This is a genomic window from Streptomyces sp. NPDC020807, from assembly GCF_040641575.1.
Taxonomy (GTDB): Bacteria; Actinomycetota; Actinomycetes; order Streptomycetales; family Streptomycetaceae; genus Streptomyces.
This window is the reverse complement of the sequence record NZ_JBFADU010000035.1, coordinates 1-57,671: the sequence shown is the minus strand read 5'-3', so window position 1 is coordinate 57,671 and position 57,671 is coordinate 1. Positions and strand designations below refer to the sequence as shown.

General features: G+C 73.3%; 36 protein-coding genes, 5 tRNA genes and 1 riboswitch. Of the genes, 20 read left to right on the top strand and 21 right to left on the bottom strand.

Translation table 11 applies throughout. From position 1 onward, the window contains the following. Positions 1 to 75 precede the first annotated feature (75 nt). Complete coding sequence (locus AB0G79_RS31245) at positions 76 to 1,440, bottom strand: NAD(P)/FAD-dependent oxidoreductase (protein ID WP_360812439.1); 1,365 nt, start codon at positions 1,438 to 1,440, stop codon at positions 76 to 78. A gap of 353 nt (positions 1,441 to 1,793) precedes the next feature. Here AB0G79_RS31245 and AB0G79_RS31240 point away from each other — a divergent pair, with 353 nt between their 5' ends. Both AB0G79_RS31240 and AB0G79_RS31235 read left to right on the top strand, forming a co-directional pair. Continuing rightward, the gene (locus AB0G79_RS31240) at positions 1,794 to 2,642 is read left to right on the top strand and encodes a helix-turn-helix domain-containing protein (protein WP_360812437.1); all 849 of its coding nucleotides are present in this window, start codon (positions 1,794 to 1,796) and stop codon (positions 2,640 to 2,642) included. Positions 2,643 to 2,863: 221 nt separating this feature from the next. Continuing rightward, entirely contained in the window at positions 2,864 to 4,864 is a 2,001-nt protein-coding gene (locus AB0G79_RS31235; protein ID WP_360812435.1) for a sigma-70 family RNA polymerase sigma factor, read from the top strand. On the opposite strand, the gene AB0G79_RS31230 is transcribed toward AB0G79_RS31235, so the two are convergent. Beyond that, a complete protein-coding gene (locus tag AB0G79_RS31230) occupies positions 4,851 to 8,162 on the bottom strand; it encodes a BTAD domain-containing putative transcriptional regulator (protein WP_360812433.1) in 3,312 nt (1,103 codons plus the stop codon). The genes AB0G79_RS31235 and AB0G79_RS31230 overlap by 14 nt on opposite strands. Positions 8,163 to 8,515: 353 nt before the next feature. Continuing rightward, positions 8,516 to 10,684, bottom strand: a complete 2,169-nt coding sequence (locus AB0G79_RS31225) for an asparagine synthase-related protein (RefSeq protein WP_360812455.1) — start codon at positions 10,682 to 10,684, stop codon at positions 8,516 to 8,518. Between the two features lie 585 nt (positions 10,685 to 11,269). Between AB0G79_RS31225 and AB0G79_RS31220 the strand changes: the two genes are divergently transcribed. From AB0G79_RS31220 to AB0G79_RS31205, 4 genes are all read left to right on the top strand, one after another. Next, positions 11,270 to 12,754, top strand: coding sequence for an MFS transporter (locus AB0G79_RS31220; RefSeq protein ID WP_360812431.1), 1,485 nt, complete (start codon positions 11,270 to 11,272; stop codon positions 12,752 to 12,754). Positions 12,755 to 12,830: 76 nt separating this feature from the next. Further along, entirely contained in the window at positions 12,831 to 14,030 is a 1,200-nt protein-coding gene (gene lhgO / locus AB0G79_RS31215) for an L-2-hydroxyglutarate oxidase (RefSeq protein WP_360812429.1), read from the top strand. Between the two features lie 103 nt (positions 14,031 to 14,133). After that, positions 14,134 to 14,862, top strand: coding sequence for a tRNA (guanosine(46)-N7)-methyltransferase TrmB (gene trmB / locus AB0G79_RS31210; protein ID WP_360812453.1), 729 nt, complete (start codon positions 14,134 to 14,136; stop codon positions 14,860 to 14,862). 347 nt (positions 14,863 to 15,209) lie between these two features. Further along, complete coding sequence (locus tag AB0G79_RS31205; RefSeq protein ID WP_360812451.1) at positions 15,210 to 16,523, top strand: PrsW family intramembrane metalloprotease; 1,314 nt, start codon at positions 15,210 to 15,212, stop codon at positions 16,521 to 16,523. Positions 16,524 to 16,536: 13 nt separating this feature from the next. On the opposite strand, the gene AB0G79_RS31200 is transcribed toward AB0G79_RS31205, so the two are convergent. The 6 genes from AB0G79_RS31200 to AB0G79_RS31175 all read right to left on the bottom strand — a co-directional run bounded on the left by AB0G79_RS31200 (position 16,537) and on the right by AB0G79_RS31175 (position 22,408). Beyond that, positions 16,537 to 17,481: an aldo/keto reductase gene (locus AB0G79_RS31200; RefSeq protein WP_360812427.1), complete on the bottom strand. Its 945-nt coding sequence runs from the start codon at positions 17,479 to 17,481 to the stop codon at positions 16,537 to 16,539. A 103-nt stretch (positions 17,482 to 17,584) separates the two neighbouring features. Continuing rightward, on the bottom strand, positions 17,585 to 18,823 hold the full coding sequence (locus AB0G79_RS31195) for a M23 family metallopeptidase (protein ID WP_360812425.1): 1,239 nt from the start codon (positions 18,821 to 18,823) through the stop codon (positions 17,585 to 17,587). An 11-nt stretch (positions 18,824 to 18,834) separates the two neighbouring features. Beyond that, a riboswitch (cyclic di-AMP (ydaO/yuaA leader) is annotated at positions 18,835 to 18,999 on the bottom strand. Positions 19,000 to 19,239: 240 nt separating this feature from the next. Beyond that, positions 19,240 to 20,490 carry a PP2C family protein-serine/threonine phosphatase gene (locus AB0G79_RS31190; protein WP_360812449.1) on the bottom strand — a complete coding sequence of 417 codons (1,251 nt, stop codon included), beginning with the start codon at positions 20,488 to 20,490 and terminating at the stop codon, positions 19,240 to 19,242. A gap of 380 nt (positions 20,491 to 20,870) precedes the next feature. Next, positions 20,871 to 21,611: a MerR family transcriptional regulator gene (locus AB0G79_RS31185; RefSeq protein ID WP_360812423.1), complete on the bottom strand. Its 741-nt coding sequence runs from the start codon at positions 21,609 to 21,611 to the stop codon at positions 20,871 to 20,873. Between the two features lie 143 nt (positions 21,612 to 21,754). Continuing rightward, positions 21,755 to 21,828 (bottom strand) — tRNA-Met (locus AB0G79_RS31180). An 85-nt stretch (positions 21,829 to 21,913) separates the two neighbouring features. Continuing rightward, positions 21,914 to 22,408 carry a rhodanese-like domain-containing protein gene (locus AB0G79_RS31175; RefSeq protein WP_360812421.1) on the bottom strand — a complete coding sequence of 165 codons (495 nt, stop codon included), beginning with the start codon at positions 22,406 to 22,408 and terminating at the stop codon, positions 21,914 to 21,916. Positions 22,409 to 22,605: 197 nt separating this feature from the next. Between AB0G79_RS31175 and AB0G79_RS31170 the strand changes: the two genes are divergently transcribed. Then, positions 22,606 to 23,514: a sigma-70 family RNA polymerase sigma factor gene (locus AB0G79_RS31170; RefSeq protein ID WP_360812419.1), complete on the top strand. Its 909-nt coding sequence runs from the start codon at positions 22,606 to 22,608 to the stop codon at positions 23,512 to 23,514. Between the two features lie 175 nt (positions 23,515 to 23,689). Beyond that, positions 23,690 to 24,988, top strand: a complete 1,299-nt coding sequence (locus AB0G79_RS31165; protein WP_360812417.1) for a DUF1254 domain-containing protein — start codon at positions 23,690 to 23,692, stop codon at positions 24,986 to 24,988. A 90-nt stretch (positions 24,989 to 25,078) separates the two neighbouring features. Here AB0G79_RS31165 and AB0G79_RS31160 read toward each other — a convergent pair whose 3' ends face one another. The 3 genes from AB0G79_RS31160 to AB0G79_RS31150 all read right to left on the bottom strand — a co-directional run bounded on the left by AB0G79_RS31160 (position 25,079) and on the right by AB0G79_RS31150 (position 30,114). Further along, positions 25,079 to 25,678 carry a phosphatase PAP2 family protein gene (locus AB0G79_RS31160; protein WP_360812415.1) on the bottom strand — a complete coding sequence of 200 codons (600 nt, stop codon included), beginning with the start codon at positions 25,676 to 25,678 and terminating at the stop codon, positions 25,079 to 25,081. 34 nt (positions 25,679 to 25,712) lie between these two features. After that, on the bottom strand, positions 25,713 to 27,047 hold the full coding sequence (locus tag AB0G79_RS31155) for a diacylglycerol kinase family protein (RefSeq protein WP_360812447.1): 1,335 nt from the start codon (positions 27,045 to 27,047) through the stop codon (positions 25,713 to 25,715). Positions 27,048 to 27,177: 130 nt separating this feature from the next. Beyond that, complete coding sequence (locus AB0G79_RS31150; RefSeq protein ID WP_360812413.1) at positions 27,178 to 30,114, bottom strand: LuxR C-terminal-related transcriptional regulator; 2,937 nt, start codon at positions 30,112 to 30,114, stop codon at positions 27,178 to 27,180. 167 nt (positions 30,115 to 30,281) lie between these two features. On the opposite strand from AB0G79_RS31150, the gene AB0G79_RS31145 reads away from it, so the two are divergent. From AB0G79_RS31145 to AB0G79_RS31115, 7 genes are all read left to right on the top strand, one after another. Further along, positions 30,282 to 30,641 (top strand): VOC family protein, encoded by a 360-nt coding sequence (locus AB0G79_RS31145; protein ID WP_360812411.1) that lies wholly within the window; start codon positions 30,282 to 30,284, stop codon positions 30,639 to 30,641. Between the two features lie 15 nt (positions 30,642 to 30,656). Then, on the top strand, positions 30,657 to 31,109 hold the full coding sequence (locus AB0G79_RS31140) for a pyridoxamine 5'-phosphate oxidase family protein (RefSeq protein ID WP_360812409.1): 453 nt from the start codon (positions 30,657 to 30,659) through the stop codon (positions 31,107 to 31,109). Between the two features lie 199 nt (positions 31,110 to 31,308). Continuing rightward, on the top strand, positions 31,309 to 31,722 hold the full coding sequence (locus AB0G79_RS31135) for a hypothetical protein (RefSeq protein ID WP_360812407.1): 414 nt from the start codon (positions 31,309 to 31,311) through the stop codon (positions 31,720 to 31,722). A gap of 226 nt (positions 31,723 to 31,948) precedes the next feature. After that, a complete protein-coding gene (locus tag AB0G79_RS31130) occupies positions 31,949 to 32,437 on the top strand; it encodes a hypothetical protein (RefSeq protein ID WP_360812405.1) in 489 nt (162 codons plus the stop codon). A 10-nt stretch (positions 32,438 to 32,447) separates the two neighbouring features. Further along, a complete protein-coding gene (locus AB0G79_RS31125) occupies positions 32,448 to 33,245 on the top strand; it encodes an ATP-binding cassette domain-containing protein (RefSeq protein ID WP_360812403.1) in 798 nt (265 codons plus the stop codon). A 5-nt stretch (positions 33,246 to 33,250) separates the two neighbouring features. Next, positions 33,251 to 34,540 carry a hypothetical protein gene (locus AB0G79_RS31120; protein ID WP_360812401.1) on the top strand — a complete coding sequence of 430 codons (1,290 nt, stop codon included), beginning with the start codon at positions 33,251 to 33,253 and terminating at the stop codon, positions 34,538 to 34,540. Continuing rightward, complete coding sequence (locus AB0G79_RS31115; RefSeq protein WP_360812399.1) at positions 34,537 to 35,148, top strand: hypothetical protein; 612 nt, start codon at positions 34,537 to 34,539, stop codon at positions 35,146 to 35,148. Before AB0G79_RS31120 ends, AB0G79_RS31115 begins: the two co-directional genes overlap by 4 nt. A 196-nt stretch (positions 35,149 to 35,344) precedes the next feature. On the opposite strand, the gene AB0G79_RS31110 is transcribed toward AB0G79_RS31115, so the two are convergent. The 5 genes from AB0G79_RS31110 to AB0G79_RS31090 form a co-directional block, all read right to left on the bottom strand. Further along, a tRNA-Lys gene (locus AB0G79_RS31110) sits at positions 35,345 to 35,417 on the bottom strand. A 126-nt stretch (positions 35,418 to 35,543) separates the two neighbouring features. Next, positions 35,544 to 38,699, bottom strand: a complete 3,156-nt coding sequence (locus tag AB0G79_RS31105; protein ID WP_360812397.1) for an FG-GAP-like repeat-containing protein — start codon at positions 38,697 to 38,699, stop codon at positions 35,544 to 35,546. A gap of 201 nt (positions 38,700 to 38,900) precedes the next feature. Beyond that, positions 38,901 to 41,216 (bottom strand): DEAD/DEAH box helicase, encoded by a 2,316-nt coding sequence (locus tag AB0G79_RS31100; RefSeq protein ID WP_360812395.1) that lies wholly within the window; start codon positions 41,214 to 41,216, stop codon positions 38,901 to 38,903. 198 nt (positions 41,217 to 41,414) lie between these two features. Next, positions 41,415 to 42,086 (bottom strand): hypothetical protein, encoded by a 672-nt coding sequence (locus AB0G79_RS31095; RefSeq protein WP_360812393.1) that lies wholly within the window; start codon positions 42,084 to 42,086, stop codon positions 41,415 to 41,417. A 218-nt stretch (positions 42,087 to 42,304) separates the two neighbouring features. Continuing rightward, positions 42,305 to 42,655, bottom strand: coding sequence for a metallopeptidase family protein (locus tag AB0G79_RS31090; protein WP_360812391.1), 351 nt, complete (start codon positions 42,653 to 42,655; stop codon positions 42,305 to 42,307). Between the two features lie 127 nt (positions 42,656 to 42,782). Between AB0G79_RS31090 and AB0G79_RS31085 the strand changes: the two genes are divergently transcribed. The 3 genes from AB0G79_RS31085 to AB0G79_RS31075 all read left to right on the top strand — a co-directional run bounded on the left by AB0G79_RS31085 (position 42,783) and on the right by AB0G79_RS31075 (position 43,095). Further along, a tRNA-Glu gene (locus AB0G79_RS31085) sits at positions 42,783 to 42,855 on the top strand. 39 nt (positions 42,856 to 42,894) lie between these two features. After that, a tRNA-Asp gene (locus AB0G79_RS31080) sits at positions 42,895 to 42,968 on the top strand. A 53-nt stretch (positions 42,969 to 43,021) separates the two neighbouring features. Next, a tRNA-Phe gene (locus AB0G79_RS31075) sits at positions 43,022 to 43,095 on the top strand. A 136-nt stretch (positions 43,096 to 43,231) separates the two neighbouring features. Here AB0G79_RS31075 and AB0G79_RS31070 read toward each other — a convergent pair. The 4 genes from AB0G79_RS31070 to AB0G79_RS31055 are packed head-to-tail and all read right to left on the bottom strand — an operon-like array spanning position 43,232 to position 46,691. Further along, positions 43,232 to 44,356, bottom strand: coding sequence for an acyl-CoA dehydrogenase family protein (locus AB0G79_RS31070; protein ID WP_360812389.1), 1,125 nt, complete (start codon positions 44,354 to 44,356; stop codon positions 43,232 to 43,234). Continuing rightward, complete coding sequence (locus AB0G79_RS31065) at positions 44,341 to 45,537, bottom strand: hypothetical protein (protein WP_360812388.1); 1,197 nt, start codon at positions 45,535 to 45,537, stop codon at positions 44,341 to 44,343. Before AB0G79_RS31065 ends, AB0G79_RS31070 begins: the two co-directional genes overlap by 16 nt. A gap of 26 nt (positions 45,538 to 45,563) precedes the next feature. Beyond that, on the bottom strand, positions 45,564 to 45,803 hold the full coding sequence (locus AB0G79_RS31060; RefSeq protein WP_360812386.1) for a hypothetical protein: 240 nt from the start codon (positions 45,801 to 45,803) through the stop codon (positions 45,564 to 45,566). Positions 45,804 to 45,821: 18 nt separating this feature from the next. Then, positions 45,822 to 46,691 (bottom strand): 3-hydroxyacyl-CoA dehydrogenase NAD-binding domain-containing protein, encoded by an 870-nt coding sequence (locus AB0G79_RS31055; RefSeq protein ID WP_360812384.1) that lies wholly within the window; start codon positions 46,689 to 46,691, stop codon positions 45,822 to 45,824. A 602-nt stretch (positions 46,692 to 47,293) separates the two neighbouring features. On the opposite strand from AB0G79_RS31055, the gene AB0G79_RS31050 reads away from it, so the two are divergent. Further along, positions 47,294 to 54,664: an amino acid adenylation domain-containing protein gene (locus AB0G79_RS31050; protein WP_360812382.1), complete on the top strand. Its 7,371-nt coding sequence runs from the start codon at positions 47,294 to 47,296 to the stop codon at positions 54,662 to 54,664. After that, positions 54,657 to 57,671, top strand: a 3,015-nt coding sequence (locus AB0G79_RS31045; protein ID WP_360812379.1) for a type I polyketide synthase, incomplete at its 3' end; no start/stop codon positions are given. The genes AB0G79_RS31050 and AB0G79_RS31045, both read left to right, overlap by 8 nt.

Below are 57,671 nucleotides of genomic sequence, written 5' to 3'. Positions count from 1 at the left end.
CGCTGTGCAGGTGTGAGCCCACCTATGGTCACACGTCCAGTGTGGACGAGTGCACTGACAGTGACGTCAGGGGTGTCAGGGGGAGGGCTTGTCGCCGTGATCCGGTGGCGGTGCGGCGGCTAGTTCGAATTCGGCGCGCGGGTGTTCGAGCGAGCCGAGGGAGACGATCTCCCGCTTGAACAGGCCCGAGAGGGTCCATTCGGCGAGGACGCGGGCCTTGCGGTTGAAGGTGGGCACCCGGCTGAGGTGGTAGGCGCGGTGCATGAACCAGGCCGGGTAGCCCTTGAGTTTCCGCCCGTAGACGTGCGCGACCCCCTTGTGGAGGCCGAGGGAGGCCACGGAACCGACGTACGCGTGCGCGTACTCCGTGAGCGGGCGGCCGGCGAGGGACGCGGCGACGTTCTCCGCGAGGACCTTGGACTGGCGGACGGCGTGCTGGGCGTTGGGCGCGCACTCCTTGCCGGGTTCCTTCGCGGTGACGTCGGGGACGGCCGCAGCGTCGCCGGCCGCCCAGGCGTGGTCCACGCCCTCCACGGCGAGGTGCGCGGTGCAGCGGAGCCGGCCGCGCTCGTTGCGGGGCAGGTCGGTGGCGGCGAGGACCGGCGCCGGCTTGACACCCGCGGTCCACACGACGGTGCGGGTGGGGAGGCGGGTGCCGTCGCTGAGGACGGCGACGCGGTCCTCGCAGGACTCGAGGCGGGTCTCCAGGCGGACGTCGATGTTGCGGCCGCGGAGCTCGCGGACGGCGTACCGGCCCATCTCCTCGCCGACCTCGGGGAGGATGCGGTCGGAGGCCTCGACGAGGACCCACTTCAGGTCCTCCGCCCTGACGTTGTGGTAGTACCGCGCCGTGTAGCGGGCCATGTCCTCCAGCTCGGCCAGGGCCTCCACGCCCGCGTACCCTCCGCCGACGAAGACGAAGGTGAGGGCGGCGGCGCGGACCGCGGGGTCGCGGGTGGAGGAGGCGATGTCCATCTGCTCGATGACGTGGTTGCGCAGGCCGATGGCCTCCTCGACGGTCTTGAAGCCGATGCCGTGGTCGGCGAGGCCGGGGACCGGGAGGGTGCGCGAGACCGAGCCGGGGGCGAGGACGAGCTCGGTGTAGGTCAGCTCGGTGTCGCCGGTGCCCTCCTCCTCGGTGGCGAGGGTGGAGAGGGTCGCGGTCCGCCTGGCGTGCTCGATCGAACGCACCTCGCCGATGACCACGCGGCAGCGGTCGAGGACCCGGCGGAGGGGCACGACGACATGGCGCGGGGAGATGGAGCCCGCGGCGGCCTCCGGCAGGAACGGCTGGTACGTCATGTACGGCTCGGGGGTGACCACCACGATCTCGACGGCGCCGGATCTGAGCTCCGTGCTGAGCCGCCGCTGGAGGCGCAGCGCGGTGTACATGCCGACGTAGCCACCGCCGACCACGAGAATGCGCGCAGGTTCGGTCACTGTCCCATGACGCAACGCCGTCGGGTGTTTGTCCACAGGCTCGGCAAATTGTGTGACCGGAGGGGTACGGAGGCGCGGGGTGGCGCGCGAGGGGCGTGCGAGGAGAAAGACGCAGGTCACGGCAGTCGTGATGGGTGGGCAACGGTGCCGTAATCGGGAGTGTTCCGGTCCTTGCTCCGATCGGGGGGCGGACCGTACGGAACTCCCCCTTCTGAATTGACCCGGACTCAACTATGTTCGTACCTCGTCGAGGTGTCGGATCGGGGTGCGTGGACCGCACCGCTCATCGGCCGGGAACCTCGTATCAGGGCGGGGAAGTCTCCGGGGGGAGACTCATGAGCGGGGGAACGCTTATGCAGATTCAGGATTCACGCTGGCAGCAGGCGGGCGTCGCGACGGCGACCGCCGACGACGGCCAGGGTGCGGGAGCCGCCGGCGGCGTCAGTGGCGTCGGCGGTGTCAGTGGTGTGAGCGGTACCGGAACGGTGTCCTCGTCGGTGGGCGGCAGATCCGCGCCGCTGCGGGTCGACGCCCAGCGCAACCTCGAGCACGTGCTGCGCGCCGCGCGCGAGGTCTTCGGCGAGCTCGGTTACGGGGCTCCCATGGAGGACGTGGCGCGCCGCGCCCGCGTCGGGGTCGGCACGGTCTACCGGCGCTTCCCCAGCAAGGACGTGCTGGTGCGGCGGATAGCCGAGGAGGAGACCTCCCGGCTGACCGAGCAGGCGCGGGCCGCGCTGGGCCAGGAGGAGGAGCCGTGGTCGGCGCTCTCCCGGTTCCTGCGGACCTCGGTGGCCTCCGGCGCGGGTCGGCTGCTCCCGCCGCAGGTGCTCCGGGTGGGCGTGGACGAGCCGGCCTCCGGTGACGTCGTCGACGGTGCGGCCGGTGTCGGGTTCCCCGGTGGCGAGGACGCCGCGCGCGTCCCGTACCAGCGGGTCGTCGGCGAGTCCGACGCCCGGATCGTCGCTCCTCGCCCGGCGCCGGCCGAGGAGCGGGACGACGCGGGGGCGGCCGAGCTGCTCGACGTGGTCGGCCGGCTCGTCGAGCGGGCGCGTGAGGCCGGTGAGCTGCGGACCGACGTGACCGTGGCCGACGTCCTGCTCGTCATCGCCACCGCCGCCCCGGCCCTGCCGGACGCCGCACAGCAGGCCGCCGCCTCGTCGCGGCTCCTCGACATCCTGCTCGAGGGGCTTCGGTCCCGGTAGGCCGGTCGTCGCCCGGCGGTCATCACCTGTCGGCTTCCGCTGCCCTCGTCGCCTGCTCCAGGCGGACCAACGCGCGTCGCACGAACGTGTGAGCGGTTACGCCTGGATGCGGGAAGTCGCCCCGGACGAGTGGTAAGTGGACGCCGTGCTTCGGCGTGCCCACCCTCTGTGGGAGGCTGGCTCGGTGTTCGGGTCCGAGCGTGCGTACGGGGGCTTCCGCGATGAGCGGTGACAGTCGGGACGATCAGCAGAGCGGCGGCGGCACCGGGACCGGGGAGGCCGCCCCCCGTCAGGTGCCCAGTCAGGGTGGCCCGGGAGGGGTTTCCGGCGGGCCCGCCGGTCCGAGCGTTCCGCACCAGCGCGAGGCGAAGCCCGAGGAGCCGGAGGGCGTCCTGCCGCCTCCGCGCGAACTGCCGTCCTCCGACGCCGAGCTCGTCCAGCTCATGCGGGACGGCGACGACTCCGCGTACGAGGAGCTGTTCCGGCGCCACTCCGACGCGGTCCGGCGGTACGCCAGGACCTGCTGCCGGGACGCGCACACCGCGGACGACCTCACCGCCGAGGTGTTCGCCCGCACGCTCCAGGCCGTACGGGGCGGGGCCGGGCCCGAACAGGCCGTGCGCGCCTACCTCATGACCACCGTCCGGCGGGTCGCCGCGAACTGGGCCAAGACCCAGAAGCGGGAGCACCTCGTCGAGGACTTCGCCGTCTTCGCGGCCGATGCCGCCCGCTCCTCCGAGGTGTCCGACCAGGACACGATGGACCTCGGCGCGGACGTCCGGGCCATGCACGAGGCCGAGCAGTCGCTCGCCATGCAGGCCTTCCGGTCGCTGCCCGAACGCTGGCAGGCCGTGCTCTGGCACACGACCGTCGAGGAGGAGTCGCCCAGCGACGTCGCACCCCTCTTCGGGCTGACCGCCAACGCCACGGCCGTGCTCGCCAGCCGGGCCCGCGAGGGGCTCAAGCAGGCCTACCTCCAGGCGCACGTCAGCCAGTCCCTCACCGCGGGCGGCGACTGCGCCCGGTACGCGGACCGGCTCGGCGCGTACGCGCGCGGCGGGCTGCGGATGCGGGCGGAGCGCGGGCTGCGCAAGCACCTGGACGAGTGCGCCAAGTGCCGGCTCGCCGCCGGTGAACTGGCCCATGTCAATGCCGGGATCCCCGCGCTGCTGCCGGTCGCCGTCATCGGCTGGTTCGCCGCCGGGTACTCGCTCAAGGCCGCCGGCGTCGTCGCGGGCGGTGCCGTCGGGGCCGCCGGGGCGGGAGCCGCTGCCGCCGCCTCCGGGGGAACGGCCGGGAGCGCCGCCGGAGGGGCGGCCTCCGGCGGGACGGCCGGATCCGCCGCCGGGGGTGCCGCTTCCGAGGGGCTCGGGATGCCCGCGAAGGCCGGCATCGCGGCGGCCGCCGCCGTCGCGGCCGCCGCCGGGCTCGTCTGGGCCATGGCCGGCGACCCGCAGCCCGTCGCCGCGCCCCGGCCGTCACCGACGGCCGCCACCCCCGTCGTACCGTCGCAGCCCGCTCCCCCGCCGAAGCCGAAGCCGACGCCCGAGCCCGTACCGCCGCCGGTCACCGTGACGGAGGAGCCGGAGAGGCCCGTCGAGACGGTGGCGCCGACGAAGCCGGTGGAGACCGTCGCGCCCGTCCCCTCCCCGAAGCCGAAGCCGACGCCCACTCGTCCTCCGGCGAAGCCCAGCCCGAAGCCGACACCGACGCCCACCCCGACCCCCACCCCCACGCCGCCCCCCGAGCCGCCGTCGCCCAAGCCGGCCGCGCCCGCGCCGCCCGCCGACTACCAGCTCAACGAGCTGGAGTACGGGGTCGCCGGTGACGGGACCAAGCCCGAGGTGTCGCTCGCCGAGAGCAGCCCCCTGTGGCAGCGCACCGGCCTGGACATCGCGGGGACCTCGTACGCCCACGGGGTCAGCGTGCGCGCGCCCTCCTCGCTGCTCATCAACCTCAACCGGCAGTGCACCGGCTACCGGGCCGTCGTCGGCATCGACGACATGAGCGTGCTGCGCCGGCAGGCCGGTGTCCGCTTCTCCGTCTACGGGGACGGCGTCCAGCTCTGGCGGTCCGAGGTGATGCGGGCGGGCGACCCGGCGGTCCCGGTGTACGTCGACCTCACGGGCGTCTCCGCGATCCGGCTCGTGGTCGAGCAGCACACGCCCTTCGGTCGGATGGCCACCGCAGACTGGGCGCAGTCCCGGATCAGCTGCGGCTGATCACCCGGTCCGCGAGGGACAGGACCTCCGCGACGCCGAGACCCGCGCCCGCGGCGCGGGCCGCGGCCACGGCGGGAGCGCCGAGGGCGGTGACCGCCTTCGCCGTCACCGCCGCCGCCTCGCGCCGTTCGGGCACCGAGCGGGGCAGGTCCCGGCGCCAGGTGTCGACGGCGGCCAGGACGGTCACGGCGAGGGCGGGTTCGTCCGCCTCGGCCAGGGCGACCGCGACGCCCTCGGCGAGCACCGCGCGGACGAGGTCCGCGCACTGGGCCTCGTGGGCGGCGCGCAGTGCCCCTGTCGCGGTGGTGACGGCGGCGGCGCCCACGCCCTCGTACGCCTCCACGCGCGCGGCGAGGCCGGAGATCGCCGCCTCGAAGTGCGGCGGCGGCGTGCCCATCGCGGCCGTCCGGCCCGCCCCCTCCAGCTGGACGCGGGCCTCGGGGATGTCGCCCGCGTCGAGGGCTATGGCGGCGCGCAGGAAGCAGACGAACGTGCGGGTGTCCTGGACGTGGTACCGGTCGGCCTCGTGCTCGGCCGCGGCGAGGCCGCGCTCGGCGGCGGCCATGTCGCCCTCGCGGTAGGAGAGTTCGGCGAGGCGGGCCAGGAGGAAGGGCGTCTCGGCGTGGGCGCCGACCTCGCGGGCGAGACGCAGGGCCTCCTCGTACGCCTTCCCCGCCTCCTCGTGGCGGCCCCGCATCACGGCGGCCTCGGCCGCGGCGCTCTCGATCTGCGCGCTCATCCAGCGGTCGCCGACCCGGCGGGAGAGGGCGCGGAGCTCGGCCAGGTCCTCGTCGATGCCGGCCAGGGCGTCGGAGCCGTCGGGCGTGAGGCCGGGCGTGTCGACCGCCATGTGCGTACGGAACATGAGGCTGATGCCGACCTCCCAGTCGCCTCCGTGGCGGCGGCAGTTGGCGATGGCGGTGTCGAGGAGGGCGCGCATCGCGCGCGGCTCCTCGGTGAAGTAGGCGGTGAACGGCCAGAGCAGCCCCGGGAAGCGGGCGGCCTCGGGCCCCGGGTCCGTACCGAACGCGGCGCGGACGCGGGCGACCACGGCGGCGGTCCCGGGGTCGTCGCGGTAGTGGGCGGCGGTCAGGATGTCGACGGCGAGGAAGAAGTGCAGCATGCGCAGGTGCATGCGCGGCCAGAAGCGGGGGTCCGCCGGGACGTCCGGGTCCTCGCCGAGCGCGAGCGCCCGGTCGGCCCAGGCCAGGCCCTCGGGGCGGTAGTTGCGCAGCCACCAGAACCAGCCCATGGCGAAGACGAGGCGGTGGGCGGCGGCCTCGTCGGGCGCGGTGACGAGGACGCGGTGGAGGGCGGCGCGGATGTTGTCGAGGTCCCGCTCGATCCGCGCGATCCAGGGGAGTTGTTCGGCGGAGCGGAGTCTCGGTTCGGCGTCCTCGGCGAGGGCCGTGAAGTGGGCGGTGTGGGCGGCTCCGGCGGCGGCGAGGAGGTCGGGGGTCTCGGCGGCGCGCTCCGACGCGTACTCGTGGATGGTTTCGAGGAGGCGGTAGCGCATGCCGCCGCCCGGCCCGTCCTCCCCCGCGGTCTCCTCGGTGGGCGTGGCCACGACCAGCGACTTGTCCACCAGGGCGCCCAGGGTGTCGGCCGCGCCCGGGGCGAGGGCCTCGGCGGCGGCCAGGTCCCAGCCGCCCGCGAAGACGGAGACCTGGCGGAGCATCGTGCGCTCGGCCGGTTCGAGGAGGTCCCAGGACCAGTCGACGACCGCGCGGAGGGTCTGCTGGCGGGGCAGGACCGTGCGGGAGCCGGAGGTAAGCAGACGGAACCGGTCGTCGAGGCGGTCCGCGATCTGGCGCGGGGTGAGCAGTCTGAGGCGGGCCGCGGCGAGTTCGATGGCGAGCGGCAGACCGTCGAGGCGGCGGCAGATCTCGTCGATCGTCTCGACGGTGGCGGGGTCGGCCGCCGGGTCGAAGGAGGGGCGTACGGCGCGGGCGCGCTCGGCGAAGAGGCGGTGGGCCGGGTCCGGCGGGAGCGGCTCGACGGGGCGGACCGCCTCGCCGGGGACGCCGAGGGGTTCGCGGCTCGTGGCGAGGATGCGGAGGCCCGGGCAGTGGGTGAGGAGCGTCTCGGCGAGGGCAGCCGCCGCGTCGATCACGTGCTCGCAGTTGTCGAGGACGAGGAGGAGGGGGCGGCGGGCGAGGTGCTCGACCAGGTGGGAGGTGGGGTCGTCCTTGAGGGGCGGGCCGTCGCGGCCCATCAGGTGGGTCTCGCGGAGGCGGAGCGCGGAGAGGACGGCGCCGGGGAGCGCGTCGGGGTCGTCGAGCGGGGCGAGTTCGGCGATCCAGGCGGCGGGGCCGACGGTGCGGAGTGCGGCGGTCTCGGCGAGGCGCGTCTTTCCGGAGCCGCCGGGGCCGGTGAGGGTGACGAGGCGGGAGTGGGCCAGGTCGTCCTGGAGGGCGGCGAGTTCGGGTTCCCGGCCGACGAAGGAGGTGAGGCGGGCGCGGATGTTGCCCGGCACGGGGGTGGGGGTCGGGGTGGGAAGGACGGGTGCGGGGTGGTCGCGTCGCTGTCCGGCGGGCGCGGGGGGTTCGAGGGGCGCGGCGGGCGCGGCGGGCGCGAGGGGCGCGGCCGTCAGGAGGTCGTGGTGGAGCGCCGCGAGTTCCGGGCCCGGGTCGGTGCCGAGGGCGTCCGCGAGCGTGCGGCGGGCCGACTCGTACGCGGCGAGGGCGTCGGCGTGGCGGCCCTCGGCCCGCAGGGCGCGGATGAGGTGGGCGTGGAAGCCCTCGTCGTACGGGTACGTCGTCGTGAGCTCGGTCAGCTCCGGTACGAGTCCGTCGGTCGCGCCCCTGCGGAGGTCGGCCTCGACGCGGCGGCGGAGGGCGGCGAGGCGCTGGGCCTCGGGGCGCACGCCCGCCGGTTCGGGGAGGTCGGCGAGGGCCGGGCCCCGGAAGAGGGCGAGGGCCTCGCGGAGGAGGCGGGCCGCGGTGTCGGGGTCGTCGGCGTCCAGGCGGGCTCCCGCGTCCCGGGCGAGGCGCTGGAACGCGTACAGGTCGATGTCCTCGGGGGCGGCGACGAGCCGGTAGCCGGGGCCGGGGGTGGAGGCGACGGCCTCGGGGCCGAGGGTGCGGCGGAGGCGGCCGACGAGGGCCTGGAGGGCGGCGGGCGCGTCCTGCGGCGGGGCGTCCCCGTACACGTCGTCGGCGAGTTCGGTGGCGGAGGCGGGGCGTCCGCCGCGCAGCGCGAGCGCGGCGAGGAGTGCGCGCAGGCGTGCGCCGCCGAGTGGGAGGGGGGTGCCGTCGGGACGAAGGGCCTCGGTGGTGCCGAGGATGAGATACCGCACCGGTTCATTGTGGCCGGTGGGTGGGGCGGGCGCCTCGGGGTTTACCCGGGTCGGTTCCCGGGTCGGTTCCCGGACCGGTTCCCGGGTCGGCTCCCGGGGCGGTTCCCGGACCGGTCCCTTGGAAGGCGCCGGTGTCCGGGGTGTAGCCGAGGGGGGCGGGGAGCGGGACGGCTGTCCCCGGCTTGTGGATGGACTCGTGGTGGTGCTCGTCGCCCACGGGCTCGGAGCAGACGACGGCCTCGCCGGCCTCACGGTTCTCAGCTGAGAACCGCGCCCGTGGCGGTGGCCGAACATGTTCGCTCGAACGAGTGTGCCGTGACGTTTCACCTGTTCAGGCCCGGATCAGGGCCGGCTCAGGCCGTCAGCGACCTCGACGGGGGGATCAGGGGGCCCTGGACCGCGCGATGGGCCCGGGGGTGGGTGGTGTTCGTCCAGCAGGAGCCCCGGCGCGCGATCAGGCGGCGGAGCCAGAGTTCGGTGGAGACGAGGTCGGCGAGGCCGTCCAGGGAGAGGGGGGCGCCGTCGGCGGCCGCGCGGAGGGCGTCGCGGACGACACGGGCCTCGATCAGGCCCGCGTCCGCGAGGAGGGGCGCCTCGAAGAGGGCGAGGAGGTGCGGGAGGGCGGCCCGGAGGCCCATGCGGGCGGCGGCGGCCGGGAGGCCGGGGTGGGGGGCGCCCCAGCCGGGCGGGAGGTCGTGGACGCCCGCGCCGGAAAGGACCGTGCGCAGGACGCCGGCGCGGGCGTCCGGCTGGACCCGGAGCGATTCGGGGAGCTCGCGGCAGGCGCGCACCACCTGGTTGTCGAGGAAGGGGGCGTGCAGCCGCTGGCCGCGGATCTCCGCCGCCTGTTCCAGGACCCGGTGGTCGGCCGCGGCACGCGCGAGGGCGGCACGCGCGCGTGCCTCGCCGGGGCGCTGCACGGAGGCCGGCAGGGTCGCCGCACGGTTCAGGCGAACCGATACTTCGGCCAGCGCCTCGCCCGTCATCCAGCGCGCCGCCGGGCCGGGACGCGACCAGGCGAGGGCGGAGAGGGAGGCCTCCAGGGGGCCGAAGCCCTCGGGGGCCGCCCGGTTGGCCTCCAGGACCCGGCGCGCCGCCGCTTCGAGGCCGGTGCGGTACGGGGTACGGGCCAGCTTCCGCGCCGCCCGGTAGACGGTCAGCGGCACCAGGAACGAACCCGCCGACGGGCCCGACGCCTTGGCGAGCGCCGTCACGGGACGCACCAGGGAGCGGCGGCGGCGGTCCATCAGGAGGTCCGCGAGACGCGCCGGGTGGGCGTCCAGGACCTGCCTGGCGCCCATGCCGGTGAAGTGGTCGGCGCTGCCGCCCGCGAGGCGCCTGCGGTGGCGCTCCGCCGTGACGAGCGCCGGGCCCGGCTCGTCGGTGAGCGGGCCGTCGAGCGAGGCGTACGGCAGGGCCTCCTCGCCCGCCGCCACGACCACGTGGTGCAGGCGCGGGTCCGCCGCGAGCTCCCTGGCCCGCTCCAGCTCCGTCTCGCGCTCCGCCCCCGAGGGGGTCGCCAGGTCGTTGAAGGTGACGGCGAGCAGCCGCTCCCCCGCTCCCGTGCCGTGCCCGTGGAGCGTGCCCGGCACGCCGGGGAGGCCGGCCGCGAGGAGCGCGAGCGTGCCGGAGGCGCTGCCGCCCGACAGGTCGGCGCCGATGCCGGGCGCGGGGCCGCCGCCGCGGGCCGCCCGCCGGTCCGCAGGCCCCATGCCGGGGACCGGGCCCGGGTCCGGCAGCGGGACCTCAGGCGCGTGCCGGGGGGCCGTGAGCCTGGCCCGTACCGCCTCGACCAGGGCGTCCCGTACGCCCTCGACGGCCTGCCGGGCGTCCGCCTCGGGGGCCGCGACCGCGAGCGAGGCGACCGTCTCGTACCCGGCGATCTCCCGTGAGCCCTCCCGGAGGATCAGGGCGTGGCCGGGCGGGACCCGCCGCACGCCCTCGTACGGGGTGGAGTCGCGGAGCGCCTCCGGGGTCTCCGGGCAGGCGAGCAGGGCGCCGAGGTGGCCGATGTCGAGCTGGGCCTCGACGAGGTCGGCGAGGGGCAGGGCGGCGGTCGCGAAGGCGGTGCCGCCGGCCCACGGGGTGTGGAACACCGGGCGGGCGCCCGCCAGATCACCCGTGACCGTGACGCGGCGGCCGGCCTTGACGACGACGGTGTAGCTGCCGGGCCACGCCGTCAGGTGCCGCAGTGCGCCCCCGCGCGCGGTGAGCAGGCCGACGCGCAGTTCCTCGTCGCCGGCGGCGCAGCAGCCGAGGACCGCGAGACGGGTGCGGTCGTCGACGGACACCACGCGGATCTCGTCGGGGCGCCAGTCGCCGACCGCCCAGAGGGGGTCGGGGTCGCCCCAGAGGAGCTGGGCGCCCACGGGCTGGACCGTGCGGGCCTCGGCGGCCGGGGGGTGGGTGCGGGTGGCGGTCTGCTGGGGGCCCGTGTCGTAGACCGTCCCCGCGTTCGCGCCGAACGCGTGTGCCGTCGCGAAGTTCGCCGTCGCACTGCTCCAGCCCACCAGCCATCGCATCGGCGCCTCCACGTCCGTTTCGGTGGGGGACATGCTGCCACGACAACGGCGCACGGGGCGGAGTCCGGGTGCACGTGTACGCATCCGAATGCGCCCCTGGCATGGGCCAGTTGAGGATCACGCGATACCGGAGACATTCGGCCGAATCTCGACCCCCGGTCGAGGTTTGGGCGGGCGCGCGAACAGAAGGGGAGGCGCCCGCCGCTCGCACGCGGCGCGGCAGCCCGGGAGGCTTTCCCGCCTCCCGGCGCCGTCCGCCGCCCGCGGGGAATGGGACGGCGGTTGCCCTCCGGCCCACTGGTCCGGGACACCACTCCCGGTCGATCGGGCCGACCCACGCACCACCCATGGAACCGCCGTTCCGGCCTCCGGGACGAGAGCGCACGGCCGGGCGCACGGCCACATGGGCGGAGCACGGACCGGGCGCGCGGCCGCGCCCCACGACTGTTCAGACAACAATCTCGCCATACGGAACACCGCCCCTTAACGGTGGGGATGCGGCGAACTACGCTGTGTTTACGAATGCCGCACGCCTATGCCCGGCGTCGTGGCAGCCGTCTGGGTGTCGTGTCGAGGGGTGGCGTCATGTCCAGGGAGCAACGCGGGCCGAACGAGAAGCTCGGCACGGTTCTCGCCCTCGCGGGCATCAGCAACGCCGGGCTCGCCCGGCGCGTCAACGACCTCGGAGCACAGCGGGGACTGACGCTTCGTTACGACAAGACGTCGGTGGCCCGGTGGGTGGCGAAGGGCATGGTGCCGCAGGGCGCCGCCCCGCACCTGATCGCCGCCGCGATCGGGCAGAAGCTCGGCCGGCCCGTACCGCTGCACGAGATAGGCCTCGCGGACGCCGACCCGGCGCCCGAGGTGGGGCTCGCGTTCCCGCGCGACGTGGGCGAGGCGGTGCGTTCGGCGACCGACCTGTACCGGCTGGACCTCGCCGGGCGGCGGGCCGGGGGCGGCGGGATCTGGCAGTCCCTGGCCGGGTCGTTCGCGGTCAGCGCGTACGCGACGCCGACCTCTCGGTGGCTCATCACGCCGGCCGACCCCTCGGTGGAGCGGGACGTCTCACGGGACCTGCCCCGGGGCGGCGCCGGGAGCAGGGGCGGGGGCGCGGCGGGCGCGGCCTCCGGCGGGGAGCTCGGGGCCGAGCACGCGCGCGTGGGGCACAGCGACGTCGCCAAGCTCCGCGAGGCCGCCGAGGACGCGCGGCGCTGGGACTCCAAGTACGGCGGCGGCGACTGGCGTTCGTCGATGGTCCCGGAGTGCTTACGCGTGGACGCCGCGCCGCTGCTGCTCGGCTCGTACTCCGACGAGGTCGGCCGGGCGCTCTTCGGCGCGACCGCCGAGCTCACCCGCCTCGCCGGGTGGATGGCCTTCGACACCGGGCAGCAGGAAGCCGCCCAGCGCTACTACATCCAGGCCCTGCGGCTCGCCCGCGCCGCCGCCGACGTGCCCCTCGGCGGGTACGTCCTCGCGTCGATGTCGCTCCAGGCCACCTACCGCGGCTTCGCCGACGAGGGCGTCGACCTCGCGCAGGCCGCCCTCGAACGGAACCGGGGGCTCGCCACCGCCCGCACCATGTCCTTCTTCCGGCTCGTCGAGGCACGCGCGCACGCCAAGGCGGGCGACGGGCCCGCCGCCGCGGGGGCGCTCAAGGCCGCCGAGGGGTGGCTGGAGCGGTCCCGGGAGGGCGACGCCGACCCGACGTGGCTGGGCTTCTACTCGTACGACCGGTTCTGCGCCGACGCCGCCGAGTGCTACCGGGACCTGAGGATGCCGGGCGAGGTGCGGCGGTTCACCGAGCAGGCGCTGTCGCGGCCGACGGAGGAGTTCGTCCGCTCGCACGGGCTGCGGCTCGTCGTGTCGGCCGTGGCCGAGCTGGAGTCGGGGAACCTGGACGCGGCCTGCGCGGCGGGGACGCTCGCGGTGGAGGTGGCGGGGCGGATCTCGTCGGCGCGGACGACCGAGTACGTACGGGACCTGCTGCACCGCCTGGAGCCGTACGGGCACGAGCCCCGCGTCGTCGAGCTGCGGGAGCTGGCCCGGCCGCTGCTCGTCGCGCCGGCGTGACACGCATCCCACGCTGTGGGCGTTTAGGGGCGTTGTCAGTGGGCCAGTGCACTATCAGGGGTGGGAGGTGGCGCTGGTGTTTGACTGTGACGTGCTGGTGATCGGCGGTGGGATCGTCGGTCTGTCGACGGCGTACGCCCTGACGCGTGCCCGCCCCGGCACCCGGGTCACGGTCCTGGAGAAGGAGCACGCGCTCGCGCGGCACCAGACCGGGCGCAACAGCGGGGTCATCCACAGCGGGATCTACTACCGGCCCGGCTCCCTCAAGGCGCGCTTCGCCACCGAGGGCGCGGCGGAGATGGTGAAGTTCTGCGCGGAGTGGGGCATCCCGCACGAGGTCACCGGGAAGCTCATCGTCGCCACCGGGCGCGACGAGCTGCCCCGGCTGCACGCGCTCGTCCAGCGCGGCAGGGAGAACGGGATCCCGGTGCGCGAGCTCGGGCCCGCGCAGATCAGCGAGTACGAGCCGCGGGTGCGGGGGCTCGCGGCGATCCACGTCGGCACGACCGGTATCTGCGACTACGGGGCCGTGTCCCGGCAGCTCGCCTCCTCGGCGGAGGAGGCCGGGGCGCGGATCCTGTACGGGGCGGAGGTCGTCGCCGTCGACCGGAGACCCTTCGGGGTGGCGGTGCGGACGGGCGACGGGCGGATCGTGCGGGGGAAGGTCCTCGTGAACTGCGCCGGCCTGTACTGCGACGAGGTCGCGCGGCTCGCCGGCGACGACCCCGGCATGCGGATCGTTCCCTTCCGCGGGGAGTACTACGAGCTCGCCGATCCCTCGCTCGTGCGGGGGCTCGTCTATCCCGTGCCGGATCCGGCGTTCCCGTTCCTCGGCGTGCACCTGACGCGGGGCATCGACGGCGGCGTCCACATCGGGCCGAACGCGGTGCCGGCGCTCGCGCGCGAGGGGTACGGGTGGTCCGTCGTCCGGCCCCGCGAGCTGGGCGGGACGCTGGCCTGGCCCGGGTCCTGGGCGATCGGACGGGCGCACTGGCGGTACGGGGCGGGGGAGCTGCGCCGGTCGCTGTCGAAGCGGGCCTTCACCGAGGCGGTGCGGCGGCTGCTGCCGGTCGTGGAGGAGTCGGACCTGGTGCGGGCGGCCGCGGGGGTGCGGGCGCAGGCGGTGCTGCGGGACGGGACGCTGGTGGACGACTTCCTGATCCGGGAGGCGGTGCGGACGGTGCACGTGCTGAACGCGCCGTCGCCCGCGGCGACGGCTTCCCTGCCGATCGGGCGCGAGGTCGCGGCGAGAGCTCTGCGCATACTGGACAAATAGGGCTCACCTTCTGCCGGTAGAATCGGCCGTTGTGTCTGAGCAGAGCGAGAACTCCTCCCCGCAGCCCCCCGCAGCCCCGCCCGCCGCCCGCCGCGGCAGTCGGATGTTCGCGCCCGGCGAGGGGCCCATGCCCGACCCCGCGGGGGCGCACCACGAGCGGCGGATCCGGAGTTTCCAACCGCGCCGCAGCCGTGTCACGTACGGGCAGGCCGAGGCCATGCTCAAGCGGTGGCCCGACTGGGGGCTCGACATCGACGGGAAGAGCGTCCTCGACCTCGGCGAGATGTTCGGCGGGCTCCCGGTCGTCCTGGAGATCGGCTTCGGCATGGGCGAGGCGACCGCGCAGATGGCCGCCGCCGACCCCGGCACCGGCATCCTCGCCGTCGACGTCCACACCCCCGGCCAGGGCAACCTTCTCGGTCTCGCCGACCGCAACGGCCTGACCAACGTCCGGGTCGCCAACGGCGACGCGATCATCCTGCTCCGCGAGATGCTCGGCACCGACTCCCTCGACGGGTGCCGCGTCTACTTCCCCGACCCGTGGCCCAAGGCCCGGCACCACAAGCGCCGGCTGATCCAGCCCGAGTTCCTCAGCCTGCTCGCGACCCGGCTCAGGCCCGGCGGCGTCCTGCACTGCGCCACCGACTGGGAGTCGTACGCCGAGCAGATGCTCGAGGTCCTCACCGCGCACCCGGACTTCGAGAACACCCGCGCCGACGGCGGCTTCGCGCCCCGCCCCGACTTCCGGCCCGTCACCCGCTTCGAGGGTCAGGGGCTCGACAAGGGGCACGTCGTGCACGACCTGCTCTTCCGGCGCGTCCCCCGCGCCTGACGCAGACACGGGGCCGGGGGCACGGGGCTCGGGCACGGGACCGGGGCACGGGACCGGGGCTCGGGGCCGGGGCTCGGGGCCGGGGCTCGGGGCCGGGGCACGGGACCGGGGCACGGGACCGGGGCTCGGGGCCGGGGCACGGGACCGGGGCACGGGACCGGGGCACGGGACCGGGGCACGGGACCGGGGCACGGGACCGGGGCACGGGGCCGGGGCTCGGGGCCGGGGGTGGAGATCTCGAACTCGCTCGTACGGTGTCGGTGGGGGTCGTTAGGGTCGGTCAGGTGTCGAACTCCGTTCCCGCCGAAACCGCGTCAGCGCCCGAGTCCCCCGCGCAGGTCCTCGCCGTGCCCGTCCCGCGGCGGGGCAGCGACGAGCACGAACCCGCGTTCGTCGCCGCCGTCGCCGCCGACCGGTCCCAGTGGCGTTACCGGCCCCGCCGCGCCTTCTGGCGCAGCCGGGTCCTCCGGGCCGTCGCCGTGATCACGCTGCTCGCGCTCTGCGCCCTCGTGATCCTGGCGATGGTCCGCGAGCAGACCGGCACCGAGGGCTTCCTCGTCGGCCTGGGCCTCGCGGTGCTTCCCGTACCACTGCTGGTGGCCGCTTTCCGCTGGCTCGACCGGGTCGAGCCCGGCCCCTGGAAGAACCTGCTCTTCGCCTTCGCCTGGGGCGCCTTCGCCGCCGCGCTCGTCGCGATCCTCGCGAACACCTTCGCCGTCCGCTGGATAGCCACCGCCACCGCCGACCCCGACTCCGCCGACGCCCTCGGCGCCACGGTCGTCGCGCCCGTCGTCGAGGAGACCGCGAAGGCCGCCGCACTCCTGCTGCTCTTCCTGCTGCGCCGCCGCCACTTCGGCGGGCTCGTCGACGGCGTGGTCTTCGCCGGGTTCACCGCGACCGGCTTCGCCTTCACCGAGAACATCCTCTATCTCGGCAACGCCTTCGGCGAGGACCAGATGGCCGGCACGTCCGGCATCGGTTCCGTCACCGCCGCGACCTTCTTCGGCCGCATCGTGATGGCCCCGTTCGCCCACCCGCTCTTCACCGTGCTGACCGGCATCGGCTTCGGCCTCGCCGCCCTCGCCCCGCGCGGCAAGCGGCTGCGCCGGGTCCTGCTGCCGATCGCCGGGCTCCTGCTCGCCATGGGGATGCACGCCGCCTGGAACGGCTCGGCCAGCTACGGCGGCCCCTGGTTCTTCCTCGTCTACGTGGGCTTCATGGTGCCCGCCTTCGGGCTGCTGACCTGGCTCGCGGTGTGGAGCCGCCAGCGCGAGCTGCGCACGATCGCCGGCGAGCTCCCGGCGTACGCGGCGGCCGGCTGGCTCTCCCCCGCCGAACCGCTCGCGCTCTCCTCGATGGGCGCCCGGCAGATGGCCCGCGCCTTCGCCGCCCGGACGTACGGGCCTCCGGCGGCGCAGGCGGTCGGCGAGTACGAGTCCTTCGCGACGACCCTCGCGTTCCTGCGGAACCGGGCCCGGCGCGGCACGGCCGGGCTCTCCGAGGCCGAGTTCACCGCCCGCGAGCAGGAGCTGCTCCACCACCTGTGGCAGCGCCGGGAGGTCGCCTCGCCCTCGCTCACGTACGCGGCACGGGCCACCGGGAAGGTGTGGGCGCCGCCGCAGTACCTCGACTACGGCGGCTACAACCCGTACAGAAGCTAGCCCCGGGCCCCGGTCAGGCCGAGGCCTTCGTCAGGAGGGCGAGCTCCGCTTCGGTGAGCGTCAGGTCCGCCGACGCCACCAGCGCCGGCAGCTGCTCGACCGTGCGCGCCGAGGCGATCGGGGCCGCGACCGTCGGCTGGGCCGCGAGCCAGGCCAGGGCGACCGTGGCGACCTCGGCCCCGTGCGCCGCGGCGACCTCGTCGAGCGCCGACAGCACGGCCTGGCCGCGGTCGGTGGCGAGGTGCTGGGCGGCGCCGTCGGCGCGCACGCTGTCGACCGTGGCGCCCGGGCGGTACTTGCCGGTGAGGAAGCCGGAGGCGAGACCGAAGTACGGCACGGAGGACAGTCCGGCCTCAGCGACGGTGTCGAGGAGCGGGCCCTCGTACGTCTCGCGCGAGACGAGGTTGTAGTGCGGCTGGAGCGCCACGTACCGGGCGAGGCCCTCCGCCTCCGCGAAGTCGAGGGAGGCGCGCAGCCGCTCCGGGGAGATGTTGGAGGCGGCGACGGCCCGCACCTTGCCGTCCTTCACGAGCTGGTCGAGGGCGGTGACGATCTCCTCGACGGGGACCGTCTCGTCGTCGAAGTGCGTGTAGTAGAGGTCGATGTGGTCGGTGCCGAGGCGGCGGAGCGACTCCTCGACGGCGCCCTTGACGGTGGTGGCGGCGAGGCCCTTGTAGCGGGGGTGGGCACCGACCTTGGTCGCGATGACGAGGTCGTCGCGGTTGCCTCGGGAGGCCAGCCAGCGGCCGATGACCGCCTCGGACTCGCCGCCCTCGTGGCCCTCGGCCCAGGAGGAGTACATGTCGGCGGTGTCGACGAAGTTGCCGCCCGCGGCGACGTACGCGTCGAGGACGGCGAAGGACTCGGCCTCGTCGGAGGTCCAGCCGAAGACGTTGCCGCCGAGGGCGAGCGGGAAGACGTGCAGGTCGGAAGCGCCCAGCGGGCGGAGAGTCGTCATGGTGTGATCAACTGCCCGCGCCGCCGGGGCTATTCCGTACGGGAGGGAGAGCCGGCACGGGAGGGAGAGCCGGCACGGGAGGGAGAGCCGGACTCGACCGGCCTCAGATCGTCAGGCCCTTGGAGCGGAGCCAGGCCGCCGGGTCGATGCCGTCGCCGCCCGCCGTGTGGACCTCCATGTGGAGGTGGGCGCCGGTGACGTTGCCGGTGGCGCCGACGCGGCCGATCGTCTCGCCGGTGCCCACCGTCTGGCCCGCGCTGACCAGCATCGACGACAGGTGGCAGTACCAGACCTCGGTGCCGTCCTCCAGCTCCAGGACGATCCGGTAGCCGTACGAGCCGGACCACGCGGCCGACTTCACGGTCGCGCCGTGGACCGCCTTCAGCGGCGTGCCCGTGGGCGCGGCGAAGTCGAGGCCGGTGTGGTAGCCGGAGGACCACATCGAGCCGGACTGCATGTAGGTGGCGGTGAGGCTGTACGAGGAGAGCGGCAGCGAGTAGCTGGCGGCGAGCTGCGCCAGGCGCTCGGCCTCCGCCTTCTCCGCGGCGATCCGCTCTGCCTCGGCCTTCTCGGCGGCGATCCGCTCGGCCTCCGCCTTGGCCTCCGCTTCGGCCTTGGCCTTGGCTTCGGCTTCCGCCTCGGCCTCGGCCGCCGCGGCCTCCGTCGCCGCCTTCTCGGCCGCGAGGCGCTCGGCCTCCGCCTTCTCGGCGGCGTCGGCCTCGGCCTGCTGCTGCTCGGCCTGCTGGAGGATGCGGGCGCGCAGGATCTCGCCCGCGTCGACGGTGCTGGCCGTGGGCTGCGTGGACGGGGTGAAGGTGGCGGCGGTGGCGGTGTTCGCGGTCGCCGTGGCGGCCCCGGCCCGGGCGGTCTCGTCGGCGGCAGCGGCCGGGGCGGTGCGCTCGGCGGCGGGGGTGACGTAGGTGGCGGCGGTGAGCGGGTTCGCGTTGCCGGTCGTTCCGGTGGAGTTCCCGGAGCCGTTCGAGCCGCCCGTGCCCCGCTCCTCGTCGGCGAAGAACTCGCCGACGCCGGGGAGGTCCTCCGCTGCCGGGAGGTGCAGGTCGGGGAGGTCCGGCAGGTCGGGGAGGGCTATCGAGACCGGGGGCTTCTCCTGCGCGGTGGCGAGGCCGCCCGCGCCGACGGCGGCGATCACGCCGACGCCGAGGACGGTGGAGGAGCGGGCGAAGTTGGAGCGCTGCTTGACGACCCGGTGCCGGCCGCCGGAGCGGCTCTCGGCGCGGAGGGATCCCTCGGTGGGGTTCCACTCGGTGCCCGGAGCGGCAGGACCCGCACCACCACCGAAGGCGTCGAAGGGGGCTTCGGGTGCGGGAGTGTTGGACGCCACGGAGGCGCGCTCCTTTCCTTCCTTCTCGCCTACCGGGTTAGCTGACGGGTTCGGAGCAGGAAGGTCTCCTACGGGCCCGGTCGCACGGGTGCGTGTTCCGCACGGGTGCGCATGGGCTCGATTCACCCCAAGTGGTGGTTCCCCGGTTCCCTTTCGGGATTCGGCGCGTGCGCACGGTGCCGTCTCTTGCGACGGCTGGGACGACCGCGCTGCGTTATCGAACGTTAATAGACACGGGGTCCCGATTCCAAGCCGTTCCCGGTGATCGTTCATTGAATTGGTGGGTTATCGCCCGAGTTGACCACCCTTCAGAAAGGGGGATCGGGGCACTTCGCAAACCCCGGCGATCTGACGTTATGTCAATTGTTATCCCAGTGAGACCCCTCGACTACCCATGGTCACCGACCCCGCCGAGGTCACCGGCCCGAGCCCTCGGGCGGCACCACCGGCATCGTCCGCCGCCGCTCCGGCTGCCCCGTCGCCGGACGGCTCAGCGCGAGCAGCGCCATGTCGTCCGTCGACTCGCCGCCCGTGTGGAGCCGTACGTCGTCCACGAGCGCGTCGAGCAGCTCCTCGGGCCCCGGGAAGATCCGCCCCGCGAGCCGGCGCGCCGGGTCGTAGAAGACGCCCGCCGCGTTCCGCGCCTCCGAGAGCCCGTCCGTGTAGAAGAGGAGCGTCGCGCCCCGGGGGTACGGGCGTTCCTCGACGCGGTCCGGCCAGACCGCCAGCTCGCCCATGCCGAGCGGCAGCGCGGGCTCCGTCGGATCCAGGACGTCCAGGCTCCCGTCCATGGAGAGGAGCAGCGGCGGCGGATGGCCGCGGTTGACGATCCGTACGGTCGCGCCGTCGTCCGTCGTGCCGTCGCCTCTCGTGCCGTCGCCTCTCGTGCCGTCGTCCGTCGTACCGTCGTCCGTCGTACCGTCGTCCGTCGTACCGTCGTCGGTCGTGCCGTCGCCCGCGGCGTCCGTCCCCGTCGGCGTCTTCGTCCTCGGGATCTCCGTCCTCGGGATCTCCGCGAGGACCGCCGTCGTGAACCCCTCGAACGCGTCGAGCCCGTCCCTGCGGGTGCCCTCGCGGGCCAGCGCCCGTTCCAGCCGGTGCGCGACGCCCTCCAGGCTCCGTTCCTGCTCGGCCGCCTCGCGGAACGCGCCGATGACGACGGCCACCGCCTCGACCGCGTCCATGCCCTTGCCCCGGACGTCCCCGACGACGAGCCGCACCCCGAACGGGGTGTCCTGGACGGCGAACAGGTCGCCGCCGATGAACGCGTCCGCCTGCGCCGCCTCGTACCGGGCCGCGCACTGGAGCCCGCCGATCCGCTCGGCGGGCGCGGGCAGCACCGCCTTCTGCGCGGTCTCCGCGATGACCCGCGCGGACGCGAGCCGTTCACCGCTGCGGCGCACGACCCGGTTGATGAGCATCGCGAGCGCCGAGACGGTGACGACCGTCAGGGTCTCGGTGAGGGCCGGGATCTCGTCGACGGTCCCGTTGTAGAGGTGCAGGCCGAAGGAGGCGAGGATCGCGGCGATCCCGGTGAGCAGGGTCGTGAGCGTCGAGAAGAACGGCGCGGCGATCAGCGGGGCGGCGGAGAAGAGCGGGGCTGCGGTGTACGAGGGCGGGGTCAGCACGTCGAAGACGACCCCGCCGACGATGATCAGCGGGGGCAGCGCGCGGAGGAAGCGCCGGGCGCCGCCGTACGGGCGGCCGTCCTTGCCGCCACCCGTACGGAGCCGCCCGCCGCCCGCCGCTCCTAGGGGGTGACCCACCTGTGCTCTCCTGCCCGGCCGGTGTCGTACCGCGTCCTCCCCAGGGTGGCCGCCGCCGCAGCGGGCGGCGACCTCCACGGGGCCGACTGGCGTACGTACGCGGCCGCGGCGCGAGCAGGACGAGCACGGCGGGCGCCCGCCGGCTCATGTCGCTCACGCGTCGATCATCCGCACGTCACTCACTCACAGTGCGGGCGACGCTACGGTGGGGCAGGACGCGCCCGCAAAGAGCCGGCCCGGTTTCGGCCACCGCTCACTTCGGGCAGCGGAGCCCCGAGGGGTCAGAGGTTCCGCTCGGCGTAGACCGCCATCGCGTCCCTGACGAGGAGCGCGGTGCCCTCTCCGTGCTTGTCGTAGTTCGCGGTGAAGCGCGGGTCGTCGACGTACATCTGTCCGAGCCCGACCACGTACTCCTTCGTCACCGTCGACGTCGTCGACAGCCAGGCGATCTGGCGGCGCGCGATCGCCTGCACCTCGTCGCTGTCGGCCGCGAGGCCGTCCCGCGCCGCCTGCCCGAAGTCGCGGGCGATGCCGGCCTGCTCGTCCATGAACGCCTTCTTCTGCGCGGCGTCGAGCGAGCGCCACCAGCGGTCGCCCTTCTCGTACGCCTCGCGGCCCCAGCGCTCGGTGACCTCGCCCTCGTACCGCGCGTGGTCGAAGCCGTCGAACACTTCCTCCGCCATGAGCTCTTCTCCGTTCTCGGTCTTGTGGAGAGTGGTCCGCACGGACGCGATCTGGCGTCCGATGCGTTCGCGTTCCCGCTCCAGGAGGGCGAGGTGGGTCCGCAGGGCGGCGGACGTGTCGCGCTGCCCCGCGAGGACCTCGGCGATGGCGGGCAGCGAGAGCCCGAGCTCCCGCAGCAGCAGGATGCGCTGGAGGCGTACGAGCCCCGCCTCGTCGTAGTACCGGTAACCGTTCGCGCCGATCCGGCTCGGTTCCAGCAGTCCGCGCTCGCCGTAGTGGCGGAGGGTGCGGCTGGTGGTGCCGGCCTTCTTGGCGATCTCCTGGATCGACCACTCCATGACGAAAACGGTAGATCTTGACGTTGCGTAAAGGTCAAGCCGAGAAAAAGGGGGTCAGGCCGAGAAAAGGGTCGAGCCGAGAAAAGGGGCACACGACGAAGGCCCGGATCGTTTTCACGATCCGGGCCTTCGTTGCTACTGAGTAGCGGGGACAGGATTTGAACCTGCGACCTCTGGGTTATGAGCCCAGCGAGCTACCGAGCTGCTCCACCCCGCGTCGGTAAACCCGACTCTACGCCATGGGTGGGGCGATCACGAAATCCGTTCCCGTCCGGCGTGCGCCGGGGGTGCGTCCGGCGTGCTCAGCAGCCGCAGTCGTCGGAGTCGACCGGCGCCGTCAGCGGGTCCGCCGCCTTCTCCGCCGGGCCCTCCCAGGTCTCGTACGCGAAGCCCTCGCGGACCCAGTACTCGAAGCCGCCGAGCATCTCCTTCACCTGGAACCCCCGCTCGGCGAGGGCCAGCGCGGAGCGCGTGGCGCCGTTGCAGCCCGGGCCCCAGCAGTAGGTGACGACGGGGACGGACTTGTCGAGGAGCTGCTCGGCCTGCTCCGCGATCAGGGCGGTCGGCAGGTGGATCGCGCCGGGGATGTGGCCCTGGTCCCAGGAGGCGGTGGAGCGGGAGTCGATGACGACGAAGCCGGGGTCCGTGCCCTCGGCCGTCGCGGTGGCGAGCGCCGAGGCGACGTCGGAGACGTCGGCGTGGAAGGCGAGGCTGGCGGAGAAGTACGCGACCGCGGCGGCGGGCGAGGCCGGGGCGGTGCGGAGGACGGGGTTGACCTGCGGCGTTGTCGTCGTCATGGCCATAAATCTACGGACGACGATCATCGGTCTGAAGTGAGGAACCACGGCAGTCGGGCGCGGCGGCCGGGGAATCCCGGGCCTTGGCGCCGCTCGGCCGGGGATCTCACGCACCGGGACCGTCGACGCCACTTTCGCCCCCGCACAGGCGATGATCACGACTGATCATTTCGGACACGATGGGGGATGGTGCGGAGATGGACATCGAGAGCGGCGAGAAGGAACTGCTCGCCCGGCGCTTCGAGGCCGACCGGGGCCATCTGAGGGCCGTGGCCTACCGGATGCTGGGCTCCGTGAGCGAGGCCGAGGACGCCGTCCAGGAGACCTGGTTCAAGCTCAGCCGCGCCGACATCGGCGGCGTCGGGAACCTGAGCGGCTGGCTGACGACGGTCGTCGGCCGCGTCTGCCTCGACATGCTGCGCTCCCGGGGCTCGCGGCGCGAGGACCCGCTGGAGTACTACGTCCCGGACCCGATCGTCAGCGCCGCGGAGGCCACCGACCCGGAGTACGCCGCCGAGCTCACCGAGTCCGTCGGGCTCGCGCTCCTCGTCGTCCTGGAGACCCTGTCGCCGGCCGAGCGGATCGCGTTCGTGCTCCACGACATGTTCGCCGTCTCCTTCGACGAGATCGCGCGGATCGTGGACCGCACCCCGGCCGCCACCCGCCAGCTCGCCAGCCGGGCCCGGCGCCGGGTGCAGGACGCGTCCCCGGCCGCCGGTCCCGACGCGCGCCGGCAGCGCGAGATCGCCGACGCCTTCCTCGCCGCCGCGAACGGCGGGGACTTCGAGGGGCTGCTCGCCGTCCTCGACCCCGACGTCGTCCTCCGGGCGGACGGCGGCACGCTCCTCGCCGCCGCGTCCAAGCTGGTCAGGGGCGCCGAGGCGGTCGTCGCCCAGGCGCTCATGTACGCGCGGTTCAAGCAGGCGTCGCTGCCGGTCGTGGCCAACGGCGCGCCCGCGTTCGTGGCGGTCGTCGACGGCCGCGCGACCGTGCTCATGTCGTTCACGATCGCCGGGGACCGGATCGTCGAGCTCCAGATCCTGGCGGACCCGGAGCGGGTCGCCGCGCTCGGCCTGACGGAGGAGGAGCTGGCGCGGGCGGTGTAGTCCGCCGTCGCGACCTGCGGGCAGTGCAGCCCGCCGTCGCGACCTGCGGGCGGTGCAGCCCGCCGTCGCGACCTGTGGGCGCACCACGTGCGAGAGGGGGTCATTCGTGCGAATTTGTACGAGTTGGCTCCCTCTTGTCCTGTTGTGATGCAGAGTCCCGCAAAGGTGGAACATCGTGCAGCCGTCTCCCGAGGAGGCCCGCCGTACGGCGGCCGACGCCTGGATCTGGGGCCTCCCGATCCTCGACAACTACCGCACGATCTACGCGCAGGCGGTCGCCGCCGACCCGGAGAAGGGCGGCGGGTTCGGCCGCTTCCGGCACCACGCGGAACCGTTCACCCCGGCCGACACCGACGTCGTGACCCCGAACAACGACACCCCGTACTCCACGGCCTGGCTCGACCTGCGCGCGGAGCCGTACGTGATCTCCGTCCCGGCCGTCGACCGCTACTACGTCCTCCCGGTGCACGACATCGACACCGCGTACGTCGGGTACGTCGGCTCCCGGACCACCGGCCAGGGGCCGGGCGACTACCTGGTCGCGGGCCCGGGGTGGACCGGCGCCGTCCCCGCCGGGATCACCGGGATCCTGCGCGCCGACTCCTTCCTCGTCGGGATCATCGGCCGCACCTACCTGGCCGGCCCCGAGGACGTTCCCGCCCTGCGCGCGGTCCAGGAGGGGTACGGGCTCCGCCCCCTCTCCACGTACGCGGACACGGCCGCCCCGCACCCCGTCGACGAGCCGGTGTGGCCGGTCTGGCGCGAGGAGGACCTCGGGAACGTCGAGTTCTTCACACTCCTCGACTTCCTCCTCGGCTTCTTCCCCGTCCTGGAGGCGGAGCGCGGACTCCGCGACCGCCTCGCGGCGCTCGGGGTGTCGGGCACGGGCGAGTTCGAACCGGCCGCGCTCCCCCCGGAGATCGGGGAGGCGGTCGAGCAGGGCATCGCCGACGGCCGCGCCCGTCTGGCGGCGGCCGACCGCTCCGTCCACCGCTTCGGCACGCGCGCGGAGCTCGGCGGCGACCACCTCGTCCGGGCGTTCTCCGCCGCGACGGGGCTGTACGGGCTTCCCGCCGCCGAGGCCTGGTACGGCGCCTGGCTCGGCGACGACCAGGGCGACGAACCGCCGACCGGGGCCGGTCACGGCCACGTCGTCCACTTCCCGGCCGGGCACCTGCCCCCGGCCCGCTTCTTCTGGTCCCTCACCGCCTACCGGCTGCCCGACCGGTTCCTCGTCGCCAACGAGATCGACCGCTACTCGATCGGCGACCGGACGCCGGGGCTCGTGTACGACGACGACGGCGGCCTCACCCTCCACCTGCGGAAGGACCGCCCGAGCGACCCCAAGGAGGCGGCGAACTGGCTGCCCGTACCCGACGGGCCGTTCAGCCTGATCCTGCGGGTGTACGGCCCCGAGGCCCCGGTCCTCGACGGCTCCTGGACCCTGCCGCCGCTGACGCGGTCGACGGACTGACGCGGCCGACGGACTCACGGGCATCGGCCCGACGGACTCACCCGGCCGACGGACTCACGGGCATCGGCCCGACGGACAAGGGCCCGCGGGTCACTTCCTCCTGCGGGCCGCCCACGACACCGCGCCCAGGGAGACCGCGCCGCTCGCGATGCCGAGGACGGCGCCCGCGAGGACGTCGCCGGGGTAGTGGACGCCGGTGTGCACCCGTGAGTAGCCCACCGCCCCGGCGAGGACGCCGAGCGGCACGGCGGCGGGCGGGATGACGACGCCCACGGCGGTCGCGAAGGCGACCGCCGACGCGGTGTGCCCGGAGGGGAACGAGGCCGAGTCGGGCATCGGGACGTGCCGGCCCACCACGACACGCGCCGCCTCCCGGTCCGGTCGCGGCCTGCGGACCAGCCGCTTGCCGAGGAGGTTGGCCGAGGTCGAGGCCACGGCCACGGCCCCGACTCCCGCGAGCGCGGCGACGCGGGGCCGGCCCGGGAGGAGGGCGAGTCCGGCGGCGACGGCGAACGAGATCTTCGAGTGGTTGGCCGCCGTGGACAGGCGGCGCAGCGCCGTGTCGAGGGTGGGCGTGGGGGTGGCGGCCACGGCCGCGTAGACGGCACCGTCGACGGCGCGGAGGTCGTGCAGGACGGCCCGGAGAGTGGTCCTGGGCTCGGCCTTCTCCGCTGTCGTGTCCGTCGTCATGCCGACTCCTTGCTCGATCATTTCTGGTGGGGCGTCATTTCTTGGGCGTGTGGAAGGCGAGAGCCGTGATCCGGCGCCAGTCGAGGGGCGGCGGCGGCACCACCGTCCCGGGCCGGTCCCGGGGGACGCGGACGCGCAGCGCGCCGGGGCGCAGGGTGCAGACGACGGGGGTGGGGAGGGTGAGGGCCTCGCCGTCGACGGCGACGGAGATCATGGTGGCCCCCTCGGGGGTCCTCGGAGTCCTCGGATCGGCCACGACCTCGACCCTCTGGGCCGTCAGCACGTTCAGGCCGGTCGCCTGGGTGCCCCGTACCGCCAGCTCGGCGGCCTGCGCCGCGCCGTCCACGCGGATGCCGATGACCCCGAGCGCGCCCAGGTCGAGGCGCGGGCGGTGGGCCTCGGTGGTGTCGATGAGGTCGGGAGCGGCGTACGGGTTGTTGCTGACGAGGAGCGCCTGCTGCCCGGGGAGCCGGGTGGTGTCGGCGGTCGCGTCGAGACGGTCCCCGTCGCCGCCCTGGAGCAGGTCGGGGAGGGTGGCGAGGGCGGTGCCGGCCTTCGCGTCGCGGTAGTCCGGGTGCTGCACGACCTCCGCGTACACCCCGAAGGAGACCGTGTTCACGAACGGCCGCCCGGAGACGGAGCCGAGGTCGACCCGGAGCTCCTCGCCGTCCGTCAGGGCGTCGAGGCACGTCGACGGGTCGGTGCGGTCGAGGCCGAGGTCCATCGCGAAGTGGTTGCGGGTGCCGGCCGAGATGACGAGGAACGGCAGGTCGTGCTCGGCGGCGACCTCGGCGACCAGCGCCTGCGTGCCGTCGCCGCCGGCCACGCCGAGCAGGTCGGCGCCGTCGGCGACGGCCTTGCGGGCGAGCGCGGTGACGTCGGGGTGCGTGCTCGGGTCGATCAGCACCACCCGCGCGCCGAGCGCCTCGGCGCGGGCGACGAGGTCGAAGCGCGCGACCTTCCCGCCGCCGGACTTCGGGTTCATGATCAGGACGGGGTTGCGTGGCGGGGCCGCCGGTTCGCCGCGCATCACGAGCGTCCGGTCGACGTCCGGGCGGCGCAGGGCGGCACGGGCGCAGAAGAGGGAGACGGACCAGAGGCCGAGCGCCACCAGCGCGGTGAGCCAGACGCCGCCGACGACGTACAGCGCGAAGACCGCGGCCGGCGCGCCGAGCGCGAGGAGCGCGCCGAGGAAGCGCAGCGGGCCGCGGTGCGCGAGGAACCACCAGATGCCGACGGCGGAGACGGCGAGGCCGACGAGACCGCTCAGGAGGATCAGGAGGCCGCCGCCCAGGGCCGTCAGGAGCACCGCGACGGATGCGGCGGCCGCCGCGAGCGCGCACCGCGCCATCCGCCGGGCAGCCCGCATCGGATCACCCGCCTGGTTCGTCGTCACCGAGTCCAGCCCCTCCACGCCCCACCACCTCCGTACTCCGGATCCACACTCCTTCACGGTCCCCCAGGTCGCGCGTCGGGGTGACCCTTTCGGCGTAAAAAGATCACGGGGTTACTCCCTGCCCCGGAACCAGCCCGAGACACCCGAGGAGTTCCGCGCCCCTGTCCGCGTGCTCGTCCCCGGCGAGCAGCAGGGAACGAGCCGCCTGGTAGCGCGAACCGGCCGCCTCGAAGGCCGTCGCCGTGGCGAGCAGGCGCGGGAGGTCGCCGTCGAGGAGGGCCTCGGCGCGGTCCAGGTGGGCGGTGGCGACGGGATTGCCGGTGACGACGGGCCGGGCGGCGGCGATACGGGCCCTGGCGACGGTGTCCGGGTGCCCGGCGAGGACCGAGGCCTCGGCCCTGACGGAGACGTACCAGTGGAGCCAGACCCAGGTGACCCACTTCCACACGTCCTCCGGCTCGGGCGCGAGCCGGTCGAACGCGGCGGGCGCGTCGCCCTCGTGGAGCAGGAGCTGGGCGTCGAGGAGGGCGCCGTAGCCGTGGCGGTACTCCTCGGCCGTACCCGCCCGTCCCACGATCGCGAGCCACTCCTCGCGGGCGGCCCGGTCGCCGCGCAGGCCGTGGACCAGGGCGACGGAGGCGGCGGCCGGGCCGAGCGAGAAGGACTGCTGGCGGCCGGTCCGCTCCCAGGCGTCGAGGAACCGGGCGCTGCCGGTGAGCACGTCCTCGACGCGGCCGGCGAAGGCGTCCGCGACGAGGAGCCAGGAGGTGGCGTGGTGCCCCACCTCGGCGAGCAGCGGATGCCCGGCGAGCTCCCGCCCGTACCGGCGAGCGTCCGCGAGGGCGCCGACGCCGAGGGCGGTGCCGGAGGCCATGGCGAGCGCGTCGAGCAGCTCGTGCGTACGGGCGGGGGCCGGGGCGAGCGGTCCGAGGAGCGCGACCCGCCGCCGCGCCGCCCCGGCGGCCCCGAACGCGTCCCCCGCCCAGCTCCGTGCCCCCGACAGCGCGTCGAGCGCGGCGGACTCGGCCACGGGGTCCCCGGCCTCCCGCGCCAGCAGCACGGCCTCCTCGGCACAGGCGACGGTCTCGTCGATGCTGTTCTCGGTACCGCCCTGAACGGACCCGAAGGCGTCGAAGTCGACGGCGGCACGAGCGAGCGCGAGCGCGGCGGCGGAGGTGCGGGTGGGGGCGGAGGTGGGAGTGGGGGCGGAGGTGGGGGTGGGGTCGGAGGTGGGAATGGGGTCGGAAGCCGGGTCGGCGGCCCGGTGCCGCTGGAGTTCCCGGGCCTTCGCCAGGAGCGCGCGTATCTCGTCCGGGGGCGGGAGGCGGATGAACTCGCTGGAGAAGCGGTACGCCGTCGTCGCCGCCGTCGCCAGGTCGCGGGCCGCGGCGGCGAGGTCGCCCGACGCCTCGGCCGCTTCGGCGGCCGCGCGGTGGAGGCGGTGCATGTCGTCGCCCAGGCGGCGGCAGCCGGCCACCGCGGCGGCCTGGCGGAGGGGGGCGGCCGGGTCGGTGTCGTCGAGCGCGGCGGCCTGCTCGTACCGGGCCTGGGACTCCCCGAGGAGGTTGCGCGTGAACGACGCCTCCGCCAGGGCGAGGGCCAGGCGATGGGCGTCCGCACGGTGCTCCGGGCGGGAGACGGCCCAGGTCAGGGCCGCCCTGAGGTCCTCCGCCACGGCGTCGAAGCGCGGCCGCCAGTCCGCGTCCTGCGTCGCCGGGGCGGCCGCGTGGGCCCACCCCTCCGTCATCGGCGGCAGGGCCGCCGCCGGAAGCAGGGCCGAAGCCGCCGACAGCGACCAGCCCAGATGGCGGGCCCGGGCCGTCGCCGTCTCGTCCTCCTCCGTCAGGCGCTCGGCGCCGTACTGGCGGATCGTCTCCAGGGCCCGGTAGCGCGTGCCCCCAGCGGACGGCACCACCGCGAGCAGGCTCTGCTCCGCCAGCCGCGCCAGACCGTCCGCGACGTCGGCCGCCGCCAGCGGGGCGAACCCCGCCACCTCGGCCGCCGCGCCCGCCGTGAACGGCAGCGCGAAGACCGACACCCTACGCAGCAGCGCCCGGTCGGCCGGCGCGAGCAGGTCGTGGCTCCAGTCCAGGACCGCGCGCACCGACCGGTGCCGGTCGGCGGCCCTCGGACCGCCGGACAGGATCCTCAGCTGGTCGGAGAGCCCGGCCACCAGCCCGTCCAGACCGAGCGTCGGCCACCGCGCCGCCGCCAGTTCGATCGCGAGCGCCATCCCGTCGAGCCGTTCGCACAGCGCGACGACCGCGTCCCGTACCGCCGGGTCCGACGACGGTACGAGCCCGACCGCCTCCGCCCGTTCCAGGAACAGCTCCACCGCCTCCGACTCCCCTCCCCCGTCCCGCGACAGCGGCGGCACCGGGAAGACCCGTTCGAACGGCACCATGAGCCGTGCCCGGCTCGTCACCAGGACCCGGACGCCCGGGCAGGCCGCGAGCAGCCGTTCCAGGAACGGCGCCACCCCGTCCCGTACCTGCTCGCAGTTGTCCCAGACGAGCAGCGCCCGCCGGTCCGCGAGCGCGGCCACCACCGTGTCGTCCACACCGCGGCCCGGCTGTTCGCCGACGCCCACCGCCGCGGCGACCGCCGCGCCCACCCGGCCGGGGTCGTCGACCGGCGCCAGGTCGACGAACCACACCCCGTCGGCGAAGTCGGCCGCGAGCTCCGCCGCCACCGCGAGCGCGAGGCGGGTCTTGCCCACGCCGCCCGGTCCGACCGCCGTAACCTGGCGGTACGCCTTCACCGCCGCCGCCAGCTCGCCCCGCTCCCGTACCCGCCCGACGAACGCCGTCAGCGGCGCGGGGAGGGGGGCGGGCGCGAGCGCGGCCGGGGCCCGCTCCGCGGCGCGGCGCGAGAGCGCCCGCCGGTCCGGGAGCTCCAGCTTCCGCAGCAGCGAGGAGACGTGCGACTCCACCGTCCGTACGGAGATGAACAACCGCGCGGAGATCTCCGCGTTGCTGAGGTGCTCCCCGAGGAGCGCGAGCACCTCGGCTTCCCGGGACGAGATCGCTGGGGTGGTCACGTGATCAGTATCGACCGAGTCCCCGCGACTCCGTGGTGCTTTCCGTGGTGCTTTCCGTGGTGCTTTCCGTGGTCACCACGGAGGCGGGATCCGCCGCCGTGGCCGAAGGTGGAACCACGCCAAACGGCCGGAAGGCCAACGCCGAACGATCGCCAGGAGCACCCACCATGACCGGTACGTCCCCCACCCAGGGCATCAAGACCGTCCTCCACCCCGTCTCCGACCTCGACAAGGCCAAGGCCGTCTACTCCGCCCTCCTCGGCGTCGAGCCGCAGGTCGACGGCCCGTACTACGTCGGCTTCGAGGCCGCCGGCCAGCACATCGGCCTGCTCCCCGGCGGCGGCCCGCAGGGGCTGACCTCCCCGGTCGCCTACTGGCACGTGGACGACATCGAGACGAAGCTCGGCGAGCTCACCGCCGCGGGCGCCACCGTGAAGGACCCGGCGAACGACGTCGGCGGCGGCCGGCTCGTCGCCACCGTCCTCGACGCGGACGGCAACCTCCTCGGCCTCGTCCAGGACAGCTGAGCCGAGCGCCGACCGATGACGACCGCACCCCGCTCCCGCGCCCAGCGCCGCCACGACACGGAGCACCGGCTCGCCCACGACGTCGACGTCTGGGTGGCCAGCGCCTCGGCGGACGGCCTGCCCTACCTCGTACCGCTCTCCTTCGACTGGGACGGCGAGGCCCTGCTGGTCTCGACCCCGGCGAACAGCCCGACCGGCCGGAACATGGCCGCGACCCGGCGCGTCCGCGTCGGTCTCGGGCACACCCGCGACGTGTCGATGATCGACGGCACGGTGGAGGTCCTGGAGATGGACGCGCTGCCGCGGGACCGGGGTGACCGGTTCGCCGAACGCACGGGCTTCGACCCGCGCACACTGACCACCCCGTACCGCTGGTTCCGCATCACCCCGCACCGCGTCCAGGCATGGCGCGAGGTGGACGAACTCCCGGACCGCGAACTGATGCGCGCGGGCCACCCCCTGCCGTAACCCCGAAACGCCGACCACCGCCCCGCACACCCCCACCCGCACACCCCCGCCCGCACGCCGACACCCAGACGGCCGAACCCAACCCCGCGCCCCCACGCCCCCTGAGGCCCCGGAGCCCCCTGAGCCGCTCAGGGGGCCGCGCGCCGGTCAACTCCCGCCCCCGGGAACCTTCCCCGCGTGCGGTGCGTCCTGCACCAGCATGCGGAAACGTGACGACCCGCCCTGGACGGCCGGATGTCTGACGCTGCTCGCCGGGGCGGCGGCCGGGTACGGGGCCCATCGGCTTTCCCGGGCCGCGCGGCGGACCTGCGCCGTCGTCCTCCGGGAGCACCCCAGCCTGTTCGACTGGTGGACCTGGGAAGCGCCGCTCACCGTCCTCGCCGCGACGTTCACGGCACTCGCCGCGTGGACGGTACCGGCCGCGGTACTCCGGTCCGCACCCCCGCCGGTCCGCCTGCTCGTCCCCGGCACGACCCTCGTGGTCGCGCTCGTGGCCCTCGCGCTCGCCCACTTCGCCTGGCTGGGCACGCCGCTCGGGGTCGGCAACGACACGAACGGCAGCTGCGCCCCCGACAACGTCCCGGCGTGGTGGCCCCACCCGCTGCCCGCCTGACGCGCCTCCGGAGCCGCACCACCGAACGGGCCCGACTCGACGAGGCCGAGTCGTATCTGCATGACGAAGAGCTGTGAGCTTGGGCGGCTTGTTCCGTGTTCTCTGAACTTGGACCGCGCTCTACGGATGCCCCGATGAGCTCTTTGCGTCAATCGATCGTTGCGGAAGTCCTCTGCCCTGGTCAGAAAGTCCCGCACTTTCGACTTTCAGCCATCTCGTACGCAATGTGAACAGCGTCACGTTGGTCGTGATCGGGCTCGGGTTACGGTCCCTCCCGTTCGCGAAGATCAAGCGAGGGGGGAACATCAAGATGCTCATGCGTAAGCGCATAGCCGTCGCAGGAATCGCCGCTGCTCTGGCTCTTCCGGCCGGTATCGCCGTTGCCGGTGAGATCAGCGGCAGTCGGCTGACGTTTTCGATCGCGACCGCCGGGTCCAAGGAAGACGGCGAGCGCTGGAACGGCCCGAGCTCCGGTCACGCCAGGGCGTGTGGCGACGTCCCCACGTCCGACTTGAAGACGTTCAGCGGCTACGTGTACCAGGACAAGTCGCTCATGCCCGATCCGCAGATCGCTTCCACCTCCCGCGGCTACTCTTCGGCCTACGGGTGCGGTTCCTACGGGGGCACCACCACGGGTGGCAAGTACTACACGAAGGCCACGTGGGCCGGTGTTTCGGGCAGCCGTGCCTACGGCTACGTGGCCGCAGAGAACTAATCGGGAAACTGTGTCTGTCGACAGTGACATCGCCGCGACCGGCGCCTCGCCGGTCGCGGTCGTCGAGGGCGCCACGGTCCGCTACAAGACCGTGGTCGCCCTCGACGGCGTGCGCGCGGAGTTCCACTCCGGGACCACCGCCCTGCTCGGCCCCAACGGCGCGGGCAAGACCACCCTGCTCTCCTTGCTGAGCACTGCCAGGCGACCGCACGAGGGGACGGTGTCCCTGCTCGACGAGCCGGTACGTGGCCGGGCCGGACTGCGCAAGGTCCGGGAGCGCATCGGCGTGCTGCCTCAGTCCTTCGGCTACTATCCGCGCTTCACGGTGCGGGAGTTCGTGGAGTACGCGGCCTGGCTGCGCAAGGTGCCAGGTGGACAACGGCAGGAGCGCGTGCGCGAGGCCCTGCGTCTGGTGGAGCTCGAGAAGTACGCGGACCGGCGCATGGGCGCGCTGTCCGGCGGAATGCTCCGCCGGGCCGGAATCGCGCAGGCCGTGGTGAACCGCCCCGCCCTCGTTCTCCTGGACGAGCCGACGGTCGGTCTTGACCCCGCGCAGAGAGTGGGGTTCAGGTCCCTCATCCGTGACCTCGGGGAGCGCTCGGCGGTGGTGATGAGTACTCACCTCGCCGAGGACGTGGCCCACGTCTGTGACCGTGTCCACGTGCTCTTGGACGGCCGGCTGCGTTTCACCGGTACCGCAGCCGACCTGTGTGCCCAGAACCCCGACCACGACGGCAGCGCGCCCGACGGCCCCGCGGTGGAATCCGGCTACCTGGCCGTGGTGCAGGAGAACGGGGTACGGACGTGATCCGCGTGCTGCTTCACGAGATGCGGCGCGGCGAGGCGGGCAAGGTGGCCCTTCTGTCGGCGGTGTCCGGGGTCTGGTACCTGGTCTCGGCGGATGCCGCGACGAGCGACTGGGTCGGCTGGTGGGGCCAGACCAGCATCAAGGTCCAGGTCTTCGGCGTGATCGTCATGGGCTCCTTGATGAGTGCCGCCGCCGCGTGGACCGCGGGCCGTGCCCGGCGCACTCGCACGAGCGCCTGGTCCGACACCACGCCACGCGGAGGCTGGTCACAAGCCCTGCTCCTGTGGGGTGCGGCCTGGATCTGGTCGCTGGCGGTGTACGCCCTGATGACCGTCGTGGCTTTCCAGCGCACGGCCGGCGTCAGCGACGTGACCGAACCCGTGTGGACCCCGCTGCTGCTGGCCGTGGCGATGACCGCACTCCAGATCGCCGCCGGTGTGGCCGCCGGCACCCTCGTTCCGTCCCGGATCACGGCCCCGGCCATGGGAGCGCTCTGGTACGGGCTGTTCGTGTTCTTCGCCTTCGTCCCGGAGCTGCCGCTCGCCGCTCTGTTCCCGGCGATAGACGAACACTGGGACGCCACCTTCCAGCCGCACACCACTCGCCTGTTGATCGCGACCGCTTGGTGCGCGGCCGCGGCCCTCGCCCTGCTTGCCCTGCCCGCTCTCGCGCGCCGTGCGGTGCCTTCTCCCGGCCCGCTTCTGATCGTGCCGGCCATCGTCGCGGCGACGGCCGGAGGCGCCCTGCTGACCTTCCGAGCTCCGGTACCCGACCCGTTCTGGGCCGTCCGCGCCGAGCAGCCCGCCGAACCCCTCTGTGTCACCCAGGGGCGTACGAAGGCGTGCCTGTGGCCGGCCGACAGCCATCTGCTCCCGCAGGCCCGGGCGGCGGTCCGTACCGTGGATGGCGCCCTCGGCTCCCTCTCCGGATTCAACCGCAGCTTCTACGAGACAGGTCTGCGGCCCGAGGGCCCCGGCAGCGCGGAGCTACCGGTATACCGGCCGGTCGTGGACTCCCCTTCCCTCACCGGGGCGATGCTCGACGCATCCCTGCCCCAGCCGCCCAGCGGCTGCGAACCGCACATGCTCAAGGCGGCTGGCGGCTACCCCGACACGTTCCTGTTCCAGGCCGTGGTCTACGCGCGCGCCGAGTTCCCCGCTCCCTATTACGGCGAGGAGTTCTCCCGAGCTCTCGAAGGTGTCCTCAAGGCGCCTGCCGCCGCCCGGGACCAGTGGCTCACCGCCGCGGCCCGTGAGATCGACGCCTGCCGCCCCGTCCCCCCGCTGCCCCGGTGAACCCCGCCCTCGCGCACGCCCGCAGCCGCAACCTGCCGCGGGCGGCCGCCGCGGCAGCGGTGGTGGCCCTGGCCACGGCCGTGTTCACCCGCGGGCAGGTGGACATCCCCGACTTCCGCCACCTGGTCGACTACGCCGTACCCGTGGCGGCGGTCGTTCCCGTCGCGTACGCCGTCGTCCTGGGGACCACCCTCCACACCCCGATGGCCGACTTGGAGCATGTGTCGGCGCGCCCCGTACCCCTCTACCGACGCCTCCAGCTCGTCGCGCTCACCCTGTTCGCCACCGCCCTTACGGCCCTGCCCCTGGCGTTCGGCCTGCCCGTCGAGGTCTTCACCGCCTCGGTCCGCAACGCGGCCGGCTACCTGGGACTCGCGGTGATCAGCGCACGCTTCTTCGGCAGCGGCCTGGCCTGGCTCCTACCCCTGGCCACCTTCGGCCCGACCCTCCTGCTCGGCGTGGGCGTGGACAACACCCCGGAATGGTGGGCCTGGTCCATCCATCCAGCGACGTCTCCAGGCGCCCTGACCATCGCAGCCGTGTTGTGGCTCGCCGCTCTCCTCCTGCCCGGACCCCCACCCAGCGCCGATGACCGGGCGGAGTCCTAGGGCGTGTGTCGAAAGTGGCGCCTGTAGCCGGAGAGGCCGTCAGGGCCCCGCAGTCCGCCGGATCCGCCTCCTGCCCGGCCCCTCCGCTCACGCATCGCTCATCCATCCGCCCTGGAACGACGGAGCGCCCCACCCGATCGCAACCAGGTGGGGCGCTCCCCAGCAGGTCAGAGGGCTACCCCTCCCCCGCCATCGGTAGGCCGTGTGGGACTCGAACCCACAACCAATGGATTAAAAGTCCACTGCTCTGCCAATTGAGCTAACGGCCCTCGGTCAAGCACACCTGAGCAGCATAGCCGGACAGGCCCCCGGAACCGATCGGGTATCCGACACGAGGCGTGGTGCGCACGGTGCTCGTTGCGGGCGACGGTTCCGGGGGGTGCGTGGACGGTGGGTCAGTAGAGGCCCTTGTAGACGTTCCAGCCGCCGCCGAGCCGGTAGCGGGAGCCGTAGCCGCTGCCGCAGGTGCCCTGGTGGACGTAGAGGGAGCCCGTCGTGTCGCGGCCGACGACGTCGGGGCAGGCGTCGCCCGAGATGTCGCCGACGCCGGTCACGGAGGAGTACATGTTCCAGCCGGAGCCGATCCGTTCACGCGCGAGCACCCCGCCGGTCGCCGTGCCGCGGTAGCGCCACAGGTAGCCCGTGCCGTCGACGGCGATCAGGTCGGCGCGGCCGTCGCGGTTCATGTCGCCGGCGCCGACGATCTTCTTGTACACCTTCCAGTTCGTGCCGATCCGGATCCGGGGCTTCAGGCGGTGGTCCGCCGTCCCCCCGAACATGTAGACGTCACCGGTGGTCGTCTGACGCGCGACCAGGTCCGCGAAGCCGTCGCCGTTGATGTCACCCGGCGACGTCAGCGTGTCGTACTGCGCCCAGCCGGTGCCGACCAGCGTGTACGGCGACGCGCCCGAGAGGACCTTGTCGCAGCCCGGCCGGTAGGACCGCAGCTCGTCGCGGACGCGGACCAGGACGTCCGCGCAGCCGTCGGCGTTCACGTCACCGGACGGGACGAAGAGCGAGGCGGTCGGGAACTTCACGCCCGAACCCGCGATCCGCGCCGACAGCGTGCCGTACGCGGTGCCCCGGTACAGGGAGACGACACCCGTCGTGTCCATCACGATCAGGTCGCCCGCGCCGTCCTTCCCGGCCAGGTCGCGCCAGGCCGGCTGGCCGCCGGAGACCTTGACCGTGCCGGTCAGCGACAGGTCCCGGCCCTTGCCGTCGGCCGTACGGGCCGTCAGCTCCCAGGCGTACGAGCCGTTCGCCACCGGCGATCCGCTCGCCGTCCGGCCGTCCCAGACGGGCGCGTCGACGCGGCCCCGGGTCTCGTTGGCCCGGTAGGTGCGGATCACGGTCCAGCTGACGGGGTAGCGGAGGGTCAGCTCCCAGTTCGACGCCGGCTTCGACAGCGTCCAGGAGGCCTTCCAGCCGTTCTTCGACAGCGCGGTGGCCGGGGCGCCGGACGAGGGCGCCGTCAGGTCGGAGGTCGGCACGTTCGTCCACACCGTGTGGACGAGGTTCCGGGCGTCCTTGTACGCGACGGCCCCGCCGAAGCGGTCCACCGTCCACGCCACCCGCCGCGCCGCGGCCACCTGCGTGGCGTCGACGAAGCGGCGGACCGCGGCGGCCCTGTCCGTGTGGAAGTCGGTGATCCGGAGGTACCCGTCGGTGCCCCGCTCGATGAGGTAGCCGTCGCCGAGCAGCGCGCCGGTGGCGACACCGGCCGCCAGGGGGACGGCCTTGCGGGTGACGAGGTCGTAGACGCCCTGCTTGGTGTAGCCCGCGCACGCCCAGTACAGCCAGCGGCCCGCCGTCTGGAGCTCCGTGGGCCGGCAGGTGGCGCCCGTGGCGATCCTGCCGAGGTCCTTGCCGGTGACCAGGTCGACCCGGCCGACCTCTCCCGTCACGGGCGTCGGCGTGTAGAGCGTGTCGCCCCAGAGCGCCGCGGCCGACTGCTGTGTCACCGTCCGGACGGTCCTCGCCGTGTCCAGGTCGACGACGAGCATGTCCTGCCCGGTGAGGACCTGGCCCTGCGCGGTCGCCAGGCCCGTCTGGAAGACGGCCCACCGGCCGAAGACGTCGGCGATCCGACCCTCGCTCCGCCCGGTCGCGACACGGGTCGCCGTGCCGTTCGCGCGGCGGGCGACGACGTCGAGCGACCCGGTCGCGGTCGCCCGCGCCAGGTGGACCGTCCGCCCGTCGCCGCTGTCGAACAGCGGGGTCGTGGCCTCCAGACGGCCCGTCTCCGCCCCGGCGTACGCGGGCCCGGACTGGCCGGTGTGCACGGGACCGACCGGGAGCGTACGGGAGTGGAAACCGGCCTTGCCGGTGTCGGGCTCCAGGGTGGACAGCCGGCCCGAGCCCAGCGCGAGCGCGTCGACCCGCGCCTCCAGGGGCTCCACCCGGCGCAGCTTCTCGACGGCGGGCGCGCCGCCGCTCTTGCCCGGGATCGCCTTGAGCAGGGACCAGTCCGTGGCGGACGTGCCGCCGACGAAGGCCGCTCCCCCGCCGGGCAGCTGCGTCAGCTCCCCCTCGGCCCGGTCCGCGATCCGCTGCGTCCGCCCGTCCGGGTGGAGCGCGTCGAGCCGCCGCCGGAGGGAGGCGTCGGCGCCGGTGGCGTCGCCGAGCGCCAGGACCCATTCGCCGACCAGGGCGACACGGGTGGCGCTCAGGCCCTCCGGGAGGGCGAAGGTCTGCTCGGCGCCGCCGAGCGCGGCGCGCTCCCGCACGTGCACCGTGCGGGAGCCGTCGACCCAGGCGATCTTGTCGGGGCTGACGGCGACGCCGTTGCCGTCCGGGGCGGGGGCCGGGACCACGGTCATCTGCCCGGTGCTCAGGTCCACGACGCCGAGGTCGCTCGGGGCGTACGGCTCCGGGGTCCCGTCCGGGCCGGGCGCGGGCACCCGGCCGAAGCGGAGGACGGCCACGGACGCGTCGCCCGCGACGAGCCGCGCCCGGTCCAGGTCGGCCCCGGCGGGCCAGCCGGTCACGGTGACCGGGGCGGCCGCCTGGTCGGCGGCGCTCCGCAGGAGGAACCCGGTGGTCGTGGTGGTGTCGGCGGCGGAGGCGTACCGCTGGAAGAGCAGCGTCTCGCCGAGGAGCGCCCGGTAGCGGGCGTCCGACGGCACGGAGAGCGCCTGCTCGGTGCCGGCCGTCAGATCCCGCACGTACGGGACGCCGCCGCGCCGCACGACGAGGCGGCGCCCGCCGGTGCCGGCCTCGGCGAAGGTGCCGTGCCCGGCCTCGTACGCCCCGTATCCGAGGGGGACGCGCGCGCCGCTCGCGAAGTCGGTCCACTCCAGCGGCCCGCCGGGGGCGACCCCGGCGGTCTCCGTGGCGTGCGCGTACCCCGTGGCGCCGACGGCGGTGACGACGTCGTGGCGCGGCACGGCCCGCCAGTTCGGCGTGATGTCCAGCTGGTCGATGCCCACGATCGGCGAGGCCTGCGCGGTCGCGGCGGGCGGGAGACCGACCGCCGAGGCGAGGAGCGCTGCGGCGAGGACGGCGGTACGCGTGCGGGGGTGCCGCGCGCGGATGAGACGACGAGACAAGAAGGCCCCTCCCCGGGGGAAACCTGAAGTGCGGAAAGGGCGGAGGAGACTCCGCCGGCCCCCCGGCCCGCGCCCCCGCCCGCGTCAACCGGGCGAGCGTATCCCGTCGAACGGCGTACCGGGCAGCGGAAAAGGGACAGGGCCCGTACCAGCACCGAAGTGCTCGTACGGGCCCTGTCCCTTTCGTCAGGTCACACGGTCTCAGCCGTTGCGCTTCCAGCGCGGCTTGTCGTCGCGGCGGCCGAAGCCACCGGTCGAACCGGCCGGGCCGGAGCCGCGGTGGTCGTCACGACGGCCGTAGGGGCGGTCGCCGCCACCGGAGCGGAAGCCACCGGAGGGACGGTCGTCACGACGGTCGCGGTTGAACGGACGGTCGCCGCCACCGGAGCGGAAGCCGCCGGACGGGCGGTCGTCGCGGCGGAAGCCGCCACGGTCGCCACCTCGGTCGCCACCGCGGTCGTCGCGGTTGAAGCCACCGGAGGGACGGTCGTCACGACGGAAACCACCGGAGGGACGGTCGTCGCGGCGGAAGCCGCCACGGTCGCCACCGCGGTCGTCACGGTTGAAGCCACCGGAGGGACGGTCGTCACGACGGAAACCACCCGACGGACGGTCGTCGCGGCGGAAGCCACCACGGTCGCCACCGCGGTCGTCACGGTTGAAACCGCCGGAGGGGCGGTCGTCACGACGGAAACCACCCGACGGACGGTCGTCGCGGCGGAAGCCACCGGACGGACGGTCGTCACGACGGAAACCACCCGACGGACGGTCGTCGCGGCGGAAGCCACCACGGTCGCCGCCACGGTCGTCACGGCGGTCGTCGCGACGGAAGCCACCGCGGTCACCGCCACGGTCGCCACCACGGTCACGGCGCTCGTAGTTGCCGCGCTCGTCGCGGAACGCCGGGCGCTCCTCGCGACGCTGCTCCTCGGCGCGAGCGGCACGCTCGGCCTCGACGGCGGCGGCGGCGATCTCGGCCTCGGCGGCCTCGGTCACCTCGGCGACGGCGGCCTCGGGGTCCTCGCCACGCTCACGGGCGGCGCGGGCCACCAGGCGGTCGGCCTCCTCGCGGAGCTCGACGGCACGGCGCTGGAGACGCTCGAGCTGCTTGGTCAGGTCGACGACCTCGCGCTCGGCCTGCTTGGCCGAGTTGTTCGCGGAGTCGGCCTGGACCTCGGTGAGCGAACGGGCGCCGGTGATCTCGGCGACCTCCGGGTCGAAGGCGCCGGCACCGCCGACGATGTGGCGCGTGGCGTCGACGCCCGCGTCCTCCATCAGGCGGAAGATCTGACGGCGCTGGTGCGGCAGGGCCAGGGAGACCACGACACCGGAGCGGCCGGCACGGGCGGTACGGCCCGAGCGGTGCAGGTAGTCCTTGTGGTCGCCGGCCGGGTCCACGTTGAGGACCAGGTCGATGCCGTCGACGTGGATGCCGCGGGCGGCGACGTCGGTCGCGACGAGCGCGTTGACGTAGCCGTCCTTGAAGTCGGCCAGGGTGCGCGTACGGGCACCCTGCGTCATGCCGCCGTGCAGCGCGTCGGCCTTGACGCCGGACTCGCGGAGCTGCTCGGCGATGCGGTCGGCGCCCAGCTGGGTGCGGACGAAGATGATCGTGCGGCCCTTGCGGGCGGCGATCGCGGCGGTGACCGGGGCCTTGTCCTTCGGCTTCACGACGAGGACGTGGTGGGTCATGGTCGTGACGGCACCGGCGGACGGGTCGACCTCGTGCGTGATCGGGTCCACCAGGTAGCGCTTCACGAGGGTGTCGATCTCGTTCTCCAGCGTCGCGGAGAAGAGGAGTCGCTGACCGCCCTCGGGGACCTGGTCGAGCAGCTCGGTGACCTCGGGCAGGAAGCCCAGGTCGGCCATCTGGTCGGCCTCGTCGAGGACGGCGACCTGGACGTTCTCGAGGGAGCAGGCGCCGCGGTTGATGATGTCGCGCAGACGGCCCGGGGTGGCGACGAGGATGTCGACGCCGCGCTCCAGGGCGTAGATCTGGTTGCCCATGGACGTACCGCCGCAGACGACCTTCATCTTGAGGCCGAGCACGTCGCCGTACGGCTGGAGGGCGTCCGCGACCTGCATCGCGAGCTCGCGGGTCGGCGTGAGGATGACGCCGCGGGGCTTCTTCTTGTCGGTGTGACCGCCGGCCAGGGTGGCGAGCAGCGGGAGACCGAAGGAGAGGGTCTTGCCGGAGCCGGTACGGCCACGGCCGAGGATGTCCTTGCCGGCCAGGGCGTCCGGGATGGTCGCCGCCTGGATCGGGAAGGGGGTGGTGACGCCGTTCTGGGCGAGCTTGCGCACGACGCCCTCGGGCAGACCGAGGTCGCCGAAGGTGATGGTGGGCTCGTCGGACTCCTCGGAGTCCTCGTCGGTGTCGACGACGTCCGTGTCGAGGTCGTCCGCCTCGACGACGTCGACGATCTCCACGATCTCGGCGGTCTCGGAGGCCACCACGGCCTCGACGATCTCGTCGTTCTCGGGCATGACGGCGTGGTCAGAACTGAAAATGGACATGCGAAATGCGAAACCTTCCGGAGTCTCGGCACGCGCCCGTCAACTCCGTGAATTCGCAAATCGACCGCCTCAATGCGGTCAGCCACGGCTAGGGAGAGTACGCGCCACACGGCGCTCTTCTGTTTCGGCGCCGGGCAATGGGATCAAACGATCTACCACCATACGCACCCTCCCCCACCCGTGGCAAATCGGACTACGTCACACCGGTCCGGCCTGGGGCGAAGCGGCCGGTTCCGAGGGGGCTTCCGGCCCGTCCGCCGCCCGCATCCCGCCGAGCTGGGCCTCGGGTGCCGGGGCCGGCGGATCGGTCGGGTTCGAGGTCGGCTCGGGCGTCGGCTCCGGGTCCGGCGTCGTCGGCTCGGGCGTCGGCTCCGGCTCCGGCGTCGTCGGCTCCGGCTCCGGCGTCGTCCCGCCGCCGCCCGACGTGTCGGGCTCGCCGCCGCCGTCCCCGCCGCCGCTCCCCGCGTCACCGCCGCCGCTGCCGCCGCCCGAGCCGTCGCTCCCGCCGCCGCCCGCGCCCCCGCCGTCGGCGGAGCCCCCGCCCGGACCCGTCGAGCCGCCCGCGGTGGAACCGCTGCCGCTCGCCGAGGGGATCTTCGTCACGCCGTCGACGCCGGTCGGGCCCTCCACCGGGACCTTCGCGCCCGCCGAGGGGGACGCGGAGGCCGAGGGGGATCCGCTCGGACCCGGGGACCTCGACGTGCCGCCCTTCGCGTCGGGCTCGCCGCCCTCGGCCGGCCGGCCGCCCCAGGAGCCGTCGCCCCCGTCGCCGGGGAGGCCGCCGCCCCCGCCGTCGGACGCGGTCGTCCCGCCCTGCTTCCCCCCGGACGCGGCGGGCACCGGCTTCGCCCCCTCGTCGCTCACACTCATACAGCCGCTCAGACCGGCACAGGCCGCGACGGCCAGCGCGGCGGCCGCCCATCTCACCGGGGTGGGCAAATGGCGCACGGGGGCACCTCCAGGGACACAACAGGCAGGGAACAACGCGTCGCCCTGCCCAACTCCCCGCGCGTCACAAGAGACACGGTGCGCGGGCGGGCCGGGCCGCCCCCGGCCCGCCCGCGCCGCCCGGCCCGCCGCGGGGCGGCTCAGCCGTAGCCGAGCGCGTGCAGCCTGGCGTCGTCGATGCCGAAGTGGTGGGCGATCTCGTGGACCACGGTGATCTCGGTCTCCGCGACCACGTCCTCGTGCGACTCGCACATGCGCAGCGTGGGCCCCCGGTAGATCGTGATCCGGTCCGGCAGCACGCCGGCGTACCACTCACCGCGTTCGGTCAGCGGCGTCCCCTCGTAGAGCCCGAGCAGCTCGGGGTCGTCCGGGGCGGGCTCGTCCTCCACGAACACCGCGACGTTGTCCATCAGCCGGGCGAGCTCCGGGGGGATCCGGTCCAGCGCCTCGGCGACAAGTTCCTCGAACTCCTCGCGCGTCATCTCCAGCACGGGCCCATTCTCCCCCGTAAGGGGGTCCTGGCCGAGGGTGCCCGAGAACCGTTTTGGCGATCCCGGCCGACATCCCATATGCTTCTCACGTCCCCGACGCACTGGGAAGTGCGCAGGTGGGCCCTTAGCCCTCATCGTCTAGTGGCCCAGGACGCCGCCCTTTCAAGGCGGTAGCACGGGTTCGAATCCCGTTGGGGGTACGCATGACCGTGTGCGAGACTAGTTCTCGCACAATGCAAGGCTCTGTGGAGCAGTTGGTTAGCTCGCCACCCTGTCAAGGTGGAGGTCGCGGGTTCAAGTCCCGTCAGAGTCGCTGAAGCTGGAGACAGCTTCGTCCCCAAGCTCTTCGAGCGGGGGGATGCCCCTGGCTGGGTAGCTCAGTTGGTACGAGCGATCGCCTGAAAAGCGATAGGTCGCCGGTTCGACCCCGGCCCCAGCCACATGTCGAAAGCCTCCTGACGTCATCGTCAGGAGGCTTTCGTGGTTCCCGGGGGTCCACCGCGGCCGGGGAGCCACGGCGGTCCGGAGCGCCGGTGGCCTCGGCAGGCTTCTCCCGGCCTGCCGAGGCCCGTGGCCTCAGAGCGTCAGGTCGGCGATCTGGACCTGCTGGATCTGGGTGGTGCCCTCGATGATCTCCTGGATCTTGGCGTCACGGAGGTGGCGCTGCACCGGGAAGTCCGGACCCACGCCGTTCGCCCCGTGGAGCTGTACGGCGTCGTTGGCGGCCTGGAATCCGGCCCGGGAGGCGAAGTACTTGGCGATCAGCGTGTGGCGGATCGCGTCCCGGTGGTTGACGGCACGGAGCGCGCCCGCCTGCCGGCAGAGCAGTCGCGCCGCCTCCACCGAGGCGATCATCTCGGTGAGCAGGCCCCGCACCAGCTGGTGGTCCTTGAGCTGCACGCCGAACTGCGTGCGCTCCCGGGCGTACTCCAGGCTCGCGGTCAGGCAGCCCTGCGCCAGGCCCACGGATCCGTACGCGGTGCTGAACCGTCCGTAGTCGAGGGAGCCGGTGGCCACCAGGTCGAAGGTGAGACGGCCGTGGCTGATGAGGTTGGCCGCGGGGATGACGCAGTTGTCGAAGGTCAGCTCGGCGAGCTCGGAGGCGCGCAGGCCCAGGAGACCGGAGATCGGCTCGGTGCTGAAGCCCTCGGTGCCGCGTTCGACGACGAAGGCCGCGGGGTCACCGTCCAGCTGGGCGAAGACCAGGAAGATCCCCGCACGCTGGCCGAAGCTGATCCACTTCTTGCGCCCGTTGAGGACGAAGGTCTCGCCGACGCGCTCGGCGGTCGTCGATCCGTTCCTGGCGTCGCTGCCGGTCTCCGGCTCGGTGAGCGCGAACGCTCCGACCGTCTCGCCCGTGCCGATGCGCGGCACCCAGCGGTCGGCCTGCTCCTTGGTGCCCCACTTGAGAATGGCGTGGGCGACCATTCCCTGGACGGCCACCAGGTTGCGGATGTTGCCGCAGCCGCGGCCCAGCTCCTCGCTGAGCAAGCCGTACGTCTCCGTGTCCATGGCCTGGCCACCCGCCTCGGTGGGCAGGGTCGGCACCAGGAGACGGGACTTCCCCAGCAGTTCGACGATGTCGTCGGAGAGGGCCTGCTCCCGGTCCCAGTGGTTCGCCCGGGGGATCAGGTGATCATCGGCGAACCGCGCGAACACGGCCTGGTCTTCGCGCTGTTGCGCGGTCAGTGCGTACTGCATTGCGTTCCAATCCCCTGTGCCACTGCCGCCGGCCATGCCGCAGGATCGCTGCCGTGCTGGCTCAGGAAGGCATGGACCAGCCGTTCGAGGCCGAACCCGACGCATCCGCTGGCGATCGGTCCTCCCTGCGGTCCCTGGATGTCGAAGGACTCCCCGAAGAAGTGCCCGTGAAGGTTGAACGAACCGATGGCGATCGACCGGTCGGACGCCACCGGCAGCAGGAGCTCGAACTTCAGCTCCATCATCCGCTGCGAGAAGATCTTGCCCGCGGTGTCGGCGTTGGCGAAGAAGTGGTCGTTGGCCACCTCGCACCGGCCCACCAGCTCGAGCTCCTCCATCAGCGCGAACGTCTGTCGCATCACGGAGTTGCGGCACTCGGCCGCGAACTCCGGGGTGCCCATGAAGACGATCTCGCGGATGGTGAAGTCCCAGAGCCGCTCCAGGCTCGTGTGGTAGCGGGACTCGTGCCGGAACGCCTTGCCCCGCGCCGTGACGACCGAGTCGCCCGCCATCCGGCTTCCCTGGAACTGGTGGAAGCTGTGGTAGCACATGGTCGGCGGCAGGCAGTAGTCCTGGTTGGAGCAGTGCGCGAAGAGGTCGTCCGGAAGCCGCTGCTCGGCCTTGTACTGCTCGACGAACCGCTCGTACACGTCGATGTCGTTGTGCAGCCGGGTCACGAACATCGGGAACTGCGGGAACGACCCGAAGTATCCGAACTTGTCCAGAACGCTCGTCGGCAGCAGCGTGGGGTACTGGTACTCCCTCGCGTGGTCGAGGCTGAGCGCGATGGCCCGCAGCCTCTTGTCAAGGAAGGCGAAGAGGGATATCAGCGGCTCCCCGAAGCCGACTTGACCCTCACCCGACACAAACACGTCACCCCGCGCCTGGAGTTCGGCGAAAGTGTCCGTGAACTCGGTCTCGGACACCGGCGACTCCCACACCACACGCGGCGGCATCGGGCGCTGGGTAAGGATCTGTTCGGCCACCATTCTGTTGATCTTTTCGGCCAGATCGCCGGAATCTGTTGCGGACAGCGTGAGTTCCACGCTGTCCACGAAGCCGTCTTCCTTGAACAGCTTGAACTCTTCGATCGAGCTGGACACGAAGAAGAGCCGCTTCATCAGTTCGGAAGCCAGATCGTCCGGCACCCGCTGATTCAGACGGATATTCACCGTCGGCATCCGAAAGCCTCCCCGTCGGCCGTCCCTCAGACTGCGGCCAGCTTGCGGGTGATGAGTCCGTCGATGCGGTTCACCGTACGGAAGTTGTCGAACTGCAGGTCGTCACCCGTGACCGAGATGCCGAACTCCTGCTCCGCGAAGAGCACCAGCTGCATCACGAACATCGAGCGCACCAGGCCCCGTTCGAAGATGTCGTCGTCGTCGCCCACGGTCGACTCGGAGATGTTCTCCAGGATGAACTCGCGGATGGCAGCCTTGTTGTCCATTGGTCTTGGCCCTCTCTTTCAGCCGCGCTTGGCGGTCTCGTAGTTGAAGAAACCCTGTCCGCTCTTGCGGCCGTGCAGCCCCGCGTCCACGAGCTTGGTCAGCAGCGGGCAGGGACGGTACTTGCTGTCCTTGAACTCGTCGTACAGCACCTCGATCGAGAGCAGTACGGTGTCGAGCCCGATGAGGTCGGCGGTTTCGAGCGGGCCCATCGTGTGACCGAAGCACTCGACGAAGAGCCGGTCCGTGTCGGCCGCCGACGCCACGCCCTCGTGCACGAGGAACGCCGCCTCGTTGACGGTGAGCATCATGACGCGGTTGGTGACGAATCCAGGGGAGTCGTTCACGACGATGGTCTTCTTGCCCAGCGCCGACAGGAACTCGCGCGAGGCCTCGATCGTCGATTCCGAGGTGTGGTGGGCCCGGATGACTTCAACCGTAGGCTTCAGGGGCACCGGGTTCATAAAGTGCATGCCGATCACGTTCTCCGGCCGGCCCGTGAGGGCGCCCAGCCGGGTGATCGAAATGGCGGAGGTGTTCACCGCGATGATGACCTCGGGGCGGCAGATCTTCCCGAGCTGCTCGTAGATGGGCCGCTTCACCTCCCACAGCTCGGTGGCGTTCTCGACCACCAGGTCCGCCGCGGCGAGCTCCTGGAGGTCGGTGGTGAAGACCGTCTCCGCGACGAGCTCCTCGGCGGTGATCGCCGAGGACGGCGCGAGCATCGAGTACAGCCGGACGTCGTCCCGCAGTTGGGCCTGGGTGCGCGCCAGGATCTCCTCGCTTCGGTCGACGAGGATCACCTTGAACCCGGCCTGCCGCAGCGCGACGGTGACGCCCCTTCCCATCACCCCGGCGCCGATGACACCGACGGTACGAACGTTCACCATGACTACTACCTCAATCTCCCCGCACTGACCCGTGATCGCGACGATCCCGGTCGTGAAGTCGTCGGTCTTTCGATTGGTGTTTCCGGAAAGAACGAATAAAGCGTTCACTCGCCGGGAACCAAAGGCGTCAGCACCCCTGGCCCCCGGGCAGAAATGAAGACTCGTTCCTGAAGTCGCATCCCTTGGACAGGACTTGTGAGCTGCGATGTTGTCAACAGCTGTGGCAAGTCAACCCCCTCAGCACCTTACCTGTCGAGGGTGCCCCTCCCAAGTGATCACAGCAACACAATCTCCACTGGACAATGCCATGGCCACCGTGCAACATCGATCCAGGCCGGGGGGCCTGCGAGGGTCGAGGACGGGGGTCACGCAAGCCGACCAAACCCCCTTGCCAGCGGGGGGGCATGCGTGCTTACCCTGGTTGTCGTGCCCAGTGGTTTACACGCAATTGCCTTACTCCTGACGCGAGTCCGAACGCCTGAATCTGTCCGATTTGGGTCTCATTGCGTGCTCCGTAGCCAAATCAAATTCCTGTTGATTCCCGCTGGGCTCCGCCAACAACTTACGTGTGAACGGTAGTTACACTCTGGGGGAACAGCACCATGAACAGCTCGGCCGGCAGCTCTGGCCCCAACTCCCAGCGCACGGCGAGCGAGTGGCTGGGGCGCTCCACCGATGTTCCCCCTCTTGCCGTCCACGAGCTCTTCGAGCGGACGGCCCGTGACCCCGAGGGCTCGCGGGGGCGAGGAGGCCCCGACGCGATCGCCGTCGTCCACGGAGCGCGCAAGCTGACGTACCGTGAACTCGACTCCTCCGCCGAGCGCGTGGCCGACTGGCTGCTGGCCGCGGGAGTCGGCCCGGGCGAGCCCGTCGGCCTGTGCATGCGCCGCACCCCCGAGCTCTTCGCCGCGATGCTCGGCGTCCTCAAGGCCGGCGCCGCCTACGTCCCCATGGATGTCGCAGATCCGGACGAACGGCAGCGGTACATCACAGAACAGGCCGGAATCGGCGTGTTCATCACCGATGGGTCGCGCCAACTCCCCCTCGACGACGCCCGAGTGCTCGTCCTCGACGAGCACGGACCGGACACCGGACGCGAAATGGGCGAAGGCGGCGAAAGCGGCCGGGCCCGGACGGAGCGACCGGCCGTCGATCCCGACACCGGCGCCTACGTCATCTACACCTCCGGGTCCACCGGCCGCCCCAAGGGCGTCGTGATGCCCCACCGGGCCCTGGTCAACATGCTGACCTGGCACGACCGCACCCGGCCGGACAGCTGCGGCTCCCTCACCGCCCAGTTCTGCGCGGTGAGTTTCGACTTCTCCTTCCACGAGATCTTCTCGACGCTGTGCTTCGGCGGCACTCTCGTCCTCGCGGACGACGAGGTGCGCCGCAACTCCTTCGCCCTGGCGGACTTCCTCTCCGAGCAGCGCATCGAGCGCCTCTTCGTCCCGGTCACCGCGCTCACCCAGCTCGCCGAGGCCGCCTCCGGAGGCACCGCTCCCCTGGCGCTCGCCGAGGTGGTCACCACGGGCGAGCGGCTTCAGATCACGCCCGCCGTCGCCGAGCTGTTCCGTCGCACCGGGGCGCGCCTGCACAACCACTACGGGGCGACGGAGTTCCAGGACGCCACCACGTGCACGCTCAGCGGTGATCCGGCGGGGTGGCCCACGATCGTGCCTATCGGGCTGCCCCTCGACAACGTTCGCGTGTACGTCCTGGACGCGGAACTCCGCCAGGTGCCGGCCGGTACCGAGGGCGAACTGTGCATCGCGGGCGCGGGCGTCGCCGACGGCTACCTCGGCCGCCCGGACCTGACCGCCGAGCGCTTCGTCGCCGACCCGTTCGGGGACGGTCTGCTCTACCGCACGGGCGACCTCGCGCGGGCGACGGAGGACGGCGCAGTCGAGCACCTGGGCCGGATGGACGACCAGGTCAAGATCCAGGGCATGCGCATCGAGCCCGGCGAGATCGAGGCGCTGCTCGCCGCCCACCCCGACGTGCACGAGTCCGTCGTCCTGGCGCACGAGGTCCAGGGCCACAAGCGGCTGGTCGCCCACCTGGTGCCCCGCGACGAAGCCGTCCGCGACGGGCTGGCCAGGCGGCTGCACACGTACCTGTCCGACCGGCTGCCGCGCCACATGGTGCCCGAGGCCTACCCCGTGCGCGACGCGATGCCGCTCACGTCGAGCGGCAAGACCGACCGCCGCAAGCTCACCGCCCCCGCCGTCTTCGAACGGCTGGAGGGCACCGCGCCCACCAGGCTCGGTTCGCCGACCGAGGAGCTCGTCGCCGGGGTCCTCCAGGACGTCCTGAGCCTGGAGTCGGTCGGCGCCGACGACAACTTCTTCGACATCGGCGGCACCTCGCTGCACCTGGTCGAGGTGCAGCGCAGGCTCACCGAGCTGCTCGGCCGGCCCTTCGGCGTCGTCGACCTGTTCAGCCACCCCACGGTGCGGGGGCTCGCCGCCCACCTCGACCGCGACGGCACCACCACCGCCGCCGCACCCCGTGCCCGGCGCGGCCGCGCGTCCACCGCGGGCGCCGACATCGCGGTGATCGGCATGGCGGGCCGCTTCCCCGGTGCGGGGGACCTCGACGCGTTCTGGCGGAACCTGTACGACGGCGTGGAGTCCATCAGCCACCTGTCCACGTCCGAGCTCGACCAGACCGACCCCGGGCTGGCCGACCACCCCGACTACGTCAGGGCCGGTGCGGTACTCCCGGACATCGAGCTGTTCGACGCGGACTTCTTCGGCATCACCGCGAAGGACGCCGCGCTCATCGACCCCCAGCAGCGGGTGTTCCTGGAGTGCGCCTGGGAGGCGTTCGAGAACGCCGGGTACGTGCCGGGCGACGCGCAGGGGCCGGTCGGCGTCTTCGCCGGATCCAGCATGAGCACCTACCTGGTGAACAACCTCAACCCGCACCACGGCTACCCGGGGACCGGGCCGTTCATCGAGTCCGACATGCTCCAGTTCCAGCTGAAGCTCGGCAACGACCGCAACTACCTCCCCACGCGGGTCTCGTACAAGCTCGACCTGCGCGGCCCCAGCGTCAACGTCCAGACGGCCTGTTCCACCTCCCTGGTCGCCCTGCACCTCGCCTGCCGCAGCCTGCAGTCGGGCGAGAGCGCGATGGCGCTGGCCGGCGGGGTGTCGATCGTCGTGCCGCAGAAGGGCGGATACCTCCACGAGGAGGGGATGATCCGGTCGCGCGACGGCCACTGCCGGGCGTTCGACGCCGAGGCGGAGGGCACGCTGTTCGGCAACGGCTGCGGTGTGGTGCTGCTCAAGCGGCTCGACGAGGCCCTGGCCGACGGCGACCACGTCATCGCGGTGGTCAAGGGTTCGGCGATCAACAACGACGGTTCGGACAAGGTCGGCTTCACCGCGCCGAGCGTCGCGCGCCAGGCCGACGTGATCAAGGACGCGCTGGCCGACGCCGGTGTCGACGCCTCGACCGTCGGCTACGTCGAGGCCCACGGAACCGGTACGGCGATGGGAGACCCGATCGAGGTCGCGGCTCTCACCCAGGCGTACCGGGAGAGCTCCGACGAGCTCGCGGGCCGGTCCTGCGCCATCGGCTCGGTCAAGACCAACATCGGGCACCTGGACGAGGCCGCCGGAATCGCCGGGCTGGTGAAGGCCGCCCTGGCCCTGGAGCACCGGACGCTTCCGCCCAGCCTGCACTTCAACGCGCCGAACCCGCAGATCGACTTCGCGTCCGGCCCCTTCTTCGTCAACACGGCCACCACGCCGTGGCCCGCCTCCGACACCCCTCGCCGGGCCGGTGTCAGCTCCTTCGGCATGGGCGGAACCAACTGCCACGTCGTCCTGGAGGAAGCCCCCGCGCCCCGGTCCGCCACGGCCTCCGTGGCCGGCGCCGAGCGCCCGCGGCTGCTGGCGCTCAGCGCGCGCACCCCCGAGGCGCTGCGCGAGCTGACCGGCCGCTACGTCCGCCACCTCACGGACAACCCCGGGCTCGCCTACGACGACGTGTGCTTCACCGCCGCGACGGGACGCAAGACCTTCGAGCACCGGCTCGCCCTCGTCGCGCGGAATGCGCAGGAGGCGCGCGACGCCCTCGCCGCCGCCGAGGCGGGCCCCGCGCAGACCCGCCGGGCCGGGAGCACCGCGTTCGTGTTCAGCGGCCAGGGCTCGCAGTACGCCGGCATGGGACGCGAGCTGTACGGAACGCAGCCCGTCTTCCGGGACGCCCTCGACCGGTGTGCCGCCCTCCTGGACGGCAGGCTCGCCCGGCCGCTCCTCGACGTGCTGTTCCCCGCCGAGGGCGAGGTATCGCCGGTGGACGAGACCGAGTACGCCCAGCCCGCCCTGTTCGCCGTCGAGTTCGCGCTCGCCGAACTGTGGGAGTCCTGGGGGGTCCGCCCCGACGTGATGATCGGCCACAGCCTGGGCGAGTACGTCGCGGCCTGCCGGGCCGGGGTCTTCACGCTCGAGGACGCCCTGACCCTGGTCACCGAGCGCGGCCGGCTCATGCAGGCCCTGCCGTCGGGCGGCCGCATGGTCTCCGTCGCCGCGCCCGAGGCCGAGGTCGTCGAGCTCATCGCCCCCTACCGTGAGCACGTCTCGGTGGCCGCGGTGAACTCCGCCGGGTCGACCGTCGTGTCCGGCCGGGGCCAGGACGTCGAGGAGATCGTCGCCGTCCTCGTCGAGCGTGGTGTCAGGCACCGCGAGCTGACCGTCTCGCACGCCTTCCACTCCCCGTCGATGGAGCCGATGCTCGCCCGGTTCGCGCGGGTCGCCGAAGCGATCGACTACCGGGCACCGAGCGTGCCCGTCGTCTCCAACGTCACCGGTGAGGTGATCGGCGACGAGATGGCCCGCGCCTCCTACTGGATCGAGCACGTCATGCGGCCCGTGCGGTTCGCCGACGGCGTGACCGCGATGGCCCGGCTCGGAGCGACCGTCTTCGTGGAGATCTCGCCCAAGCCCACCCTGCTGCAGTTCGTCGGCGCGGAACTCGGCGACGCGCCCGCGCTGCTGGTGCCGACCCTGCGCCCCGGCCGCGAGGAAGCCCAGCTGCTCGAAGGCGTCAGGGACCTGTGGATGGCCGGCCTCCCCGTCGAGCCGTCCCGGCTGTACGCCCCCGGGGAGCACCGCCGGGTCGCGCTGCCCACCTATCCGTGGCAGCGCCGCAAGCACTGGATCGACGCCCCCGCGGCGACCGCCCCGGCCGCCCCCGCGGGTCCGCCGCTCATCGGACAGGCCCTGGACCTGGCCGACAGCGACGACATCCGCTTCCGTTCGGTGGTGGGCGCCCGGCACCTGTCGTGGCTCGGCGACCACCGGGTGTTCCAGACCATCGTGATGCCCGGCGTGGCCTACCTGTCGACCGCGTTCGCCGCGGGGCAGGAGGCCTTCGGCTCCGAGAGCGTCGAGCTGCGGGACTTCTTCATCCACCGGGCGATGACCTTCTCGGACGCGTACGCCGACCGGGACGCCCAGATCGTCCTCAAGCCGGACGGTCCGGGCTCGCACGGACTGCAGATCTTCTCCCGCTCGTCCGGCGCCGCCAAGGAGCCCTGGACGCTGCACATCTCCGGAAGCCTCGCCCCCCTGACCGACGGGCGACGGGACGACGGCACCGCCGAGTCGCTGGACGACCTGCGGGCACGCTTCACCGGGGAGATCCCGGTCGAGGACATCTACCAGGGCGAGCGCGAGCGCGAGATCGACCTGGGCCCGCTGTTCTGGGCCACCGAGCAGCTGTGGCGCGACGACCAGAAGTGCCTGTCCCGGATCGCCCTGCCGACGGAGCTGCTGGCCGAGGCACCGTCGTACCGGATCCACCCGGTCCTGCTGGAGGCCTGCTTCCTGGCGCTCACGGTGACGTACCCCGAGAAGTACGGGCGTCGCACCTACGTGCCCGTCGGCGTGGAGCGGATGCTGTTCCACGAACGGGTCGGCACGCACGCGTGGTGCCACGCCCGGCTGCGGCCCTCCGACAGCGACGACCCCGAGACCCTGCACGGCGACGTGGACCTGTACGACGCCGACGGGCGGATCGTCCTCACCATGGAGGGCGTGCTCCTCAAGCGGGCGCACCGGCAGACCATGGTCGGCCGGCCTGACGCCGCCTGGCGCGACTGGCTCTACCGGACGTCGTGGACGCCCGAGCCCCTGCCCGCCGGCACCGGCTCCGGGCACAAGCGGTGGCTGCTGCTCTCCGACGGGCCGACCGCCCTCGCCCTGTCCGAGGCCGCCCGCGCCCACGGCATCGAATGCGTCGTCGCGTCCCCGGCCGACGCGACCGGCCCCGCGGACTTCACGCGCCTGCTCGACGGGGCCGGGGCCGGACTGGACCTGGTCGTGGCCTCCTGGCCCGCCGACGCACCCGTCGACGGCTCCCCGGAGACCGCGCTCGACCACAGCGTGCGTCTCCTGCACCTGACCCAGGCGCTCCTCACGCAGCGCGAGAACGCCCCGCGGCTCTCCGTCGTGACCCGCGGCGCGCAGGCCTTCGCCGACCAGGAGGTGAGCGACCCCGCGCAGGCCGCCCTGTGGGGCCTGGGCCGGGTGATCGGCCTGGAGCAGGTGGACCTGGGACACGTACAGATCGATCTGGACCCGGCGCTGCCCGCCGCCGAGCAGGCGACCCCGCTCGCGGCCGAGCTGGGCCGGACCGGCACGAACGACGAGGACCAGATCGCCTACCGCGGTCAGGTCCGGCACGTGGCACGGCTCGCCCGGACCTCGCTCGGGGAGGGCGGCACCGACGTCGTACGGGCGGACGGCAGCTACCTGGTCACCGGCGGACTCGGCGGACTCGGCCTGGAGACGGCCCGGCTGCTGCACGAGCGCGGGGCGCGCCACCTGGTCCTCGTGGGCCGCGGCGCTCCGCAGCCGGCCGCCGAGGCCGTACTGGCCGAGTTGCGTGCCGCGGGCACCCGTGTCGTGACCGTCGCCGCGGACATCGGCGACGAGGAGCAGCTGACCGCGTGCCTGCGGTCGATCGCCGACGACCCCGAGCTGCCCGAGCTGCGCGGTGTCCTGCACCTGGCGGGCGTCCTGGACGACGGTGTGCTGGGCCAGCAGTCGGCCGAGCGCTTCGACCGCGTCTTCGCGGCCAAGGCGCGGGGCGCGTGGCTCCTGCACCGGCTGACCGCGGACCTGCCGCTGGACTTCTTCGTGCTCTTCTCCTCGGTCTCCTCCGCGCTCGGCGCCCCGGGACAGTCCAACTACGCGGCGGCCAACGCCTACGCGGACGGACTCGCCTCCTACCGACGCGGCCTCGGCCTGCCGGCGCTCGCCGTCCAGTGGGGCTCCTGGGCCGAGACCGGGATGAGCGCCCGGCTGGGCCTCGACCGCAAGCTGGAGCGGATGGGCGAGGGGGTCATCCCCAAGAAGCAGGGCATCGACGCGCTCGGCGCGCTGCTCGGGGCGCGCACCGACAGCGGCGCGGTCGGCGTGCTGCCGATCCACTGGCCCAGGTTCCTGGAGCACCAGGTCGGTGCGGTGCCGTACCTCTCCGACTTCCAGCAGCGGCCCGCGGCCGACCGGACCGCCGCCCCCGCCGAGACGTTCCAGGAACGGCTCGCGGCGACGGAGCCGGAGCGCCGCCGCGACCTCCTGGCCGAACGGGTGTGGGAACAGGTGGTGCAGAGCCTCGGCTCGGAGCACGGCCTGGAGCCGGACGCCGGCTTCTTCGCGCTCGGCCTGGACTCGCTGGGCTCCATCGAACTGCGCAACCGGCTGCAGACCGCGTTCGGCTGCCGCCTCGGCCAGACGGTGGTCTTCGACTACCCGACGCTTGCCTCGCTCACCGCTCACCTGTGGGACGTGGTCGGCATCGCCGAGGACGAGGACGAGGCCGAGGACGAGGCCGAGGGCATCGACCAGAAGCGGCCCTCGGACGACGTGAACGACGTGGACGACACGGACGACGTGGACGACGTGGCGCTGCTGCTGGCCAAGAAGCTCGGGATCGGGAACATCGACCATGCGTGAGAAGAACGAGACGTACGAGGCTCTGCTGCGCGGGGCGCTGGCCCGGATCGAGGAGCTCGAGGCCGCGGTCGACGAGGCGCGCGACAGCGCCTCGCGCCCCGTCCCGATCGCCGTCGTCGGCATGGGCTGCCGCTTCCCCGGGGCCGACGGCCCCGACGCCTACTGGAAGCTCCTGTCCGAGGGCCGCGACGCGGTCACCGAGGTCCCCGCCGACCGGTGGGACATCGACGCCTTCTACGACCCCGACCCGGACGCACCGGGCAAGATGTCCACCCGGCACGGCGGCTTCGTCGACGGCCTCACCCGCTTCGACGCCTCGCTCTTCGGGATCTCCGCCCGTGAGGCGGCCAGCATCGACCCGCAGCAGCGGATGCTCCTCGAGGTCTCCTGGGAGGCCTTCGAGCACGCGGGCATGCCCGTGAAGTCCCTGCCCGCGCGCACCGGCGTCTTCGTGGGCATCAGCAACGTGGACTACCGCGAGGCCATGGTGTCCGGCGGGGCCCAGGCCCTCGACGGCTACTTCAGCTCCGGCAGCACCACCAGCACGGCGAGCGGCAGGCTCTCCTACTTCCTCGGTCTCACCGGCCCCTCGCTCTCGGTCGACACCGCCTGCTCCTCGTCCGCCGTCTCGGTCCACCTCGCCGTGATGAACCTGCGCAGCGGCGCCTGCGACATGGCGCTCGCGGGCGGGGTGAACCAGATCGTCACCCCGCACGAGACGATCAGTCTCTCCAAGGCCCGCATGATGGCCCCCGACGGGCGCTGCAAGCCCTTCGACGCCGAGGCCAACGGTTACGTACGGGCCGAGGGCTGCGGAATGATCGTCCTCAAGCGACTCGAGGACGCCCGTCGTGACGGGGACCGGATCCTCGCCGTGATCCGCGGCAGCGCCACCAACCAGGACGGGCACCGCAGCGGCCTGACCGTGCCGCACGGTCCCTCGCAGCAGGACGTCATCCGCCGTGCCCTGGCGGATGCCGGGGTCGCCGCCGACGAGGTCGGGTACGTCGAGGCGCACGGCACCGGCACCGCGCTCGGCGACCCGATCGAAGCCGCCGCGCTCGGCGCGGTCTTCGGTGACCGGGAGCGCCCCCTGGTGGTCGGTTCGGTCAAGTCGAACTTCGGGCACCTGGAGTCGGCGGCCGGCATCGCGGGCATCATCAAGGCCGTGCTCGCCCTGCGGCACGCCGAGATCCCGGCCAACCTCCACTTCAACAACCCGAACCCGTTGATCGACTGGGACGGGCTGCCGGTGCGGATCCCGACCGCGGCCGAGCCGTGGAAGGAGGAGCGGCGGGTCGCCGGTGCCAGCTCGTTCGGCTTCAGCGGCACCAACTGCCACGTGGTCCTGGAGTCCGTGCCGCAGGAGCGGCCCGCGGAACGGCCGACGGACCGCCCCGCCCACGTCCTGAGCCTCTCGGGCGCGACCGAGGCGGCGCTGGAGGAGGCGTCGGCGCGGATGGCGGCCTTCGTCGCCGACGGCGCGGACGGCGCCTCCCTGGCCGACGTGTGCTTCGCCGCCAACACCGGACGCAGCCACCTGGAGCACCGCAGGGCCGTCGTCGCCGAATCCGCCGAGGACCTGGTGCGGCAGCTGACCGGTGAGGAGCCCGGCGCGCTGACCGGGCACGTACAGGGGCAGCGGTCCGTACCCGACGTCGCGTTCCTCTTCACCGGTCAGGGCTCCCAGTACCCGGACATGGGACGGGAGCTGTACCGCACCCAGCCGGTGTTCCGGCAGGCCGTCGACCGGTGCGCGCGGGTCCTCGACCCGCTGCTGGGGAGGTCGCTGACGGAGCTGCTGTACCCGGAGCCGTCCGAGGAGCCGAGCGGCGATCTCGACCGCACGGGGTACACCCAGCCCGCGCTGTTCGCGGTGGAGTACGCCCTCGCCCAGCTGTGGCGGTCCTGGGGCGTCGAGCCGAAGACCGTGCTGGGCCACAGCGTCGGTGAGCTCGTCGCCGCCTGCGTCGCCGGGGTCTTCTCGCTGGAGGACGGTCTGCGGCTGATCGCGGAGCGCGGACGTCTGATGCAGGAGCTGCCCGAGGGCGGTGTCATGGTCTCGCTGCGCGGGCGCCCCGAGCTGATCGAGGACGTCGTGCGCGCGTACCCCCTGGTGTCGGTCGCGGCCGTCAACGGGCCCGAGGAGCTGGTGATCTCGGGCGACGGCGACCAGACGGCCGAGGCCGTGGAGAAGCTCGCCCGGCTGGGCGTCACCGGCCGTGAGCTGAAGGTCTCCCACGCGTTCCACTCGCCGCTGATGGACTCGATCGCCGGGCCGCTGACCGAGGTCGCCCGGAGCATCACGTACGCCAGGCCGAAGATCCCCGTGATCTCGAACGTCACCGGCGGACCGGTCGGTGCCGATCTCCTGTGCGATCCCGGCTACTGGGTGCGGCACGCCCTCGCCCCGGTCCGCTTCGCCGACGGCGTGCGCGCGGCGTACGAAGCGGGCGCCCGCGCCTTCGTGGAGATCGGTCCCAAGCCCGTCCTGCTGGGACTGGGCCGCGAATGCCTGCCGGACGCCGACGCGATGTGGCTGCCCAGCCTGCGCCCGGGCCGGGACGTGACCGGTCTTCTCCACAGCCTCGCCGCGCTGCACGTCCGGGGCGTCACCGTCGACTGGCAGGCCTTCGACCAGGAGTACGCGTCCGCGCGCCCCGACGTCGCCCTGCCCACCTATCCCTTCCAGCGCGAACGCCACTGGTTCACCGAAGAGGAGCCGGGCCTCGCCCGGGGCCGGATGTCCGACGAGGACTGGTTGGTGGGTGTGGAGTGGCGGGAGGCCGCGGCGGAACCCGCCGACGCGCCGAGCGGCCGCTGGTTCGTCACCGGCACCGACGAACACCCCGGCCCCGACACCACCACCGTCACCGACCCCGCCGAAGCCGACCACGTCCTCTTCGCCGCCACACCCCACACCGGCCAGGACCCCGCGGACCACGCACTCAACCAGACCGTCGCCCTCCTCGAACTCGTCCAGCGCATCGTCGACGGCCCCAGCACC

Bases quoted from the DNA above. Each gene is read 5' to 3' on its own strand.
- AB0G79_RS31240 (WP_360812437.1), top strand. From the start codon at position 1,794: ATGCAGATTCAGGATTCACGCTGGCAGCAGGCGGGCGTCGCGACGGCG.
- AB0G79_RS31235 (WP_360812435.1), top strand. From the start codon at position 2,864: ATGAGCGGTGACAGTCGGGACGATCAGCAGAGCGGCGGCGGCACCGGG.
- AB0G79_RS31225 (WP_360812455.1), bottom strand. From the start codon at position 10,684: ATGCGATGGCTGGTGGGCTGGAGCAGTGCGACGGCGAACTTCGCGACG.
- AB0G79_RS31220 (WP_360812431.1), top strand. From the start codon at position 11,270: ATGTCCAGGGAGCAACGCGGGCCGAACGAGAAGCTCGGCACGGTTCTC.
- trmB (WP_360812453.1), top strand. From the start codon at position 14,134: ATGTTCGCGCCCGGCGAGGGGCCCATGCCCGACCCCGCGGGGGCGCAC.
- AB0G79_RS31200 (WP_360812427.1), bottom strand. From the start codon at position 17,481: ATGACGACTCTCCGCCCGCTGGGCGCTTCCGACCTGCACGTCTTCCCG.
- AB0G79_RS31185 (WP_360812423.1), bottom strand. From the start codon at position 21,611: ATGGAGTGGTCGATCCAGGAGATCGCCAAGAAGGCCGGCACCACCAGC.
- AB0G79_RS31175 (WP_360812421.1), bottom strand. From the start codon at position 22,408: ATGACGACGACAACGCCGCAGGTCAACCCCGTCCTCCGCACCGCCCCG.
- AB0G79_RS31170 (WP_360812419.1), top strand. From the start codon at position 22,606: ATGGACATCGAGAGCGGCGAGAAGGAACTGCTCGCCCGGCGCTTCGAG.
- AB0G79_RS31160 (WP_360812415.1), bottom strand. From the start codon at position 25,678: ATGACGACGGACACGACAGCGGAGAAGGCCGAGCCCAGGACCACTCTC.
- AB0G79_RS31155 (WP_360812447.1), bottom strand. From the start codon at position 27,047: ATGCGGGCTGCCCGGCGGATGGCGCGGTGCGCGCTCGCGGCGGCCGCC.
- AB0G79_RS31145 (WP_360812411.1), top strand. From the start codon at position 30,282: ATGACCGGTACGTCCCCCACCCAGGGCATCAAGACCGTCCTCCACCCC.
- AB0G79_RS31140 (WP_360812409.1), top strand. From the start codon at position 30,657: ATGACGACCGCACCCCGCTCCCGCGCCCAGCGCCGCCACGACACGGAG.
- AB0G79_RS31135 (WP_360812407.1), top strand. From the start codon at position 31,309: ATGCGGAAACGTGACGACCCGCCCTGGACGGCCGGATGTCTGACGCTG.
- AB0G79_RS31100 (WP_360812395.1), bottom strand. From the start codon at position 41,216: ATGTCCATTTTCAGTTCTGACCACGCCGTCATGCCCGAGAACGACGAG.
- AB0G79_RS31095 (WP_360812393.1), bottom strand. From the start codon at position 42,086: ATGAGTGTGAGCGACGAGGGGGCGAAGCCGGTGCCCGCCGCGTCCGGG.
- AB0G79_RS31070 (WP_360812389.1), bottom strand. From the start codon at position 44,356: ATGCAGTACGCACTGACCGCGCAACAGCGCGAAGACCAGGCCGTGTTC.
- AB0G79_RS31065 (WP_360812388.1), bottom strand. From the start codon at position 45,537: ATGCCGACGGTGAATATCCGTCTGAATCAGCGGGTGCCGGACGATCTG.
- AB0G79_RS31060 (WP_360812386.1), bottom strand. From the start codon at position 45,803: ATGGACAACAAGGCTGCCATCCGCGAGTTCATCCTGGAGAACATCTCC.
- AB0G79_RS31055 (WP_360812384.1), bottom strand. From the start codon at position 46,691: ATGGTGAACGTTCGTACCGTCGGTGTCATCGGCGCCGGGGTGATGGGA.
- AB0G79_RS31050 (WP_360812382.1), top strand. From the start codon at position 47,294: ATGAACAGCTCGGCCGGCAGCTCTGGCCCCAACTCCCAGCGCACGGCG.